Below are 55,514 nucleotides of genomic sequence, written 5' to 3'. Positions count from 1 at the left end.
TGCGGGGCGAGCAGTCCAAGGTCGCGTAGAGGTGAATGTTGCAGCAGATCGCTGGCGTGGGTGTTCATGTCGCCCATGAGCACCTGATGCTTGTAGCCGCCAATCAACTCGCGGATGTACGCCAGTTGCAGGCTGCGGGCACGGGCTCCGAGCGCAAGGTGCATCATGACTACCACCAGCGCTTCAGGGCCCTCGCCAAAGCGCACCAGAATGGCCCCGCGACCTTTTGGACCGGGCAACGGATGGTCCTCGATCGCCCAGGGGCGCAGACGGCTGAGCACGCCATTGCTGTGCTGGCCAAGACGGCCGAGATTGCGATTGAGCTGCTGATACCAGTAAGGAAAGGCCCCGAGCTGAGCCAGGTGCTCGACTTGATTGACGTAGCCGGAACGCAGGCTGCCGCCGTCGGCTTCCTGCAAGGCAACCAGGTCGAAGTCGCCCAGCAGACTGCCGATTTTCTGCAAGTTGTCGGAACGCCCGGTGTGCGGCAGCAGATGCTGCCAGCCCCGGGTCAGGTAATGCCGATACCGCTCTGTGCTGATGCCTACCTGAATATTGAAGCTGAGCAGGCGCAGCCGGCTATCAGCCGGCAAACCTGTCGACTCCAGGTGATGCTCGTTGACCCGCGGATCATGCAGGCCTACAACGCGTTCAGTGCCCCAGCGGCGCATGGCAGCAGTTCGCTTAGTTGGCAGCAGCCTTGGCAGCCGCTCGCTCTTTGTCGATCAGTTTATCGGCCAGTTGCAGAGCTTGTTCGGCGCCCCCGGCAGAACCCACGTCAAAGCGGTATTTGCCGTTGACGATCAAGGTTGGCACACCAGTGATTTCGTACTTTTTGGCAAGGTCAGTGGCCTTGACGATCTGGCCCTTGATGGCGAAAGAGTCAAAGGTCGCCAGGAACTTTTCCTTGTCGACGCCCTGGGTAGCCAGGAAGTCTGCCATGTCATTTTTGTCGGTCAGCTTTTTGTGTTCTTTCTGGATCGCTTCGAATACCGCAGTGTGAACCTTGTGCTCAACGCCCATGGCCTCCAGGGTCAGGAACATCTGGCCGTGCGCGTTCCACGGACCGCCGAACATGGCCGGAATACGCACGAAGTTCACGTCCGAAGGCAGTTTCTCGACCCATGGGTTGATCACCGGCTCAAAGGAGTAGCAGTGCGGGCAACCGTACCAGAACAGCTCTACCACCTCGATCTTGCCAGGTACTGCTACCGGAACCGGATTGCTCAGTTCGACATAAGGTGCAGCGGGGGTTTCAGCGGCCTGGGCAGTCATGCCGAACAGGCTGGCAGCGACAAATGCGGCGCTGATGATCAGATTACGCATGCTTTACTCCTGGACAAATTTTATGGCCTCGCGCGCCTGTTTTCAGACAGGCCGGGGTGGGCTGAGTTCTGTAGTGTAACGGTAGCGGCCACAAAAAAGGGCGGCCAAAGCCACCCTTTTTATACTTGCTGTGACGGATTAATCGAGCGTTAACGTTGCAAGAAATATCCGCCCCGTTCAACGCCCGATCCGCCGGCCTCAGTGCAGGCCTTGAATGTAGCTCGATACCGCCGCGATATCTTCGTCGCTCAGTCGCTTGGCGATGGTCTGCATGGTTTTGGCGTCGCCATCGTTGGTGCGACCACCTTCTTCCTTGCGGAAGTCGGTCAGTTGCTTGGCGATGTATTGAGCGTGCTGGCCACCCAAATGCGGGAAGCCGGCGGCAGCGTTACCCGCGCCATTAGGCGAGTGGCAGCCGGTGCAGGCTGGCAGGCCCTTCGCCAGGTCACCACCACGGAACAGGGCTTCACCGCGAGACACCACTTTCGGATCGGCTGCACCGACGCTGCCATTCTGGCTGGCGAAGTAGGCGGAGATATCCGCCAGGTCCTGATCGCTCAGGTTGGTCAGCAGGCCGGTCATTTCCAGAACGGTGCGCTTGCCCGACTTGATGTCGTGCAATTGCTTGGTCAGGTAGCGTTCACCCTGACCCGCCAGCTTCGGAAAGTTTGGCGCCATGCTGTTGCCATCCGGGCCGTGGCAGGCGCCACATACGGCGGCTTTTGCCTGGCCGGCTGCTTTGTCACCAGGTTTTACTGGCTCACCTGCAGCATGGGCCATGCCGGAGATGCCCACGGTCAACAGCAGACTCACGATCAATTTCTTCATCAGCTAATCCAACTACGGCTAAGGGTTAAGAGTTATGGGCCGGGCTTACTCGCTCATCCAGTGGATGATGGCTTGGTAATCCTCGGCACTGCAGTCCATGCACAAACCACGCGGCGGCATCGCCTTGAAACCCTGGGTCACGTGTTGCACCAGCGTCTCCATACCTTTCGCCAACCTCGGCGTCCAAGCTTCCTGATCGCCTTTTTTCGGCGCCATGGGCAGTTGGCCGGAATGACAGGCTCCACAAACACGGTTGTACACAGCTTCCGGATCCTGTGTAGCCTGAGCGCTGTAAAGCGGCATCAAGACACCGGCAGCTAGCAGCCATTTCGTCATAAAACGACCTTTTCAGGGTAGAGAGCGTGCTGCGTTCTGGTGCGCAATCAAGGTCTGTCGCTCTCGTGAACTTCATCCTACGCTGGGACAAAGCGCACACAAAATCTGCGGCATTATATACTGGCGTCACTGAAACGGAAGCGACACCGCTTGCCGCACCTATTCCTGGCGCCGCCCACATCGGAAATCCCATGCAACTCAAGAATCCCATCCTCGGTCTGTGCCAACAGTCCACCTTCATGCTCAGCGCCGCCAAAGTCGACCAATGTCCGGATGACGAGGGCTTTGAAGTCGCCTTCGCCGGGCGTTCCAACGCTGGCAAGTCGAGTGCCTTGAACACCCTGACCCACGCCAGCCTGGCGCGAACCTCGAAAACCCCGGGGCGCACGCAACTGTTGAATTTCTTCAAGCTAGACGATGAACGCCGTCTGGTCGACCTTCCGGGCTACGGTTATGCAAAAGTTCCGATTCCGCTCAAGCAACATTGGCAGCGTCACCTCGAAGCTTATCTGGGTGGCCGCGAGAGTTTGAAGGGTCTGATTCTGATGATGGACATCCGTCATCCAATGACCGACTTCGACCTGCTGATGCTCGACTGGGCCGTGGCCGCAGGCATGCCGATGCACATTCTGCTGACCAAAGCGGACAAACTGACCTACGGCGCAGCCAAGAATACGCTGCTCAAGGTCCAGTCCGAGATCCGCAAGGGCTGGGGCGACAGCGTAACGATTCAGCTGTTTTCGGCGCCCAAACGCCTGGGCCTGGAAGATGCCTACACGGTATTGGCGGGCTGGATGGAACTGGCGGACAAGGGTGCCGAGGTAGAGCCTCAGTAAGCTGCAAAAACTGCCTGAGATGCGCTCGGGCAGTTTTCTGCGGGCAAAAAAAACCCCGGACTTCATATGGGGAGGGAGAAGTTCCGGGGTTCAAGCTCTAGACCGTTAGGGCGGGGTCCAGATATCTGCCAACACTTAACACAACATAGGAGCATTGAAGGGCTTCACCAGCCATTCAGTAAATCTGACTGGTGAATTGCCAGATTAGTTCAGATTTTTTTCCAATGGGTTTGGAATAAACTGAAAAACGATCGGGACTAAATGCTCCAAACCCCGCTGCCGCGGCACTATGCCGCAGCCAAAACGATGCTGATATGCCCCCTGTAGGAGCGTAATGCTCCGGGCGGCGTTCCGACGAAAGTCGTTTACGATAACGCGGGGCCTCTGACTTCCATCGGCGCTCTGGGGTTCTTCGCGAGCGTGCTCGCTCCTACAGGGGGGCAACAGGTTTAGTGAGCCTCGTCCCAGTTGTTGCCGACGCCCACTTCCACCAGCAGCGGAACATCCAGCTTCACCGCTTCGCTCATGTGCAGGCGAATTTCTTCCCGAACCTGATCGACCAGATCTTCACGGACTTCAAGCACCAGTTCGTCGTGCACCTGGAGGATGACTTTGGCATCGAGGCCTGAGGTTGTCAGCCAGTTATCCACCGCAACCATGGCTTTCTTGATGATGTCGGCGGCAGTGCCCTGCATCGGCGCGTTGATCGCCGTACGTTCGGCACCTTTGCGCAGGGCCGGGTTTTTCGCGTTGATCTCGGGCAGGTACAGGCGACGGCCGAAGATGGTTTCTACAAAGCCTTGCTCGGCCGCCTGGGTCCGCGTGCGCTCCATATACGCCAGAACGCCCGGGTAGCGGGCGAAGTAGCGGTCAATGTAGGCCTGGGACTGCTTGCGGTCGACACCGATCTGCTTGGCCAGGCCGAATGCGCTCATGCCGTAGATCAAACCGAAGTTGATCGCCTTGGCGCTGCGGCGCTGGTCGGTAGTGACATCAGCCAGCTCGACGCCGAAGACTTCGGCAGCGGTGGCCTTGTGCACGTCCAGGTCGTTGCGGAAGGCGTGCAGCAAACCCTCGTCCTTGGCCAGATGCGCCATGATCCGCAGTTCAATTTGCGAGTAATCCGCCGCCAGTAGCTTGTAGCCCTTGGGCGCGACGAACGCCTGACGGATCCGGCGGCCTTCGGCGGTGCGGATCGGAATGTTCTGCAGGTTCGGATCGCTGGACGACAGGCGCCCGGTCGCTGCCACGGCCTGGTGATACGAAGTGTGGATGCGCCCGGTTCGCGGGTTGATCTGCTCCGGCAAACGATCTGTGTAGGTGCTTTTCAGCTTGCTCATCGAGCGGTACTGCATCAGCACCTTGGGCAGCGGAAAGTCCTGCTCGGCCAGCTCCGCCAGCACGGCTTCGGCAGTGGAGGCCTGGCCCTTGGCGGTTTTGCTGAGGATCGGCATGCCGAGCTTTTCGTACAGGATCACACCCAATTGCTTCGGTGAACCGAGGTTGAACTCCTCGCCGGCAATGGCGAACGCCTCACGCTCCAGTGCGACCAACTTGTCGCCCAGCTCAACGCTTTGAATGCCCAGCAGGTTGGCGTCGACCAGCGCACCCTGGCGTTCGATGCGCGCCAGCACCGGTACCAGTGGCATTTCGATTTCGTTCAATACCTTGCTCAGGCTCGGGATGGCGTTGAGCTTCTCCTGCAGGGTCTGATGCAGACGCAGCGTCACATCAGCGTCTTCGGCAGCGTAGGGTCCGGCCAGTTCCAGAGAGATCTGGTCGAAGGTCAACTGCTTGGCGCCTTTACCGGCGATGTCCTGAAAGCTGGTGGTGGTGTGATTCAGGTACTTGAGCGCCAGGCTGTCCATGTCATGGCGGGTCGCCGTGGAATCCAGCACATAGGATTCAAGCATGGTGTCGAAGGCGATGCCTTGCACCGTGATCCCGCAGCTCTGGTCGCCACCAATGGCGCAGTTGGCCAGGATGTTCATGTCGAACTTGGCGTGCTGGCCGACCTTTAGCTTGTTCGGGTCTTCCAGGATCGGTTTGAGTGCACGCAGCACAGTGTCGCGATCCAGTTGCTCCGGCACGCCCATGTAGGAATGGGTCAACGGAATGTAGGCCGCTTCATTGGCCTGTACCGCAAAGGACAACCCGACCAGTTGCGCCTGCTGCGCGTCGATGCCGGTGGTCTCGGTATCAAAGGCAAACAGCTTGGCGTCGTTGAGTTTCTTCAGCCACAGGTCGAAATCCGCCTGGGTCAGGATGGTGCTGTATTTGAGCTCGGTCCCGGCGACTGTTTCTTCGACCACGGGTGCAATGACCTCCTGGCCGGAGCGCTTGGCATCGCGCTGGTTCTCGTCGAACCAGCTCTTGAACTCCAGCAGGGTATACAGCTCGGCCAGCTTGTCGTGGTCTGGCTTGCCCATTTGCAGGTCGTCGAGGCCGACTTCCAGCGGCACGTCGACCTTGATGGTCGCCAGCTGATAGGAGAGAAACGCCATCTCTTTGTGCTCTTCGAGCTTGGCCGGCAGGGTCTTGGCACCGCGAATAGGCAGGGTCGGCACGATGTCGAGCTGCGCGTAAAGCTCGGTCAGACCGCCGTTCACGCCAACCAGCAGGCCGGAAGCGGTTTTCGGGCCGATACCCGGAACGCCCGGAATGTTGTCGGAAGAGTCGCCCATGAGTGCCAGATAATCGATGATCTGCTCGGGAGCGACGCCGAATTTCTCCTTCACGCCCTCTACGTCCATGCTGCTACCGGTCATGGTATTGACCAAGGTAATGTGGCGATCGACCAGTTGCGCCATGTCCTTGTCGCCGGTGGAGATGATTACAGGGCGATCGGCCGCGGCGCTGCTGCGGGCCAGGGTGCCGATCACGTCATCAGCCTCCACGCCTTCGACGCACAGCAGCGGGAAACCCAAGGCGATCACGCTCTGGTGCAACGGCTCGATCTGCACACGCATGTCGTCCGGCATGCTCGGGCGGTTGGCTTTGTATTCGGCGAACATCTCGTCGCGGAAAGTCCCGCCCTTGGCGTCGAACACCACGGCGAACGGACTGTCCGGGTACTGCTTGCGCAGACTCTTGAGCATGTTCAGTACGCCCTTGACCGCACCGGTCGGCAGGCCTTTGGAGGTGGTCAGCGGTGGCAGCGCGTGAAAGGCGCGGTACAGGTAAGACGAACCGTCCACCAGGACGAGGGGGGCTTGGCTCATGAGCAGGATCAACCTTTTCGGCGGGTCCGGCGCTAGAATAGCGGGACCGTTGACGACAAAGGGACAAGGTTATCATGCGTACACTAAATCGCTTCCTGCTGGTCAGTTTGATTGCGGTTGCACCATTGGCGGCGATCGCGGCGGATGACGCGCCGTCACCGGAGCCGGATGTAACCATTCGCACCGAAGGCGACAAAACGATCAAGGAATACCGCCAGAATGGCTTCCTGTATGCCATTCAGGTCACACCGAAGGGCGGCAAGCCGTACTTTCTGGTGCGCGCCGATGGATCGGACGGTAACTTCATCCGCTCGGATCAGCCGGATATGCTGATTCCGTCGTGGAAAATCTTTGAGTGGAAGTAGTTTCTTAATTTCAATTGGCGCCTGCTCAAGAGCGGCGCCCGTACTGGCAGTTAAAACATGTCTGTGTTCACCCCCCTGGCTCGGCCCGAGCTGGAAGCTTTTCTCGCCCCTTATGGCCTCGGCCGCCTGCTTGATTTCCAGGGGATTGCCGCCGGTAGCGAAAACACCAATTTCTTCATCAGCCTGGAGCAGGGCGAATTCGTCCTGACCCTGGTCGAGCGTGGCCCGGTCCAGGAAATGCCGTTCTTCATCGAACTGCTTGATGTGCTGCACGACGCCGACCTGCCGGTGCCTTATGCCTTGCGCACTACAGACGGCGTGGCCTTGCGCGAACTGGCCGGCAAGCCTGCGCTATTGCAGCCGCGCCTGGCCGGCAAGCACATCAAGCAAGCGAACGCGCAACATTGTGTCCAGGTCGGTGAACTGCTTGCTCACCTGCACCTGGCAACCCGGGCGAACATGATCAAGCGCAAGACCGATCGGGGCCTGGACTGGATGCTCGAAGAGGGCACGCAGTTCTTGTCGCATCTGGAGGCCGGGCAAAGTGATTTGCTGAAACGGGCACTGGACGAGATCGCACAGCAGAAGGAAAAAATTCTGGCACTGCCGCGAGCCAATATCCACGCAGACCTGTTCCGCGACAACGCCATGTTCGAAGGCACCCACCTGACCGGGTTGATCGACTTCTACAACGCCTGTTCAGGACCGATGCTCTACGACGTGGCAATTGCCTTGAACGACTGGTGCTCGGACGACGACGGGTTGATCGACGGGCCGCGAGCGCGTGCCTTGCTCGGCGCCTATGCGGCATTGCGCCCGTTTACCGCTGCTGAAGCCGAGTTGTGGCCGACGATGTTGCGGGTGGCTTGCGTGCGGTTCTGGTTGTCACGGCTGATCGCGGCGGAGTCTTTTGCCGGCCAGGACGTGCTGATTCACGATCCGATGGAGTTTCAGCTGCGGTTGGCGCAGCGGCAGACAGTTAACACTCCGTTGCCGTTCGCCCTCTAGATTGAAGCGAGGGGGGCTGCCTGTGGTGAGGGGCTTGCCTGTGCCAAGTTCATTTGTGCCAAAGTTCATCTGTGGCGAGGGGGCTTGCCCCCGTTGGGCTGCGCAGCAGCCCCCCCAATTTACCAGTCAGGTACATCGCATGGGGAGCGCTTCGCACTCCAACGGGGGCAAGCCCCCTCGCCACAGGCAAGCCCCCTCGCCACGGGCAAGCCCACCTCGCCACAGGCATGCGCCTTGGCCACAGGCAAGCTCCTTGCCACAGGTATCGAGCCAGTTACAACGACTCCAGGCACCCCGCCAAATCATTCCCCAGCTTCTCCAGCACCTGCTCATAGCCCTGAGCAGTCGCCGGTGTGTACCCACCCAGCGCATCCAGTTCCGCCAGTTTCACCGGCAACCCCGCCACCAGGGTTTGCGCCAGGCGTGGGCGCAGCGGCGGTTCGCTGAACACGCAGGTTTTGCCGACTTCCTGCAATCGCGTGCGCATCGCCGCGACATGTTGGGCGCCGGGCTGCACTTCCGCTGCAACGCTGAATACGCCCGCGTGCTTGAGGCCATAGGCATCTTCGAAGTAATCGAAGGCTTCGTGGAAGACGAAGTAGGGCTTGCCTTGAATACGTGTCAGACGCTTCTTCAAGCGCTGATCCAGGGCATCGAGGCGCTCGTCGAATGCCTTCAGGTTGCTTTGATAACGCCCGGCGTTGTCAGGATCGGCGGCACTCAGGTCCGCAGCCATTTTGGCAGCGATGACCCTGGCGTTGGTTGGTGACAACCACAAATGCGCATCCAGACTGCCCGGGCGATGATCGTGATCATGTTCATCGGCTTCTTCGGCATGGGAGTGGTTATCTTCGGTGAAATGGCGCAATTGCAGGCCCGGCAGGTCCTGCACGGCGACGCTGGGCAAGGTTCGACCATTAAGTACACGGGGCAGGAAACCTTCCATGTCCGGACCGATCCAGTACAACAGATCCACCGACTGCACTTTGCGTACGTCGGAAGGGCGCAAGGCATAGTTATGCGGCGAAGCACCGGGCGGCAGCAATACTTCCGGAGTGACCACTCCGTCCTGCACCGCTGCTGCAATCAATTGCAGGGGTTTGATGCTGGTGAGCACTTTGACTTCGGCCTGGACCGTGCCGATCAACAGAAAACTGGCGATAAATGCGACAAAAACTGAAAAAAGTCGGGACACGATGACCACTCGATGAGGCGAGAACGAGTAACATAATAACGTCTCTCACAAATCCCGTCGCCGCTCATGCCTAAAACACCGATTGCCAGCCGTCCCCACGACCACTCTCATTGCGTTCACAGCGCTTTGTCCGAGGCCGATGCCCTGTGCTTACGGCAAGGGTTGCGTCTGACTGCCTTGCGTCGTCGGGTGCTGGAGCTCGTGTGGCAGAGCCACAAGCCCTTGGGGGCGTACGACATTCTCGCAGTCCTCAGCGAGCAAGACGGTCGTCGCGCCGCGCCGCCGACGGTGTATCGAGCTCTGGATTTCCTCCTCGAGAACGGCCTTGTGCACCGGATTTCCTCACTTAACGCTTTCGTCGGCTGCAATCACCCGGGACACGCCCATCAGGGCCAGTTCCTGATTTGCCGCGAATGCCATGCCGCTATCGAGCTCGAACAGAAGTCGATCAGCGACACGATCATCATCAGCGCCCAGGATGTCGGGTTCATCGTCGAAGGCCAGACCGTCGAAGTGGTCGGGCTCTGCTCGGGTTGCCAGGGGGTTTGATGAGCAACACTTTGATCCGCCTTGAGCAGGTTACTGTCACGTTCGCCGGGCAAAATGTGCTGGACAACATCGAGCTGAGTGTCGAGCCAGGGCAGATCGTGACCCTGATCGGCCCCAATGGCGCCGGCAAGACCACCCTGGTGCGCGCCGTGCTCGGCCTGCTGAAACCCGACAGTGGCAGTGTCTGGCGCAAGCCGAAACTGCGGGTTGGCTACATGCCGCAAAAACTCCACGTCGATCCGACCCTGCCACTGTCTGTACTGCGCTTCCTGCGCCTGGTACCCGGCGTGGACCGAGCAATGGCCTTGGCGGCACTCAACGAGGTCGGCGCCGAGCAGGTCATCGACAGCCCGGTGCAGAGCATCTCCGGTGGCGAAATGCAGCGGGTGTTGCTGGCCCGCGCCTTGTTGCGCGAGCCGCAACTGCTGGTGCTCGACGAGCCGGTACAAGGTGTCGACGTTGCAGGGCAGGCCGAGCTGTACAGCCTGATCACCCGTCTTCGAGACCGTCACGGATGCGGTGTGTTGATGGTTTCCCATGACCTGCACCTGGTCATGAGCACCACAGACCAGGTGGTGTGCCTGAATCGTCACGTCTGCTGCTCCGGGCATCCCGAGCAAGTCAGCGGTGACCCGGCTTTCGTCGAGCTGTTCGGCAAGAACGCGCAAAGCCTGGCGATCTATCACCACCACCACGACCACGCCCACGACCTGCACGGCTCGGTGGTCAAGGCGCCCGCGTCGGGCCATACCCATGTTCACGGAGATAGCTGCAAGCATGGCTGATTTTCTGCTCTACGCCCTGCTTGCAGGCCTGGCTCTGGCGGTTGTCGCAGGTCCCCTGGGTTCCTTTGTGGTCTGGCGACGCATGGCCTATTTCGGCGATACACTGTCCCATGCCGCGCTGCTCGGTGTGGCACTGGGTTTCCTGCTGGATGTCAGCCCGACCGTCGCGGTCACCGTAGGCTGCCTGCTGCTGGCCGTCCTGCTGGTGACCCTGCAACAGCGTCAACCGCTGGCGTCCGACACGCTCTTGGGAATTCTCGCACCCAGCACGCTCTCTTTGGGCCTGGTGGTACTAAGCTTCATGCACGAAGTGCGGATCGACCTGATGGCCTACCTGTTCGGCGATTTGCTGGCGATCAGTCCGACTGACCTGGCCTGGATTCTCGGCGGCAGCGCAGCCGTTCTGGCGTTGCTGGTTACCTTGTGGCGGCCATTGCTGGCGATTACGGTGCACGAAGAGCTGGCCAGGGTCGAAGGTTTGCCGGTCGCGGCATTGCGCCTGGCCCTGATGCTGTTGATTGCAGTAGTCATTGCAGTGGCGATGAAAATCGTCGGTGTGCTGCTGATCACTTCGTTGCTGATCATTCCGGCGGCTGCGGCACAGCGTCATGCTCGCTCACCGGAGCAGATGGCACTGGGCGCGAGCCTGCTGGGCATACTCGCCGTGTGTGGCGGGCTGGCGTTGTCCTGGTTCAAGGACACCCCTGCCGGCCCCTCGATTGTGGTGGCGGCCGCTGCGCTGTTTCTGCTGAGTTTTGTTCTGCCCCGTCGAGGGGTGTAGACTTGCTCGTTTTTTGCGCAAATAGAGAGTCGCAGGAATGAAGTCGTCCGCTTCCCGTTATCTGCTCCTGGTTGCATTTTCCTTGCTGCTGGGCGCCTGCCAAAGCACGCCACCGGCGGCCACCCAGGCCATCGATGCGCGGGCCACGGCCATCACACAGCTTGAACAAAGCCTGGCCAGCGATGAACTGGCTACGGCCGAAGGTCAATTGGCGGCACTGCAAGCCGAATCGCCCAATGATCAGTCCCTGGAGCAATACCAGCGTCAACTGGCCGAAGCCTATCTGCGCCGCAGCCAGATCGTGCTGCAAAAAGGTGACGTCAACGCCGCCGCTACCGCCCTCAGCAGGGCCCGCGTCCTGATGCCCAAGGCTCCGGCCCTGACTGGTGGCGTCAATGGCGCCATTGCCGAGGCTCGCAAGGCCGAGCTGGACAAGGCTGAGGCCGCCCTCAAGGCTGCGGAAGCCATGCCCAAGGCAAAAGTTATCGACCCCTCAGCTGAAAGCACCACAGTGGCGCTGAATATCAGCGATATGGGCAAACTGCGTCGCCAACTGGATGCCATTGCCGCCGATGTGGTGAATTATCAGTGCGACGTGAGCATTCAGGCGCCGAGAACCGATGACTATCCGTGGCTGGCGAACCTGCTGACCAAGCGGGTGACGAAACTCGATCCTGATTTCGATCTGAAACTGGAGCGACAGATTCTGCGCAGTGTTCCCGCGCAGATGGTTCTGAGCCCTCGCAAACCTTAAAAGCATCGCGGGCAAGCCTGCTCCTGCATTGGAACTGCATCGTTCACAGAACCTGTGTGGGAGCGGGCTTGCCCGCGAAGGCGCCCTACCTCTCAACCAAGATCCTCAGGCCGGAATCGCCTTGGCCTTGGCCTCCCTATCCCAAACCCGATGCTGCCCGATCGCGGCAAAAAACGGCTTGATCAGTTTGGTATCAACCCCAACGACCAACCCTGCATCTACCTCCAGCTTCAATACATCCAGCAACTGCTTCGCCTCACCGTGCAAGGCAATGGCTTTCAGATGCTTGTAGGCCTCCAGCAAGTAATGCAACGCCACGCCGTCAGCGCTCAGCGCCTTGATCGAAGCCGCCCCGCCAGGCACGAACACCGCATCGAACGCCACCGAAGGCATCCCTTCCATCGATGCGTCCACGGGCAATGCCTTGCCATCGGCGCTCGTCACCGGAGCGGAAGTCGGACCCAGCAACTTGGCATGCGCCCCTTCTGCCGCCAACGCCTTCTTCATTGCATCAATCGCTGCGCCATCCACACCATTGGCTGCCAGTATCGCCACCTTGCGGGTCTTGATATCGGCCGGCAGCAAATTGGCCTGGCTCAAGGCTGGCGAGCGATCCAGTGAGGTTTTACGTACTTCGACCGTCCCGGCCTTGGGCGCAGGCAAGCCGAGGTTCTGCGCCACACGCTTGGCCAGTTCCAGATCGATATTGGCGAGGATCTCATTCACTTCACGAGCGCGTATGGCCTCACGCTCGACCTTACCCAGCTCAAAGCTGTAGGCCGAGATGATGTGCTCCTGCTCGTGCTTGCTCATGCTGTGGAAAAACAGGCGCGCCTGGGAAAAGTGATCGCTGAACGACTCGCTGCGCTGGCGGATCTTGTTGGCGTCGATTCGCTCCGGGTAGCTCTCGAAACCACCATCCTGTGCTGCCGGTGGAGTTTCTTTGGGCCAGCCGCCATCGATGGAATTCGGCTCGTAGGAAGCCCGGCCCTTATCGATAGTCGTGCGGTGCAGGGCGTCCCGCTGACCGTTGTGGAACGGCGCTACCGGACGATTGATCGGAATTTCGTGAAAATTCGGCCCACCGAGTCGGCTGATTTGTGTATCGGTGTAAGAAAACAACCGCCCCTGGAGCAGGGGGTCATTGGAAAAATCGATCCCCGGCACGATATGCCCAGGGCAGAAAGCGACCTGCTCGGTTTCGGCGAAAAAGTTGTCCGGATTACGGTTCAGCACCATTTTGCCCAACGGCGTGATGGGCACGATTTCTTCGGGAATGATTTTGGTCGGGTCGAGAATGTCGAACTCGAAGTCGTGTTCGTTTTCTTCTTCCACAACCTGCACGCCGAATTCCCACTCAGGATAGTCGCCTGTCTCGATCGACTCCCAAAGATCACGGCGGTGGTAGTCGGTGTCTTTTCCCGCAAGCTTCTGTGCCTCATCCCACACCAGCGAGCATGTGCCCGCCGTTGGGCGCCAGTGGAATTTGACGAAGCGCGATTTGCCCTCGGCATTGATCAGGCGAAAGGTGTGCACGCCAAAACCCTGCATGCTGCGCAGGCTTTTCGGGATCGCCCGGTCGGACATCGCCCACATCACCATGTGCGCCGACTCCGGTACCAACGAGACGAAGTCCCAGAAGGTGTCGTGGGCCGAGCCGCCCGTTGGGATCTCATTGTGCGGCTCGGGTTTTACCGCGTGCACAAAGTCGGGGAACTTGATCGCATCCTGGATGAAGAACACCGGCATGTTGTTGCCTACCAGGTCGAAATTGCCTTCGTCGGTGAAAAACTTCACGGCGAAACCCCTGACGTCGCGCACGGTATCACCAGAACCACGCGGTCCTTGCACCGTGGAAAAACGCACGAATACCGGGGTTTTTTTCGCCGGGTCCTGAAGGAAGCCGGCCTTGGTCAGCACCGAGTGGTTTTCGTAGCTCTGGAAATAGCCGTGGGCACCGGTCCCGCGAGCATGCACGATGCGCTCGGGGATGCGCTCATGGTCAAAATGCGTGATTTTTTCACGCATGATGAAATCTTCAAGCAGCGAAGGCCCGCGGGCCCCGGCTTTGAGGGTGTTCTGGTTGTCCGCCACTTTCACGCCCTGATTAGTGCGCAAGGCCTGTGCAGTGGCGTCGGAGCGGAAGGTTTCCAGGCTGTCGAGCTTGGCATTGGTGTTACTGCGGTCCGGGGTATCGGTCCCGGCCATCGCGCTCTTTGTGGTATTAGGCTTCTTGATACTCATCAGGCATGAACTCCTTGGGCGGTTTCGAGTTACTTAAGTAGTGACTGATGAGCCTCTTTGGCCGTTCCTTTTTTCTAACCTTTGATCGCGTTATTGCCAAAAGACAGGACAAATGCGAAATAAATGCTAAGAACCTCTATACGGACAGGCTAAAATGCGCGCCCGGCTAACCGCTGATCCTTTTTCAACGCGCCCCACAAGGTTCGCTACGTGATCGAGTTTCAAAACGTCCACAAAACCTACCGCGTCGCCGGTAAGGAAATCCCCGCCCTGCATCCGACCAGTCTGACGATTGAGAACGGTCAGGTTTTCGGCTTGATTGGTCATTCCGGCGCAGGAAAAAGTACCCTGCTGCGTCTGATCAATCGCCTGGAAAACGCCAGTGGCGGCAAGATCACCGTCGACGGTGAAGAAGTCACTGCCCTCGACGCCAATGGCCTGCGACGCTTCCGCCAGCAGGTCGGGATGATCTTCCAGCACTTCAACCTGCTGGCCTCCAAGACCGTCGCCGACAACGTCGCGCTGCCGCTGACCCTGGCCGGCGAACTGTCGCGCAGCGAGATCGACTCGCGCGTAGCCGAGTTGCTCGCCCGGGTTGGCTTGTCCGACCATGCGAAAAAATACCCGGCGCAACTGTCTGGCGGGCAAAAGCAGCGTGTGGGCATTGCCCGCGCCTTGGCGACCAAGCCAAAAATCCTGCTTTGCGATGAAGCCACCAGCGCCCTCGACCCGCAGACCACGGCATCGGTCCTGCAATTGCTGGCCGAGATCAATCGCGAGTTGAATCTGACCATCGTCCTGATCACTCACGAGATGGACGTGATCCGTCGGGTCTGCGATCAGGTGGCGGTGATGGACGCCGGCGTGATCGTCGAACAAGGCTCGGTGGCCGAAGTCTTCCTGCATCCGAAACATCCGACTACCAAGCGCTTCGTGCAGGAAGACGAGCAGATCGATGAAAGCGAGCAGCGTGACGATTTCGCCCACGTGCCAGGCCGCATCGTGCGTCTGACCTTCCAGGGCGACGCGACCTACGCGCCGTTGCTGGGCACCGTCGCCCGGGAAACCGGTGTGGACTACAGCATCCTGGCCGGTCGTATCGACCGCATCAAAGATATCCCCTACGGGCAACTGACCCTGGCCGTGACCGGCGGTGACATGGAAGCAGCCTTCGCCCGCTTCACCGCGGCCGACGTCCACATGGAGGTCCTGCGCTGATGGAAGCCCTGACTAGTTTCTTCGCCAATATCGACTGGTTCGAAATCTGGCTGGCCACCGGCGACACCCTGCTGATGCTGGGTGGTTCGCTGCTGTTCACCGTATTGCTCGGCCTGCCGCTGGGTGTACTGCTGTTCCTGTGCAGCCCGCGCCAGTTGCTGGAAGCCAAAGGCATCTACGCGATGCTGTCGCTGGTGGTGAACATCCTGCGTTCGCTGCCGTTCATCATCCTGCTGATCGTCATGATTCCGTTCACCGTGTTGATCACCGGTACCTCCCTCGGTGTCGCCGGTGCGATTCCGCCGCTGGTGGTGGGTGCCACGCCGTTCTTCGCGCGACTGGTGGAAACCGCCTTGCGCGAAGTCGATCGCGGCATCATCGAAGCGACCCAGGCCATGGGCGCAACCACGCGCCAGATCATCACCAATGCGCTGCTGCCGGAAGCCCGCCCGGGCATCTTCGCGGCAATTACCGTGACGGCTATTACACTGGTTTCCTACACGGCGATGGCCGGTGTGGTCGGCGCCGGTGGCCTGGGTGACCTGGCGATCCGTTTCGGTTACCAGCGCTTCCAGACGGACGTGATGGTTGTGACGGTAGTGTTGCTGCTGGTGCTGGTGCAGGTGCTACAGACCGTCGGCGACAAACTGGTTGTCCACTTTTCCCGTAAATAAGACATGAGCAGGCCATTCGCTGGCAGGCGCCAAACGGGCGCCGCAAGCGGGCACCCACAAGGAGTTAGCTGAATGAAAAAACTACTCGTCGCCTTCGCTGCCGTTGCAGCCTTTTCCGCCCATGCCGATACCCTGACCGTCGCGGCCACCCCGGTCCCGCACGCGGAAATCCTCGAATTCGTCAAACCTGCCCTGGCCAAGGAAGGCGTGGACCTGAAGGTCAAGGTCTTCACCGACTACATCCAGCCAAACGTACAGGTTGCGGAAAAACGTCTGGACGCCAACTTCTTCCAGCACCAGCCGTACCTGAATGAATTCAACAAGGCCAAAGGCACCAACCTGGTGTCCGTGGCAGGCGTGCACCTGGAACCCCTGGGCGCATACTCCAGCAAGTACAAGACCGTCGCCGAACTGCCGGGCGGCGCCAACGTGGTGATCCCTAACGACGCCACCAACGGTGGCCGCGCGCTGTTGCTGATGGCCAAGGCAGGCCTGATCAAGTTGAAGGATTCCAACAACATCCTGTCGACCGTGAAGGACATCACCGAAAACACCAAAGACCTGAAAATCCGCGAACTGGAAGCCGCCACCATCCCGCGCGTGCTGACCCAGGTCGACCTGGCGTTGATCAACACCAACTACGCGCTGGAAGCCAAGCTCGATCCGGCCAAGGACGCGCTGTTCATCGAAGGCAGCGACTCGCCGTACGTGAACATCCTGGTGGCCCGTCCAGACGACAAGGACAGCGCTGCGATGCAGAAGCTGGTTGCTGCATTGCACAGCCCGGAAGTGAAGGCCTTCATCCTCGAGAAGTACAAAGGCGCGGTCGTGCCGGCGTTCTGACTTTAACGGGGACGCAGAGCCTCCCTGGCAGCATTCCCATGCAGCGCGTGGGAAGGATCAAAAAATGGGGCGCATCCAATGCGCCCCATTTTTTTATGCTTGAAACATCACCCCTTGTAGGAGCCGGATTGCTGGCGATGGCGTACGTGAGATCGCCATCGCCAGCAAGCCGGCTCCTACAAGGGTTTTGCGGTGTTATTTGCGTTTGAGCATCACCGGCAATTGCGCCACCAGCTTCACATTGTTCAACGGCGCCCGAATAAACCCGCGCTGGGTCCCGTCCGGCCCAATCACCGCCAGGTTGCCACTGTGGTCGACGGTGTAGTTGGGCTTGCTGGTGTCTGCCGGGATGAACGGAATGCTCACGGCGTTGGCGACCGTCTGCAGCTCGTCTGTCGAGGCCGGGGTCAGGCCGATGAATTGCGGATCGAAGTAACCCAGGTACTGTTTCAGTTGCTGGGGGGTATCGCGGTTTGGATCGACGCTGACCAAAACGATCTGCAGCTTATCCACGACATCTTTGGGCAACTCGCTCTTGATCTGCCGCAGTTGGGCGAGGGTGGTCGGGCAGATGTCCGGGCAGAAGGTGTAGCCGAAGAACAGCAGGCTCCACTTGCCTTTCAACTCGTTGATCGTGACCGGCTGGCCATCCTGGTTGGTCATTGTCACGTCCGGCAGGTTGCGGCTTTGCGGCAGCAAAATGATACCGGCGTCGATCAGTGCCGTCGGATCGCCCTGGCCCTTGCCGGAGAGCACTTTGTTGATGGTCAGGCCCAATACCAGCGCTATCAGGGCGACGAGGATGAAGACGGTTTTCTGGGTTCGGGTCATAGGTTCAACAACAAGTAATGGTCAACGAGGAGCGCGATAAACAACAGGAACAAGTAGTAGATAGAGTACTTGAAGGTGTTGATCGCGGCGTGCGGTCGAGTGCCACGGTACAACACCACGGCCCATTGCAGAAATCGCGCGCCCAGGCCGAGGGCGCAAACCAGGTAGAGCGTGCCGCTCATGTGGATCACATAGGGCAACAGGCTGACGGCCAGCAACGCGAAGGTGTAGAGCAGGATGTGAATCTTGGTGTAATGCTCGCCGTGGGTCACCGGCAGCATCGGGATGTCGGCCTTGGCGTACTCCTCTTTGCGGTGAATCGCCAGCGCCCAGAAATGCGGAGGGGTCCAGGCGAAGATGATCAGCACCAGTAGCAAGGGTTCGGCGCTGACGTGACCGGTGGCCGCAGTCCAGCCGAGCAGTGGCGGCGCAGCACCGGCCAGGCCACCGATCACAATGTTCTGCGGCGTCGCGCGTTTGAGGAAGCCGGTATAAACCACCGCGTAGCCGAGCAGGGAGGCAAGGGTCAGCCATGCGGTGAGCGGGTTGGTAAAGGCCAGCAGCAAGGCTTGTCCGAGAGCTGCCAGGATCAGGGCGAAGGTCAGCGCTGCGGTCGGTGAGACCCGGCCTTCAGCCAATGGCCGCTTGCGGGTGCGCGCCATGATCGCGTCAATACGCCGGTCCACCACATGGTTGACCACCGCCGCGCCACCCGCGCACAGGGCGATCCCCAAATTGCCGAACACCAGCACGGTCCATGGCACCCCGGCGCGGGTCGCGAGGAACATCCCGACCAGTGAAGTGATGAGCATCAGCACCACCACTTTTGGCTTGGTCAGCTCCAGGTAGTCACGCCAAAGCGCCTGTCCGGGATGTGCGCCGATCAAAGTCGCCATGGCATCTCTCCTTTTATTGTTATGGGTCCGGCTGAATGTTTACGCAGGCTGAAGCGCCAGCGTGACGGCTGCTTGACCCGGACCAGACTGGTCCGGGCGTGGTAATTGACCAGCACCAGTGTCAGCAACAGTGCCGCGCCCCCTGCGTTATGGGCGACGGCTACCGGCAACGGCAGGTGAAAAAGCACATTGCTGATGCCCAGGGTGATTTGAGCGGCGAGGGCGACCAGCACCAGGCCTGCCAGACGTGTCATGCCGACTCTTTTCAATTGCCAGGCCAGGCCCAGCAGCACCAGGGTCACCAGCAAGGCACCGATACGGTGGGTCAGGTGAATCGCCGTGCGGGCATCGCTGTCCAGTTGTCCGCCGAGGTAGTTCGGGCCGATGTGCTGGGTCAGGTGGAAGCCATTGGCGAAGTCAGCCGCCGGCAACCACTGGCCGTGGCAGGTAGGGAAGTCGATACAGGCGACAGCGGCATAGTTGGAGCTGACCCAGCCACCAAGGGCGATTTGCCCGATCACCAGCAACAGCCCGGCAGTCGCCCAATACTGCAGACGTCGTGGCACCGTCAGCGCCGGCAGTACGCCGGACAGGCGCAAGGTCAGTAGAAAAAGAAGGCTCAATGTCGCAAAACCGCCGAGCAGATGCCCGGTGACCACCTGGGGCCAGAGCTTGAGCGTGACCGTCCACATGCCGAACGCGGCTTGGGCGACGACCACCGCCAACAAAAACAACGGCAGCTTCACCGGTTGTCCGGGATGACGACGATGCACCCAGGCACGGCCGGCCAGCACCGCGATCAACATCCCCAACGTGCCGGCGAAGTAACGGTGGATCATTTCGTTCCAGCCCTTGTGGGCCTCGACCGGCGCTTCCGGAAAGTGCAATTCGGCATGGGCCAGCTGGGCTTCGCTTTTCGGCACGCTGATGAACCCATAGCAGCCAGGCCAGTCCGGGCAGCCGAGGCCGGCATGAGTCAGGCGGGTGTAGGCCCCGAGCAACACCACAATCAGTGCCAGCAGGGTGGCAAACAGCGCGAGGCGAAATCCAGGTTTGGCCATGACAATGTCCTTATCCGATGTTGGACAGTTTCAACAGATGACGCAGATCGTTAAGCAGGTCCTTGCCTTTCACCGACGGGTCGTAGCGCAGTACCAGATTGCCGTGGGGATCGATGATCCACAGCTGCGGTGCGATCTTGTCGCCAGTGGTTCGGCTGAAGGTGCTCAGGTCCAGGGGATAGCGTTGCAACTGCGGATACTCGCGCTGCAGCTTGGCGTCGTAATCGGCGCTTAAAGGCTGTGCGGCGGCCAGGGCATGGCTGGCGCGGGACGCATCACGACCGAGACCGATCTGGATTTGTCGCACCAGGTACACCAATTGCTGGCAGTCCACCGCGCAGTCGCTGGGCGCCGTCACCAGCAGCTGCCAGCGATCTTCCTGCGCCTGCACGCCGATATCGGCGCGGGTCTGGCCGTTACCAATCAGTTCACCGTGATAACTGCGGCCCTCGGGCACCCAGAAATTCAGCTTGTACATGCCGGTGGCGAGGATCATCGGACCGATCACCCCGAGCAGAATCAGCAGCAGCTGCAAGCGCCCCTTGCGCCGGCTTGCGGACGGTTTCGCTTCAGACATGCTGGGTGGATTCATGGCCGCTCCCATGGTGTTTCTCCTTTGCGTTATGCCAACCGAGGTAGAGATAAAGACCGAACAGAGCGAGCGCCATGGCGAACCACTGAACAGCATAAGCGATGTGTTTTTCCGGCCCCATGGCCACCACCGGCCAATCGGCCCGATAGATCGCCGGGCCGTTTTCTGCGCGCAATTGGTAGGCGAACCCTTCACGATTGAGCGCAGCCCAGAGTTTGTTCGGGTCAACCGCCGTCACCACTTGCGGCCAGGTGGTGCTGTCCGGGTCGGCGTGCAACTGGAAAGTGGCGCCGGGCGAGACATACACCCAGGCATCGAAGCTCAAGGTTTGAGTGGGAGTGCTGAATTGCGGCGCCGTACGGCGGTCCGGCCATGGCAACCAGCCGCGATTGACCAGCAGCCAGAGTCCACTGGCCCGGTCCTGGAATGGCTGCAGCAGCTCGACTCCGACCTTGCCGTCATGCTGTCGGTTATCCAGCAGCAGGCTGTGCTCGGCATCGAACTCGCCCTGCACGCGAACCCGGCGAAAGGCTGGATCTTCGGTATGTGGCAGCTCGGTACTGGCCATCGGCTCGGCGGCCCGGCGCTCGGCGTAGCTTTGCAGCAGCGCGCTTTTCTCCACGCCCCGGCTCAATTGCCAGAACCCCAGGTACACCAGCAGCGGCAGCAACAGCGCGACCACCAGTGTTGGCACGATACCCGGCCGAAAACGCTTCATGGCATCGCCAGAAAGTCGGTCATCGCGATAGCTATACTCAAATGCATCGCTTGTTCCCCCGGAGTCTCACCATGCTCAAAGCAGCCATCGTCCTGATGCTGATTGCCACGGTTGTCAGCCTGTTCAGCGGCCTGTTTTTTCTGGTCAAGGACGACAGCAGCTCTAACCGCCTCGTCATTGCCTTGAGTGTTCGTGTTGCTCTGGCCGCCATTACCGTGGCTTTGATCGCTTGGGGTTTTTTCAGCGGCCAGTTGGTGTCTCATGCTCCCTGGTAGTTGGGTGGTGTGTCAGCGAGGCAAGCGTTGCCTGACACACCATCGCGAGCAGGCTCGCCCCTACAGTACATAGACGAAAACAAACAACCCGATCCACACCACATCCACGAAGTGCCAGTACCAGCTCGCCGCTTCAAAGCCGAACTGATGCTCGTTGTCGAAATGCCCGCGCATGACCCGCATCAGCATCACGAACAGGATGATGGTGCCGATGGTCACGTGAGCACCGTGAAAACCGGTGAGCATGAAAAACGTGGCGCCATAAATGCCCGAACCGAGGGTCAGACCCAGTTCACGATAGGCGTGTATGTACTCTTCAGCCTGAAAGCCGAGGAATGCGCAACCGAGCAGCACGGTAATTGCCAGCCAGAGTTTCAACGCGCCGCGATGGCCTTTTTTCAGGGCATGGTGGGCGAGGGTGACGGTGACGCTGGAACTCACCAGCAGCACGGTGTTGAGCAGCGGCAGGCCCCAGGGGCTGATGACGTCCTTGGGTGGCACGAAGAGTTTGGAGTCCGGATTGTTCAGCAATGGCCAGGTGAACTGGAAGTTCGGCCACAGCATGTGCGCGATGCCTTTCGCACCGTCACCGCCAAGCGCCGGGCCGGACACATGGCGCACATAAAACAGCGCGCCGAAAAAAGCGATGAAGAACATCACTTCCGAGAAAATGAACCAGCTCATGCCCCAGCGAAACGAACGATCCATTTGCGCGCTATACAGGCCGCCGCGGCTTTCCTTGATCACCGTGCCGAACCAGCCGAACAGCATGTAGGCCACCAGCAGGCCACCGACGAAAAAGATCAGCGGCCCGTGGGATTCCGGGCGCGCCGCTTTCAGGTCGTTGAACCAGGTGGCCAGGCCGAATACCGTAACGAACATACCGACCGTGGCAATGATCGGCCACTTGCTCTGGGCAGGTACGTAATAGTGTTCATGAGTTGCCATTTATTGTTCTCCTTATCGGGCACGCTCAGCCGCCAGTGTTTACAGCTACCGGTGGATGTCGGGCGGTGATATCGAACAGCGTGTAGGACAGCGTCAGGTGCTTCACATCCTTGGGCATGTCACGGTCAACGATGAAACGTACCGGCATCTCGATCCGCTGACCGGGCTGCAGCACTTGCTGGGTAAAGCAGAAACATTCGGTCTTGTGGAAGTAGGCCGCCGCCGTACTCGGCGCAATGCTCGGCACGGCCTGGGCGCTCATGGGCCGGTCGGTGGGGTTGTGGGCGATGAAGATCATCTCGTTCACAGCCCCCGGGTGGGCTACCAGTTCTGCGCCCTTGGGATAGAAATCCCAAGGCATATCGGCGGTGTTGGTCGACAGGAACTGCACGCGGACCTGCCGCGAGGTGTCGACCGTCTGTTCTCCCTCGTATTGCCCGGCGGTCTTGCCGTTGATGCCGAAGGCCTTGCACATCACGTCGTAGATCGGCACCAGGGCGAACCCGAACACAAACATTGCTACCACCACCAGTAACAGGCGGGTGACCAGTTTCTTCATGGAAATCGAGTCAGCCATGGTTTCCAGCCCCCACCGAGAACCCTGTGGGAGCGGGCTTGCTCGCGAAGCAGACGCCGCAGTCCGTCAGATAAACTGCGTTATCGTTCTTCGCGAGCACGCCCGCTCCCACATAGGGTTGCGTGTTCATTTCACTTCCGGCGGCGTGGTAAAGGTGTGATACGGCGCCGGTGACGGAATGCTCCACTCCAGGCCTTCAGCACCATCCCACGGCTTGGCCGGTGCCGGTGCACCGCCGCGAATGGTCTTGATCACGATGAACAGGAAGAAAATCTGCGTGGCGCCGAACATGAATGCGCCGATCGACGACACCATGTTGAAGTCGGCGAATTGCAGGTTGTAGTCCGGAATCCGCCGCGGCATGCCCGCCAGCCCTACGAAGTGCATGGGGAAGAACGCCATGTTCATGCCGATGAACGACAGCCAGAAATGCAGCTTGCCGAGGGTCTCGTCGTACATGTGGCCGGTCCATTTCGGCAACCAGTAGTAGGCCGAAGCGAAGATCCCGAAGATCGCCCCCGGCACCAGCACATAGTGGAAGTGCGCGACCACGAAATAGGTGTCCTGGTACTGGAAGTCCGCCGGGGCGATGGCCAGCATCAACCCGGAGAAACCGCCAATGGAAAACAGGATCACAAAGGCCACGGCAAACAGCATCGGCGTCTCGAAGGTCAGCGAGCCCTGCCACATGGTGCTGGCCCAGTTGAACACTTTCACTCCGGTGGGTACGGCAATCAGCAGCGTGGCGTACATGAAGAACAATTCGCCCACCAGCGGAATGCCGACCACGAACATGTGGTGCGCCCAGACGATGAATGAAAGGAACGCGATGCTCGCCGTGGCGTAGACCATCGAGGTGTAGCCGAACAGCGGCTTGCGCGAGAAGGTCGGGATGATCGAGCTGACGGCACCGAAGGCCGGCAGGATCATGATGTACACCTCGGGGTGACCAAAGAACCAGAACACATGCTGGAACAGAACAGGGTCACCGCCACCGGCGGCACTGAAGAAACTGGTGCCGAAGTGGATATCCATCAGCATCATCGTCACGCACCCGGCCAGTACCGGCATCACCGCGATCAGCAGGAAAGCAGTGATCAGCCAGGTCCAGACGAACAACGGCATTTTCATCAAGGTCATGCCGGGGGCGCGCAGGTTGAGGATGGTGGCGATCACGTTGATCGCGCCCATGATCGAACTGATGCCCATCAGGTGGATGGCGAAAATGAAGAAGGTCACGCTTTCCGGCGCATAGGTCGTCGACAGCGGGGCGTAGAACGTCCAGCCGAAGTTCGGTCCGCCTCCCGGCGTGAACAGGGTCGATACCAGCAGGATGAACGCCGCCGGCAACAGCCAGAAGCTGAAGTTGTTCATCCTCGGCAGCGCCATGTCCGGCGCGCCGATCATCAGCGGGATCATCCAGTTGGCGAGGCCGACGAAGGCTGGCATCACCGCGCCGAAGACCATCACCAGGCCATGCATGGTGGTCATCTGGTTGAAGAACGCCGGTTCGACGATTTGCAGCCCCGGCTGGAACAGCTCGGCGCGAATCACCATCGCAAACGAGCCGCCAAGCAGGAACATGGAGAATGCAAACCACAGGTACAGCGTGCCGATATCCTTGTGGTTGGTGGTCAGTACCCAGCGCATCAGGCCTTTGGCGGGGCCGTGGGCGTGGTCGGCGTGACCATGGTCATCAATGACGGCGCTCATGGTTTGTCTCCTGCAAGCAGATGGGCTGGGATGGCCGGGGCGTGCTGCCCCGACCGGTTCCGTACATGCGCAATAGACCGGGTCATTTGCTTTCCGCCTGTTTCAGCTCCAGCACTTCTTTTGGCGTGACCATGTCGCCTTTGTTGTTGCCCCAGGCATTACGTTCGTAGGTCACGACCGCTGCGATATCGACTTCCGACAGTTGCTTGCCGAACGCAGCCATGGCGGTGCCGGGCTTGCCATGGAAGACAATGCTCAGGTGATCCTTGATCGGTCCGGTGGCGATTTTCGAGCCCTTGAGCGCCGGGAACATCGGTGGCAGGCCCTGGCCTTCGGACTGGTGACAAGCCACGCACGTGGTGTGATAGACCTTGTCGCCGCGCTCCTTGAGCTCGTCGAGGGTCCATTCCTTGGTGGTCAGCTCTTTGAGTTGCGCAGCCTCGGCCTTGCGTTCGGCCAGCCACTTCTCGTAGTCGGCTTTCTCCTTGACCTCGACCACGGTCGGCATGAATCCGTGATCCTTGCCGCACAGTTCAGCGCACTGGCCACGGTAGATGCCGGGCTTGTCGACGCGGGTCCAGGCTTCGTTGACGAACCCCGGGATCGCATCGCGCTTGACCGCGAAGGCTGGCACCCACCAGGAGTGGATAACGTCGGCGGAAGTCACCAGGAAGCGCACCTTGGCACCGACCGGCAAGACCAATGGCTTGTCGACCTCGAGCAGGTAATGCTCGCCCTTGGCTTCCTTGTTGTGGATCTGATCGGCGGGAGTGGCCAGGTTACTGAAAAACTCGACGTCCTGACCCAGGTATTTGTAGTGCCACTTCCACTGGTACCCGGTGACCTGGATATCGATCTCCGGCTCACTGGCGTCGTACATCTTGATCAGGGTCGCGGTAGCGGGAATCGCCATCGCCACCAGGATCAGGAAGGGTACGATGGTCCAGAGGATTTCAACGGTGGTGCTTTCATGAAATTTAGCGGCCACCTGCCCGGTCGAGCGGCGGTGGAGAATCATCGACCAGAACATGGCACCAAAGACGATGATGCCTATCACCACACATATCCAGAAAATGGTCATGTGCAGGTCGAATACTGCGTGACTGATCTCAGTCGCTCCAGGCGCCATATTCACAGTCCAGGCTGCTTGTGCCTGACCGAAAATCGACCACAACAGGAGGCCCATCCAGACATGTGGATGTCGCATCATTGCGGGTTCCCCTTATCGTTCTTGTTATCCCGCCGGCTTTCACCTGCGGCAAGGGAGCGGCTGCATCAGACTACGAACTTGAGCACCGGGCCTTGCTGCATATGCAGTCGGGCGTCATCAGCTAACTCCATTCCACCCCGAGTATAGACAGCGACTCTCACCTCGCAATGTGAAGGCGTAAATGATCTGAAACAGCATTCACTTGCATTGCAGGTCACGAATGGAGAAGGATGTGGACGAGTGGTGGCAAATGGATATAACGGAGGCGACTCAAGGATGAAATAATTATGACAAATGCGTCTTAGCATTTTTCGTAAGCCAGCTAAGTTATGTCTTCCCTATTTCATTGCCTTGTTTCCTGGAGTTTTCATGAACACCGCCGCATTGCGCGAGCAGATCCAAAAAGCCCAACAACACGAGAAAGAGACCGGCCTGCTGACACGTCAGCTGCAAACCCAACTGCCTCACCTGCACCCTGCCATCCAGCTGCCCGAGGCCGATGCCAACGGCGTGCTGGCGCGTTTCGTTACCACCTACATCGAAGAAGTGCCTGACCTGCTGGACGCAGCCAATGAAGTCGCCAGGGAAGCGGGCATTGAGTCGCAGATCAAACCGGTGCTGAAAATCGCCGAGCAGTATTTCCTCCAGCCGCCGGCGATCATGGCCGGGCACGTCGGGCTCGACAGCCTGCTGGACGAAGCCTATCTGGCGCACCGCTTCGTAGAAGAGGTCAATGACCTGTACATCAAGCATTTTGGCCAGCCGCTGATCCCCCTGGACATGACTGTTGCCAACCTGATTGCTCACCAATTGATCGGTGAGTCGTTCGCCAACCAACTGGATGAAGTGGTGCATCACGCCATCGACGAGATGCTCAACGACGAAAGCTTCGCCCTGGAATCGGTGGAAGCCTACCGCGACAAGCTCAACAGCCCGGACACCGGTGCCGCGTGGAAACGCTGGCCGTGCATGTCCCGCCGTCTGGGTGTAGGCCTGGAGCTGGATCAGCCTGCAGCCTGATCTCAATACCTGTGGGATCGGGCTTGCTCGCGAATGCGGTCAATCATTCAACGTTGATATCGACTGATACACCGCTTTGGCGAGCAAGCCCGCTCGCACAAGGACACTCAGCCAGCCGCACCAATGCCCGTGTTGGTACGAACCCTGCCTTCGAGCCTGCGTTTCAAGCCGCGCGACTCGATCAGCAGCTTCGCGCCCTTGGTGGCGTTCGCCCGGCCCCATTCTTCCAGCAACTCCAGACACGAATGATCGATATAGGTCAGATTATTGAGCGGTACATGCAGCGTCGTGTCCGGTGCAATGCTACCCAGTACCCGGGTCAGTGCCGGCACTTTGAGGAACGTTGCCGCGCCCACCAGGCGCAACTCCATTTCCCCTTCCTGCGGTAAATCGATCAGGCTGATTTTCAGGCGCGAAGCTTTCAGCGCCAGCTTCACCAGGGTCAGGCCGAAACCGATCAGCACGCCGGTCAGCAGGTCCGTGAAGACAATGGCCAAGGCCGTCGCCGCGTAGGTAAACATCGGCATCCGGCCATATCGGCCCAAACCGCGAAAAGCCTTGAGGTCGACCAGTTTGAAACCTGTGTAGACCAGCACACCCGCCAGACTCGCCACCGGAATGCTTTGCAGGACACTGGACAACAGCAAGACAAAACCCAATAGCCACAGGCCATGGAAAATACTCGAGAAACGTGTGGTTGCACCTGCCTGGACGTTGGCCGAACTGCGCACGATCACCCCGGTCATCGGCAGCGCTCCGAGCAGGCCACAGAGCATGTTACCGACCCCTTGGGCAGACAATTCCCGATCGAAATCGGAACGCTGACCGCTGTGCATGCGGTCGACCGCCGCGGCCGAGAGCAAGGTTTCGGCGCTGGCGATAAAGGCCACGGCAAACGCGGCAATCAGCAGTGCCGGATCAGCAAGATTGAGCAGGTCCGCAGGCTTGAGCCAGTCGATCGCCTCACTCAGGTTGGCTGGCACCTCTACCCGCTTGACCTGCAACGCCAGCGCCAGGCTGGCGAAGGTGGCCAGCCCGACTCCGAGCAAAGCACCAGGAATAAAGCGCAGGGATTGCGGGCGCAATTTTTCCCAAAGCCACATGACGGCAATCGTCGACAGCCCGAGCAAACCGGCCTGCCAGCCGAAGGTCGGCATCGCTTGAACCAACGCGCCAGGGAAGGCTGCCAGATTATCCAGCCCCGAAGGCTTGGGCACGGCATCGAGCATCACATGCACCTGGGAAAGCACGATCAGTACACCGATCCCGGCCAGCATGCCGTAAACCACCGCCGGTGCCGTCACCCGAAACCAGCAGCCCAGTTTCAAACGCCCGGCCAGCAATTGTAGAAATCCCGCCAGCAACAGGATCGGCCCGAGCATGACGACGCCGTGTTGGCGTACCAATTCAAATACCAGAACAGCCAGCCCCGCCGCTGGACCGCTGACTTGCAGCGGCGAACCGGCCAGCCAGCCGACTACCAGCCCGCCGATGATACCGGTGATCAAACCTTTGGCGGGCGGCAGCCCTGAGGCGATGGCAATGCCCATGCACAAGGGCAGGGCGACCAGAAACACCACCACTGAAGCCAGCAGCTCCCGTGGCAGAACAGCTTTGAGTTGCGCAGCACGCATGAGGTCTCTCCCGAGCTTTTCTTCAGGCATGGCAAAGCCAGGCTGCCTGATCGGCAGCCTCGGCTGAACCACACCGGGATTTAGGAGTGTTTAGAAGCGCGCTTTGGGCGTTGCCACCGGAATCGGATGGCTGCCATCGAGCGGCAGGAAACAGCCTTGATCAGCATCGTAGGCTTTGATCTGGCTGGTCTCGATGTTGTAGACCCAACCGTGGATAAACAGCTGACCGTTGGCCATGCGCGAGGCCACCGATGGATGGGTGCGCAAATGCTGCAACTGGGCAATCACGTTTTCCTCGGTGAGGATGTGCATGCTTTCGCTTTCATTGGAGCAATTGCAGTTTTCCTGCACCATGGTTTTTGCCACTTCGGCATGGCGCAACCAGGCTTTGACCGTCGGCATTTTTTCCAGGCTTTGCGGGTTGAGCACCGCGCGCATGGCGCCACAATCGGAGTGCCCGCAAATGATGATGTGATGCACGCCGAGGGCCAGCACCGCGTACTCGATGGCAGTGGAAACACCACCGTTCATTTGTCCGTAGGGCGGCACGACGTTACCGACGTTACGGGTTACGAAGAGGTCGCCGGGGGAGCTTTGGGTGATCAGTTCGGGAACGATGCGGGAATCGGCGCAGGCGATAAACATCGCTCGTGGCCGCTGGGCCGTGGCAAGTTTCTTGAAGAGTTCTTCCTGCTGTGGAAAGACCTCATGATGAAAATGCAAAAAGCCGTCAACGATATGCTGCAACGCTGCATCGGCGGTTTCGGCCTCGGGCTGGGCGGAAGCCGACGCAGCCAACGGCTGTTTATCCTTGTCACTCATGAATTCATCCTCATTTGACGGAGCCAGGGAATCTTCCCGTTTTGTCCGGCGTGAAGCCAGTGGCTGGTTAAAAAACATCCAGATCGAAAATCTCGACCGGTCAGTCACTCGATAAACAAGGTAGCCGCCGAATCTTAACTTAAACTGAATCAAGCGCTCTAGAACGTGTGTTCCAGGTCACAAAAAACGTGACCCGCCTAATGTCCGTGAGCGTTTACCAGTCTCAACCATAGGCCAATTGTCCTCAAATCAATGACATTTGGCGACCCGGCGGACAAAAGGCTTCGCAGTCCAGGTTAAAACCCTCCCGGTGATTGAGCCCCAACCGTTTGATGGTCTTGGCAAAGCGTTGCGCCAGCAGGTCGGCAAACGGACCTTCACCCCGCATACGGGCGCCAAAACGGCTGTCGTACAACTCGCCACCTCGACTCTGGCGAATCAGGCTCAACACATGCGCGGCGCGCTGCGGATAGTGGGCAGCCAACCACTCTTCGAACAGCGGTGCCACCTCCAGCGGCAGGCGCAACATCATATAGGCCGCGCTCTGCGCCCCAGCCGCATGGGCCTCGGTGAGCAAGCTTTCGAGTTCGCTGTCGTTGATCATCGGAATCATCGGTGAACACAGGACGCCGACCGGGATACCTGCTTCACGCATCACCCGGATGGCCCGCAATCGCGCCTTGGGCGCCGCAGCGCGGGGTTCGAGGATGCGTTTGAGTTCGTCGTCAAGGGTGGTCAGGCTGATCATCACCGCTACCAGCCGCTGCCCGGCGAGCTCGGCCAACAGGTCCAGGTCGCGAAGAATCAGCGAGCCCTTGGTGACAATGGTCACCGGATGCCGGTAGCGCAGCAGCACTTCGAGGGTCTTGCGGGTGATCTGGTATTCGCGCTCGATCGGCTGGTAAGGGTCGGTGTTGGAGCCGAGGTTGATCGGCGCGCATTGATAGCCACGTTTGGACAACTGCTCCTCAAGGACGTCCGCTGCATTGGTTTTTGCGATCAGCCGGGTTTCGAAATCCAGCCCCGGTGACATGTCCCAATAGGCGTGGCTCGGTCTTGCGTAACAATAGATGCAACCGTGCTCGCAGCCACGATAGGGATTGATCGAGCGATCGAATGGCAGGTCCGGCGAGGTATTGCGGGTGATGATGGTTTTCGCGGTTTCAATGCGCACCTCGGTACCTTGGGTTACCGGCACTTCCTGATACCAGCCGTCATCCTCGCCCACCGAACGATTTGGCGCAAAACGGTTATGCGGGTTGGTGGCGGTGCCGCGACCGCGGGGTGGCAAGGGCGTGCTCATGATCAATTCTCCAAGCTGTATATACATACAGTATAGGGAAATCGATTCACTGCCCAGTGCCGTTTGGCGCCTTGATCTTCATGACCACCTGAGTGCGCTTGGTTGAACAAACAATGAAGTGATGCGCGTAGCAGGGATCATCGAATGTCACACAAAAATAATGGAATAATAACTAAAACGCTCAGTATATTTTGTTCGCAGCAAATACAACTTCGAATTTACTTAAAAAAGGATTTGGTAATGTCGTATTTCAATCGTCGTGGAATATTTCTTCAAAAACTGGGCCCCACCATTGTTGATCCGCGCGAGGTACTTGTTTCCATGCAGTTCGCGTTGAAAGAAACGGATCATGATGAACATGGAGCACCCACCGACAAGCTTTTGGATTCCAGTGTATTCATTGCGTCGTCTTACGATGGCGGCCAGACGTTCAAACTAAACAACGCCAGAGACGTGGATGGAGATGGCGACATCGATCATGCTGACAAAGAAAAATTACTGGCGCTGGCCAAGGCCTATGCGAGTATCGTTAACCCATAATGGATAACTGGCGTTCAAGCAGGAATATTGTTGCTGTCAACGGCCAGCGCCGTTCGGCACCTTTATGCTTATTATTTAAAGTGCGCGCAAGGCAACCAAGAGAAACAAACAAAGCCTGGCGACCACTCAGGAAATACGACTAATATTTCTCTCGCTGCAACTTCAATTATTGATATTAAAAAGGAATTTATCTATGTCACTTTTGAATGATCATGGCATTTTTTTGCATAAACACGTACCAGGCTCTGTCAAGCCGAACGAAGTAATTGTTTCGATACGCTTTGCATCCAAAGAGGATGATGGAAGCGTAGCGCTGGACTCTAAGACCATGACTGCATCTTCTTATGATGGCGGTAAAACTTACAGCCTCAGTAAAACCGGTGGACTCGTCGATGGATACGCCAATGATGAAGAAAACGCACAACTTTTGGCCTTAGCGAAAGCCTATGCAGCAATAAAAAGTTTTGATCGAATCGTATTACCACCTATTGAGCTCTGATTGATAAAGACTGGCATGTACCCTCCAGTGACTCGCCTGGTCAATCCACGGCAGTCACTGGAGCTACAACAAAGAGATCGGCACCGAATCAGTGTTGCTCGTCAGGCTTTTTCTGCAGTTTCGGATTCGGAAAAAACTGCACCGCCTGCACGGTCTTGTCCGGCGCAGGCTTGAGTGCGCTGGTGTTGACCCGTGTACCCAACTCCTTGGGCACCGACAGCCCTTGTTCGTTGAGTGTGTCGGAGTAACCGCAGGCCACGCACTCACGGTGCGGGACCTGGTCCTCGTTCCACATCATCAACTTGTCCGGCTCGCTGCATGCCGGGCAGACCGCCCCGGCGATAAAGCGTTTTTTAGTAATCACAGGTCCCTCACTCATGCTGCCGCGCCCTCACTCAGGCCGCTATGGCGCAAGAGTGCGTCAATCGACGGCTCACGACCACGGAAGTCGACGAACAGCACCATTGGCTCCTGGGATCCGCCGCGCGCCAGGATCGCTTCCCGGAACGCGCGACCGGTTTCGGCATTCAGCACGCCTTCTTCCTCGAATTTCGAGAAGGCATCGGCCGAGAGAACTTCAGCCCATTTGTAGCTGTAGTAACCAGCCGCATAACCGCCGGCAAAAATGTGCGCAAAACTGTTGGGGAAACGGTTATAGGCTGGCGGACGCATGACCGAAACCTCGTCGCGCACGCCTTCGAGCACCTGTGCCACGCTGCGACCGTCACCATGGGTGGCGTGCAGTTCGAAGTCGAACAGCGAGAACTCCAGTTGGCGGACCATCATCAGGCCGGACTGGAAGTTTTTCGCCGCGAGCATTTTTTCGAGCAGGTCCTGCGGCAGCGGTTCGCCGGTTTCATAGTGACCGGAGATCAATGCCAGGCCTTCCGGCTCCCAGCACCAGTTTTCCATGAACTGACTCGGCAGTTCGACCGCATCCCAAGCCACGCCGTTGATACCGGATACGCCAGCGTGCTCCACGCGGGTCAGCAAGTGATGCAAACCGTGACCGAATTCGTGGAACAGGGTGGTGACTTCATCATGGGTCAACAGCGCAGGCTTGCCGCTGTCGGCCGGAGTAAAGTTGCACACCAGGTTGGCCACCGGGCTTTGCAGCAAGTCGCCAGCAGTACGTCGACGGTCACGGGCGCCGTCCATCCAGGCACCGCCGCGCTTGTTGGCGCGGGCATACAGGTCGAAGAAGAAGCGACCGACGTGCTGGCCGTTTTCCTTGATTTCAAACAGGCGCACGTCCGGGTGCCAGGTATCGAAACCTTTGAGTTCGGCGATCTCGATGCCGTACAGGCGCTGGACGATGGCAAACAAGCCGCCCAGCACCTTGTCGATCGGGAAGTAGGCACGCAGGGTTTCCTGGGCCACGCTGTAGCGTTGTTCACGGAGTTTTTCGCCGTAGAAACCACTGTCCCAGCTCTGCAGGTCGGCGCAGCCTTGTTCAGCGGCGTAGGCCTTGAGCTGCTCAAGGTCCTGGGCAGCGAATGGCTTGCTGCGCTTGGCCAGGTCACGCAGGAAACCCAGCACCTGATCGCTGGACTCGGCCATCTTGGTGGCCAGGCTCAGCTCGGAGAAACTGGCGAAGCCCAACAGTCTGGCCAGCTCCTGGCGCAGGTCGAGGATCTCTTCCATGACCGGACCGTTATCGTTCTGACCGGCGTTCGGGCCCTGATCCGACGCGCGGGTGCAGTAGGCCGCGTAGACTTCTTCGCGCAGGGCTCGGTCCTGGGCGTAGGTCATCACCGCGTAGTAGCTCGGGAATTCCAGAGTAATCAGCCAGCCATCAAGGCCTTTAGCCTGAGCGGCGGCGGCCATTTGTGCCTTGGCCGAATCGGTCAGGCCGGCCAGCGCCGACTCGTCGGTGATGTGCTTGGTCCAGGCCTGAGTGGCGTCGAGCAACTGGTTGGAAAAGCGACTGCCCAGCTCGGACAGTTTGCTCTGCACTTCGGCATAGCGTTTCTGCTCGGCTTCCGGCAGGTCGATACCCGACAGACGGAAGTCACGCAGGGAGTGTTCCAGAATAGTTTTCTGCGCCACGTCAAAGCCGGCCGCTTCCGGGCTGTTGGCCAAGGCCTCGAAGGCCTGGAACAGTTCGCGGTTCTGGCCCAATTCAGTGGAATAGGCGCTCAGGGCAGGCAGACAAGCCTCGTAGGCTTCGCGCAATTCGGCGCTGTTGCACACGGCATTCAGGTGGCTGACCGGGCTCCAGGCTGCGCCGAGACGATCATTGAGTTCGTCCATCGCCAGCACCAGACCGGCCCAGGTCGGTTGTGCGCCCTGGGTCTTGAGGATCTCGACGATGGCGGCACGGTTGTCAGCCAGTATCTGTTCAATGGCCGGTTGTACGTGTTCGGCACGGATTGTGGAGAACGGCGGCAGGTCGTACGGCTGTAAAAGAGGGTTCACGCTCACGGTTTGACACCTTGGCTGGAAGAAACATGCAGCCATCTTAATTACAATCGACACTCACCGCAGCTATCAGCGACAGAGAGAGAACCTATCGTGTCCCTTCGCAAGTATCAGAACCATACGCCGCTGCTCGGCAAAGGCGCTTTTGTCGACGGCTCGGCGGTAGTGATCGGCGACGTTGAAATCGGCCCGGACAGTTCCGTCTGGCCGTTGACGGTGATCCGTGGCGACATGCACCGCATCCGTATCGGTGCGCGCACCAGCGTGCAAGACGGCTGCGTGCTGCACATCACCCACGCAGGCCCGTTCAACCCCGATGGTTTTGCGCTGCTGATCGGCGATGACGTGACCATCGCCCACAAAGTCATGCTGCATGGCTGCTCGGTAGGCAGCCGGGTGCTGATCGGCATGGGCAGCATCGTCATGGACGGTGCCGTGATCGACGATGACGTGATCATTGGTGCCGGCAGCCTGGTGCCACCGGGCAAGCATCTGCAAAGCGGTTTCCTGTACGTCGGCAGTCCGGTGAAGCAGATCCGCCCTCTTACCGACAAGGAGCGTGCCTTTTTCACCTACAGCGCGGCGAACTACGTGAAGCTCAAGGACCTGCATCTGGCCGAAGGCTACGATCAGCTGTAAACCGTCATGCTATAGCCCAGGAAATTTCATGCATTACCAGACCGTTTTGTTCGACCTTGATGGCACCCTGACCGACCCGCGCGAGGGCATCACCCGATCGATCCAGTTCGCCTTGAGCAAACTGGGCATCGATGAGCCCGACCTGAGCAAGCTCGAGCACTTCATCGGCCCGCCGCTGCTCCAGGCGTTCATGCAGTTCTACGACTTCGACGAGGCCAGGGCCTGGGAGGCGGTGAATTTCTACCGGGAACGTTTCAAGGTCACCGGCCTGTACGAAAACCGTGTGTTCGACGGCGTCACGCCACTGCTGGAAACCCTCGGCGGACAAGGACGACAGCTGTACATCGCCACGTCGAAACCCTGGGTGTTCGCCCGGGAAATCGCCCGGCACTTCGACTTCGCCAAACACTTCAAGGTGATTTACGGCAGCGAACTGGACGGTACCCGAACCAACAAGGTCGAGTTGATCGCCCATCTGGTGGCTGAAGAGAAACTGGACCCGGCCACCACCTTGATGATCGGCGACCGCAAGCACGACCTGATCGGCGCACGCAGCAATGGGCTGGACGCGGCAGCGGTGGGTTATGGGTTTGGCAGTTACGAAGAGCTGAGTGCCGAAGCGCCGGCGTATCACTTTGAAACGCTGGAGCAGATGCATCAGGCGTTCTTGCAGCGTTAATTGAATCAACTCGATCAAAATGTGGGAGCGGGCTTGCTCGCGAAGGCGGTGTGTCAGTCACCATTGATGTCGAGTGACACACTGCCTTCGCGAGCAAGCCCGCTCCCACTTTGAGCGCTGGTTGGCTGCAAGGAATCTGATCGGACTCAAGGCCGTGGCGACGGCGCTAGCCTCTGCCCCTGCTCAACCGCCCAATTCACCACCTGCACCGTCAACTGGTCATTCGCCCGGCCAAACCCGGCGACCACCGCCGGCACCTGCACATCGCTCAACGGCTGGCGCACTTCAAAGCGCCGGCTGGCGAGGATGCGCTGGTCATAACTGCGCACCAGCAACGCATCCAGGCGCACGACAACGCTCGCACTGGCGCCTTGGTATTCAGTCTGGAATGCCTGCAGAGTGCCACCCAGCTCCAGGTCGGTCTGGAAAAGACTGTCATCGGTACTCAACAGCGACACCCGACCGTCACGCTGAAAGCCGTCCAGCAGCCGATTGCGCAGCAACACCGGTGCCGGGTCGCTCCAGCGCGCACCTTTGTAGCTGCTGATCACATCGCCCTGGGGAACCACCGCAATGTTCGGACTGTTCAATGCCTCGCTGGTTTGCAGTTTGGTCAGGCGCAACGACCAGTGCTGCGCTGTGCCACGGCTGGCAGGCCCAGCGCTTTGGGCCGAAGGCAGGCGATAGACATCGAAAGGTTCTGGCTTGGGCAGGATCGAGCACGCACTGATCAGCGTGAAGCCGGCGAGCAGGGCAGTACGAATCAGCTTCATGGGGTGAACTCCTTGTTCTTGTCGCTGCCCAGCAGGTAACCGCTGGGGTTGGCCTCCAGGCGTTGAGAAATGGCCCGCAACGAAGTCAGGGTTTCGCGCAGCTCCCGCACCGCCGGGGCCAGGCCATTGAGGCCTTGCATACCGTTGTTCAGCGAATCCTGATTGCTCACCAGCAACGTGTTGATGGTGGCAGTGCTCTGTTCCAGGGATTTCATCGCCTGCTCGGCACTGCCCAGTGCCTGCTTGCCATGATCGTTGAGCAGGCCGTTGGCATTGCGCATCAACGCCGTGGTCTGCTCCAGCATGTTATTGGCCTGCTTGCCGACCGAGGCCAACTGCTGCATGGCCTGACGGATATCGCCACGCTGCTCGGCAATGGTCCCGGTGGTCTGTTCCAGATGCTCCAGGATCTTGCTGATGCGCTCGATGTTTGCCGTTGAAAACATCGAGTTCGCGTTTTGCATCAGCGCGTTCACCCCGGCCATCAGGTCGTTGCTGTCATTGAGCAGTCGGGCGATGGGCGAGGGCGCCGCAATGATGGTCGGTAGATTGCCATCCTTGCCCTTGAGCGTCGGGCTCTGGGGTGTACCGCCGCTGAGCTGGATGATCGAGGTGCCGGTGACACCGGTCAGCGCCAGTTTGGCCTCGGTGTCTTCCTTGACCGGGGTTTCACCGCCCAGGCGAATCCGCGCCAGCACCCGGCGCGGGTCTTTCGGATCGAGGCGTAGCGACACCACATCGCCGACCTTGATCCCGCTGTACTGCACGGAACTGCCCTTGGACAAACCACTGACCGCCTCGTTGAACACCACCTCGTAATCCTTGAACTCGGTGTCGACGCTGGACTTGGCCAGCCAGAGACCGAACAACAGCGCGGCCGTCACCACAATGACGGTGAACAGGCCGATCAACACATGATGGGCTCGGGTTTCCATGTCAGACCTCGTTGAGCTGTTGGGCGGCTGTCAGCGCCGCGCGGCCGCGGGGGCCGTGGAAATATTCGTGAATCCATGGGTCGTCGGTTTCCGAAACCTTGTCGATCGCGTCCGCCACCAGCACTTTTTTCTGCGCCAGTACCGCAACCCGGTCGGTAATGGTGTAGAGCGTGTCGAGGTCGTGGGTCACCAGAAAAACACTCAGGCCCAAGGCGTCACGCAGGGTCAGAATCAATTGATCAAACGCGGCAGCGCCAATCGGATCGAGACCGGCGGTGGGCTCGTCGAGAAACAGTATGTCCGGGTCCAGGGCCAGCGCCCGGGCCAGCGCGGCGCGCTTGATCATGCCACCGGACAGTGACGCTGGGTATTTGTCTGCCGCCGACAACGGCAACCCGGCCAAGGCCATTTTCACCGCCGCCAGGTGTTCGGCGTCGTTGCGGCTCAGGCCGGCGTGCTCGATCAGCGGTAGGGCGACATTCTCGGTCACCGTCAGCGACGAGAACAGCGCACCTTTCTGGAACAGCACGCCGAAGCGCCGTTCAATCAGTGAGCGCTCGTGCTCGGCCAGGGTCGGCAGGTTTTGGCCGAAAACCTTCACCACGCCTTCGCTCGGTTGGCGCAGCCCGATAATGCTGCGCAGCAATACCGACTTGCCACTGCCAGAACCACCGACCACGGCAAGGATTTCGCCTTTATACAAATCCAGGTCAAGGTTCTCGTGCACGCTCTGGCGACCGAAGCGATTGCACAGGCCACGCACCTCTATCACCGCCTCGGCGGGCGCCCGGGGTAAACGACTCACCAGCCCATCTCCATGAAAAACAGCGCGGCCACCGCGTCGAGCACGATCACTACAAAAATCGACTGCACCACACTGGACGTAGTATGAGCGCCGACAGACTCGGCACTGCCGCTGACCTTGAAGCCTTCGAGGCAACCGATCGCGGCGATCAGGAAAGCGAAAATCGGTGCTTTGACGATGCCCACCAGAAAATGCTGAACGCCGATGTCCGATTGCAGCAGCGACAGGAACATCGCCGGCGAGATATCCAGCGACACCGCGCAGACCACGGCACCGCCGATAATCCCCGACAGCATCGCCAGGAAGGTCAGCATCGGCAATGCGATCAACAGGGCAAGGACCCGTGGCACTACCAACAGCTCCATGGGGTCGAGGCCCAGGGTGCGAATGGCATCGATTTCTTCATTGGCCTTCATCGAGCCGATTTGCGCGGTGAACGCGCTGGCCGTGCGCCCGGCCATCAGGATGGCGGTCAGCAACACACCGAATTCACGCAGGAAGGCAAACCCGACCAGATCCACAGTGAACACACTGGCGCCGAAAGTGGCCAGCACCGTCGCCCCGAGAAACGCCACCACCGCGCCCACCAGAAAGGTCAGCAGAGCGACGATGGGGGCGGCATCAAGGCCAGTCTGTTCGATGTGCGCCACCATTGGCGTGATGCGCCAGCGCTTTGGGCGGAAAATGCCACGGGCGATGGTTTCCAGGATCAGCCCGACAAAGCCCAGCAATTGCAGGGAGTCCTGCCAGACGGTGTCCACCGCCCGGCCAATACGGGTCAGCAGTTGAATGCTGACGCTGACCTCCGGCTCTTTTATCGGCACACAGAAATCGGTCAAAGAGCGGTAGACCGTTTGCAGCAAGGCGCGATCGGCGGCGCTGATGGTGCAGTCGGGGTGCTCGGCGGACTGGCCGAGACGTTCAGAGCCCAGCAGCTCGACCAATAACGACGCACCGGCGGTGTCGAGTGCGCCGAGGCCATTGAGGTCGATGGCGGTGTCGGCGTCGTACTGACCGAGGAGCGTTTCACTCAGTAGCTTGAGGTCGGCGTAGTGGGCAAGCGTCCAGTCGCCCGTCACCCGCAACCGAGCGGGGGTCAGCGAAGTATCTAATTGGGCATTGCCGGCCATCGCGCTGCTGATCATAAGCTCCGTGCTTGTCTGCTGGTTACGCAATCCTTCGTAATAGCACGAACCGGATTACTTTTCTTGAACCGCTGTGCTGTCCCTGACGACGAAGCGCAGCACCCCGATGAGCTGTCCGTCTTCGGTCAGCACCCGGACTTGCCACTTGCCAGCCGGATTGCCGGGGAAATTCTGTTTATGGGTCCAGGCGCGATAGCCTTCCTTGCGGCCGCCGTGGATATCCAGTGGGATACGGTCGACCTCTTTGCCGTTGAACTGCCAGACGTGATAAATCCGCTCGTCCAGACCCCGCGGGGCGTTGATCGCCGTATAGGCATAGAGGCCGCCACCGCGAATCTGCTCGGTGCTGACCTCGTCGAGGCTGGCACCCGGAGTGCGGTCCTGCATTTGCGTGCTGATGGCCACATCGGTCATCCACAGTGTCGCGGGCGGTACCCATGAGCGCAGTTCCCAGCCGACCGCGCCGATTCCCAGGGTGATGCTCAGGATTGCCAGCGCGTTGCGCAGGGTGCGGATCGGGAAGATCGATGCCAGGCTCGGGAACGACAGCAGCACCGCAATGCCCAGCGCCCACTTGAAGCTCTGCGAAGTGGTCAGGTGCATGATCACCGGCAGTGCCGTGAGCAGGGCCGCGAACAGCGTCAGGGTATGCAACGCCAGAAACGCCCAGCGCCGTGGCGCCAGCCATTTGTAGTAGAGCGGATCGACGATGGATATCAGCGCCGCGATGCTCAGTAGCCCGGTGAAAAACAACTGGCCGCTGTTCCAGGTCGTGGTGATGAAAAAGAACGGCAGGACGAAGAAAAGGCTTTCCTGGTGAATCATCTGCGTCGCGTAACGCAACAAAGGTTGCGGAATCTCGCGCTTGAAAATGCGCGCGAACAGCTTGGTCAGACTGTTTTCCAGCATCAGCCAGATCCAGCTGATCAGCATGATGGTGGTGATCCAGCTCGCCAGGCCTTGCTGACGATCAACCAGGATGAAACTGCCCACCCCGGAGATAAAACCACCAGCCGCGATGACCCCGGGATAGCGCTTGATCAATTCAAGGATGCGCTGAACGAAAAGGGTCAGGTTCGGCATTCGGGCTTTTCACAGTAGTAGTAGGAAAAATCCTCGACAGGGTACCGCTGGGACGGCGGTGTGGCGAGGGGGCTCGTCGGAACGTCGCACCGCCGTTCGGCTGCCAAGCAGTCGTAGAGCGATTATCTGAATTGACCGTGATTGTTAATTTGGGGCCGCTTCGCGACCCAACGGGGCGGTGCGGCGGTCCGACAAGCCCCCTCGCCACAAAAGCCTGTGCCACAGCGCGTGGTTAATTTCTGCGGCTGATGCGCCACCCCAACAACCCAAGCACGATCAACCCCATGATCCCGGCAATCCCCCACACCAATTGGTCGTCACTCACCAATGGCTTTTCGATCCGCAGATAACCAGGCTGCAAAAGCAACTCGCGCATGGCTTTGTTCGCCTCTTCCAGAGACACCGCTTGCAGCTCCCGGGCCGGATTGACGAAACGGCCATCCTCGTAATCGCCAATGGCGCTCCAGTAGTAATCGGCCAGTGCACTGTTACCTTGCACGGCCCAGGCCTGGCGGGCGATGGCAGCCTGTTTGAGGCGGTTGAAGGTGTCGGCATTGAGGCCGTCCTTGAGCAACCCGGCCTTCAACTCTTCCAGCACCTGCTCAGCTTCGGCAACATCGCCGCGCTCGAGGTCGGCATTGAGGCTCATGAAACCTACACCGCCGAACACCTCGCGCTCCGCCCACGGGCCATAGGACAAACTGTGGGCCAGTCGCAGCTGGCGATACAACGCCCAGTCCAGATAGTCCTTGAGCAGGTCGAAGGTTTGATCGTGCTGGTCCTCCAGCACCGGCTCCGGCACCAGCCAGTGCAGCTTGGCCCCGTCGCCGACAAAACCGCGGATCAGGCTGCGCTCATGGGCGGCGCTGGCCTGGATTTGCGGCAGCGGTGGATGTTCGCTGGGGTTGATCGCTTCAAGCGCGCCATACGCCCGCTCCAGATAGGCCGGCAGCAACTTGTCCAGGTCACCGACCACGATCAGGGTCATGTTGTTCGGCGCATACCAGCCGTTGCGCACGCGCTCCAGTTGTTCGCGGGTCAGACTGTCGACTTGCGCCCGCTCGGGGCATTTGAGGCCTAACTCCACCGCCAGTTGACTGCTGGCGGCGTGGCCCAGGTCCTGACGATCCAGCCAGCGTTGCAGATGTGAGTAATGCCCGCCATCTTCGCGCTCGACCACTTGCTTGGCAGCGTTGATGGCATTGTCGTCGAACCGGGTCTGGGTCAGCAGCGCCAGCAGCAGGTCGAGCACCTTGCGCTGGTTTTTCGCCGGGGCCTCGATGACGAACGTGGTATCGGCGTTGCTGGTGAACGCATTCCACTCACCCCCCAAGGCCTGCATGCGCTCCTCGAGGCCGCCTTCGCCACTGGCGTCGATACCGCTGAACAGCAAGTGTTCGAGCAGATGCGGCAGTTCTTTTTCTTCGCAGCTGAAATCATCCAGGCCAACCCCGATCACCAGGCGAATCGCCACATGCCCGCGCTCGGTGCCAGGCTTGAGCAGCAACTGCAAACCATTGCGCAGCGTATAACCCTCGACCTGGAAACGATCCAGGGCAAGCGTGGGGAATGAGCCAAGCAACAGGCAGGCGAGTAGCAGACAACGCATAAAAAGCTTCCAGGCGGCTAATTGGAGATCCGTGTCGTCAGTCATGCCGACTTGCCCGCGAAAGCGGCCTCAAGACTGAATCAATACTACTGACTGATCACCATGCCATACGTTCAAGGTGAATGTGTGGTGTCAGCCAAATCGTCGACCACCAGAGCACCTGTGTCGGATGTTTCCAGCACCACATAGGCACTGCTGCAAAACAGCGAGTTCAAACGTTTCATGTCGGCGATCAGCTCCAGGTGCAACGAACTGGTTTCGATACTCTGCACGATCTTACGTTGTAGCCGGCTGACATGTGCATGGGCCAGGCGGCGTTCCTGTGCACGAAAACGACGTTTCTCACGCACCAGTTGCCGGGCGCTTTCCGGGTCGGCACTGAGAAACACCGACATCCCCAGGCGCAGGTTGGAAATCAACTGACTGTGAAGCCCGGCCAGTTCATCCAGCCCCACGTCGGAAAATGACCGACGCTGTGAGGTTTTCTGCTGCTGCACCTTGCGCAGCATGCGTTCGATGAGGTCGCTGGCAAGTTTCAGGTTGATCGCCAACTCGATGATTTCCGCCCAGCGCCGGCTGTCCTGATCGCTAAGATCCTCGCGGGGCATCTGCGCCAGATACAGCTTGATCGCGCTGTACAGGGCTTCCACATCATCGGTCAGGCGGCGCATTTCCTGAGTCACCGCGGTATGTTGGCCGCGCAATACGTCGAGCATGGCTTCAAGCATGCTGTCGATCAGATCGCCTATGCGCAGGGTTTCCCGGGCTGCGTTGGCCAGCGCCAGGCCGGGGGTGGCCAATGCTGTGGGGTCCAGATGCCGGGGTTTGGCTGTACCGTTGGCTTGCAGGCGTTCGGGCAGTACCCAGGCACAAAACCGCGCCATAGGCCCGACGCTGGGCAGCAAGATCAGGCAACGCGTGGTGTTGTAGAGCAGGTGAAAGCTGATGACCATCTCCTGCGGGCTGAAATCCAGGCTGTCCAGCCAATGCACCAACGGGTCGAGCACCGGAATCATCAGCATCAGGCCGATCAGTTTGTACAACAGGCTGCCCAACGCCACCTGCCGTCCGGCGGCGTTCTGCATACTGGTGCTGAGGAACGCAAGAATGCCGCTGCCGATATTGGCGCCGATGACCAGGCCGATGGCCACCGGCAGGCTGATCACATTGGCGCCGGCCAGGGTTGCCGTGAGCAGCACAGCCGCCAGGCTGGAGTAGGAAATCATCGCGAACAGCGCGCCAATCAAGGCGTCCAGGAGAATGTCGCCGGTCAGCGAGGCGAATATCACCTTGACCCCTTGGGCGTGGGTGATTGGCGCCGCCGCCTCGACAATCAATTGCAACGCCAGAATGATCAGCCCCAGTCCGATAGCGACGCGGCCCATCTGCCCGACCCGTGTCTGCTTGCGCGACAGGAAGAAGATCACCCCGATAAAGATCAGCAGCGGCGACAACCACGACAAATCGAGGGTCAGCACTCGCGCCATCAGCGCCGTACCGACATCGGCACCGAGCATGGTCGACAGCGCCGGGGTCAGCGCCATCAGGCCCTGGCCGACAAAGGACGTGACGAGCATGGCGGTGGCGTTGCTGCTCTGGACCATGGCCGTCACGACGATCCCGGCGACGAAAGCCAGCCCGCGCTTGGACATGTTCCGGCCGATGACATGGCGCAGATTGGAGCCGTAGACCCGCAGGATGCCGGTACGGACGATGTGCGTGCCCCAGATCAGCAGGGCCACGGCGGAGAGCAAATTGAGCAGGGTGAGCATACAGACCCCCTGTGGTGCAGCGCTCCAAAGGAGCAAGTTGACGGTGCCGCGCGACGTTCTACGTTCTGATACTTAAGCTGTAGTTGGCTAACGGTCTGAGCGCCAGCATCGCATAGCTAAAGAAGTGATTGAAACAAAACTGTCATGAACACAAGTTCAGACAATCCCACAAAAACAATGTGGGAGCGGGCTTTTGTGGCGAGGGGGCTTGCCCCCGTCGGGTCGCGCAGCGGCCCCAAAACCTGCTATCGCGGTGTACCAAGTACGCCGCATGCAATGGTTTTGCGACTGCTACGCAGCCGAACGGGGGCAAGCCCCCTCGCCACAACAAGCCCCCTCACCACAAAGGCTTGCTCCCACAGGTTTTTGCGTTGTCACTACATCCGGGTTACTGGCCCGGAATGTCCTTGCGCAGCTTCACCGGATCCTGCTGCTTGCGCTTCTTCGCAATAGCAGTGCGCATCTTGATATTGATCGCTTCCACCGCCAGCGAGAAGGCCATGGCGAAGTAGACGTAGCCTTTTGGTACGTGCACGTCCAGGGATTCGGCAATCAGCACGGTACCGACGATCAACAGGAACGACAGCGCCAGCATCTTCAGCGACGGGTGCTTGTCGATGAATTCGCTGATTTTGCCCGAGGCCAGCATCATCACCAGCACGGCAACGATGATCGCCGCAACCATGACCGGTACGTGGGAGACCATGCCGACAGCGGTAATTACCGAGTCCAGCGAGAACACAATGTCGATGATCGCGATCTGGATGATGGTGTAGATGAAACTGCCGCCTGCGCCCTTGGGCTCCTCATTGGTTTCGTCTTCACCTTCCAGCGCGTGGTACATCTCTTGCGAGCTCTTCCACAGCAGGAACAGACCACCGAAGAACAGGATCAGATCGCGCCCGGAAATGCCTTGGCCGAACACTTCGAACAGATCGGTGGTGAGACGCATGACCCAGGTGATCGACAGCAGCAACAGGATTCGCGTGATCATGGCCAGTGCCAGACCGAAAATCCGGGTGCGCGCCTGCATGTGCTTGGGCATGCGGCTGACCAGGATCGAAATCATGATGATGTTATCGATGCCCAGGACGATTTCCAGAGCGGTCAGGGTAAAGAAGGCAACCCAGATTTCAGGGTTGGTCAGCCATTCCATGTGTATTCCTTTGAGGATGCGTTAAACCACGAAGGGCCCGGGCTTCAAACAACGAAGCCTGGACCCGAAGTGGTGAGTCTTGGGCTTATAGAGTGCTGAACATCGGAAAAGTCCCCAGCACCAGTGCAGCAACCAGTATGCAGATACAAACCAATACAGCCCACTTCAGCGTGAAACGCTGATGATCACCGAAGTCGATACCGGCCAGGGCTACCAACAAGTAAGTCGATGGCACCAGCGGGCTCAACAAGTGGACGGGCTGACCTACGATCGAGGCACGTGCCATTTCCACCGCGGTTATACCGTAATGACTAGCGGCTTCGGCAAGTACCGGTAACACGCCGTAATAAAATGCATCGTTCGACATGAAAAACGTGAACGGCATGCTCACCAGCGCAGTAATCACCGCCAGATACGGGCCGAGGAAGTCCGGAATCACCGCCAGCAGGCTTTTTGACATGGCATCGACCATCCCGGTGCCCGACAGGATACCGGTGAAAATACCTGCCGCGAAGATCAAACCGACCACCGCCAGCACGCTGCCGGCGTGGGCCGCGACGCGATCCTTCTGCATTTGCAGACAAGGGTAGTTGACGATCATCGCAATACTGAACGCCACCATGAACAGCACAGGCAACGGCAGCAGACCGGCAATCAGGGTGCACATCAGGCCCAGGGTCAGGGCACCGTTGAACCAGATCAGCTTGGGACGACGGGCATCCGGGAACTGCGAAACGCTGATTTCACTGTGGTCGATTTCATCGCCCACCAGGTGCAACTCACCCAGACGCGCACGCTCACGCTTGCCGTAGAAGTAGGCAATCAACAGGATCGCCACCACACCGGCCGCCATCGCCGGGATCATCGGCACAAAGATGTCGGACGGGTCGACGTGAAGCGCACTGGCCGCACGGGCGGTCGGACCACCCCATGGGGTCATGTTCATCACGCCACCGGCAAGGATGATCAAGCCGGCCATGATCCGCGGACTCATGCCGATACGGCTGTAGAGCGGCAGCATGGCGGCCACGCAGATCATGTAGGTGGTCGCGCCGTCACCATCGAGGGAAACGACCAGCGCCAGGACGGCAGTGCCGACTGAAACCTTCAACGGGTCGCCCTTGACCAGTTTGAGGATCTTGCGCACGGCCGGGTCGAACAGGCCGGAGTCGATCATCAGGGCGAAGTACAAAATGGCAAACATCAGCATCACGCCGGTCGGCGCAAGCTTGGTGATGCCTTCGAGCATCATCGGGCCGATCTTCGGCGCAAAACCGCCGAACAGGGCGAAGACGATCGGAATGATGATCAGGGCGATCAGCGCGGACAGGCGCTTGGTCATGATCAGGAACATGAACGTGATGACCATGGCGAAGCCAAGGAAAGTCAGCATGGGAATACTCCAGGCATAGCGCGGCTAGTGAATGGGCGGATCGGGCGGGATCAGCGCAGAACGGGAAGCACGAGGCGTACGGGCGGAGTGACAGCGAAGCGGCGGGTAGGAGAGGACATCAGAATCACCATTGTTGTTGTTAAATGGACCTGGCGAGCACTTGAACACTCGCATTGGCCAACCGGTCTTTTGCCGGTAGTGACGGCGATCCTAATCGGGGAAGCTTTCAGCCAGCTTTCGAGAATGAAAGCATTGAGCGGTTGTGCAACCGGTCGTCGGACGGGACACAGAGGAAATGTCATGAGTGAATTTCACAACGGCGGCTGCCACTGCGGGCAATTGCGTTACCAATTCAGCGGGCCGCTTCACGATATTGCCCACTGCCACTGCTCGATTTGCCGAAAGGTCAGCGGTGGCATTGTGACCACCTGGATCACAGTGCCCGCGTCAGCGTTTCGATGGCTGGCCGGAACGCCGGCGCGGTATGACTCCTCATCAACCTGCGCACGATATTTCTGCGGCCACTGTGGTGCACACCTGGCGCTGGTGACGCACCTGAGCCCGCAAACCATCGATGTGACCACTGCCACCCTCGATCATCCCGAACAGGCACCCGCCGAGCGTCACATCTGGACCAGCAGCCGTTTACCGTGGCTGCACCTGGACGAACAGCTGCCCGGCGAGGCCGAAGAAAGCATCTGATCAAAAATTAGACAGATCCAGCGGACGGATTGCGCCCATCCAGATCGCATGGTCGGTGTGGTCCAATAAATCGTTGCCCGTGTCCGGGTGCAGGAATACCACCAAGCCCTTGCGATTGAGCGCCAGCCACGGCAGCAGGTCGCCGATCAATTCAGGTCCGAAGGCCAGCTGGCAGCTCCAGTCCGGGTGCGGGCCGACCGGGCGCTCATGCACGCGACCCATTTTCAGTGGAAATAACTGTGCTGCGTGCTCACACAGGGCCCGCGCCTGATCAATGGTTGTGGCATCGAAATAGACGTGGGCGTGATAACCCTTGATCTGCTGCATTTGAATCCCTCTGAAAGCTGTTCGAACCCTCACCGTTTCCTGCGGGTCACACGCCATATAGACAGGAATACAGAGAATCCAGCCATGAAAAATGCCGAAACCCCCGTCGTGAAAGTGGTGCTTTATGGTGCCATGAGTAGCCTGGGCAGTGCGCTGATGGCTGAAATGCTGCGGCGTCAGCATGAAGTGATCGCGATACTGGATGACCTTACGGCGCTCGCACCGCGCCCGGGGTTGCGCACCAAGAGCGGCGACCTGTTCGAAGCCGAGCGGGTCAAACAAAGTGTGGCGGGGAGCTCGACGGTCATCTGTCTACTGGACGCACCAGGGCTGCCATTCAATAGTGATCACGTGGAAAAAACCATCGTGCCGGGCCCGGTCGAACAGGTGCTGGCGGTGGATGCGCTGATAGAAGGTCTGCAAGGGGCAGGCATAAGCCGCTTGTTTCTCGTGGGTGATTTCGACGTCCTGGACGAACCGGACATCGCGGACCGCCTTCAACTGCATGCCGCTGAAGAAATCCGCGAAGCGCTGCAAAGCTGCCCCTTGCACTGGACGATGGTGAATGCACCAAGGGCGGTGGCGGGGCTCACCATCGAGCATTTCAGCCAGGTCAGCAGTAGTCTGGAACCCGGGCTGGGTGAGAGCCTGGAACGATTGACCCGAGTGGCAACCGGTATTGCCGATGAGATGCGGCTGAATTTGCATGTGGGTGAACATGTGAATTTCGTTGCTGCTTCAAACCCGTAAAAGATCTTCACACCGCAATCGAAGGCAACGCCAAGCCAGACAATGATTGCGCGCTGCTGGACTGCTCGGCCATCAACCAGTCGACAAATTGCTCAATCAACACCCCGCGTCGTTTGCGTTGGGGCAGTACCACGTAATAACCGAGCCGGGACATCACTGTTTCGGCGATCGGTCGACACAACAAACCCTGCGCCAGCAAGTTATCCACAAGGTGGCGCCAGCCGATGGCTACGCCCTGACCGCCAATCGCCGCCTGAATCAGTAAAGTGTAATTGTCGAAGCGCACCTGACCCGGCGCCGGAGGTGATGTAATCCCCAATTCACGGAATACACCGCTCCAGTCGAACCAGTTGCTACTGTTTTCGCCGCGCAGGTGCAGTAGCGGAAACTCCAGGAGAGCCTTGGCCGGTAAAGGCAGTGGGCGGTCGTTGAGCAACTGCGGGCTGCACACCGGGAACACTTCTTCGCTGAACAGCCAATGGCTTTCACCTTGTTTGAATCGCCCGTCACCGAACAGCACCGCCACGTCGATATCGGTGCGCAGCATGTTGTGGCTGCGCTCACTGGTGACGAGGCTGACATCCACCTGCGGATTGGCCGCGTGAAACCTGTGCAGACGCGGCATCAGCCAATAAGCGGCGAAGGCAAAATCCGTGGCGACTTGCAGCACCTCATGCTGCTGTTGCGCACTGATTGCGCCCAATCCTGCGTCGATATTCTGCAATCCGAGCTGAACTTGCTGAAAAAGCAGCGTTCCCGCCTCTGTCAGCTCGATGCCTCGATAAATGCGATCGAACAGTCGAACCGCCAGTTGCTCTTCTAAACGCTTGATTTGCTGGCTGATGGCCGGTTGTGTGGTGCCAAGCTCCACGGCAGCGGCGGTGAAGCTGCGCTGACGGGCTGCCGTTTCGAAGGTGCGGAGTAAATCCAGAGACAGGTCACCAAGAGACTCATACATAAGCTGTGCTTATCCTAGTCATTACCGCACGTGGGCTTTACCGCAGAGTTCATGGGTTACATCCTCGACCCAAGCACTCTCGCATAATTATCCACTATGGAATGCTGCGATCACATGAAGCGCAAGAACATTCTTTTCATCATGGCCGATCAAATGGCCGCGCCAATGTTGCCGTTCTACGGTCCTTCGCCAATCAAAATGCCCCATCTCAGCCGCCTCGCCGCACAAGGCGTGGTGTTCGACTCGGCTTATTGCAACAGTCCCCTGTGCGCGCCGTCGCGCTTTACCCTGGTCAGTGGTCAGTTGCCGAGCAAGATCGGCGCCTACGACAACGCTGCGGATTTCCCTGCCGATGTGCCGACTTACGCCCACTATCTGCGTCGCCTCGGCTACCGCACCGCACTCTCGGGCAAGATGCACTTCTGTGGCCCGGACCAGTTGCACGGCTACGAAGAACGCCTGACCAGCGATATTTACCCGGCCGACTACGGCTGGGCTGTGAACTGGGACGAGCCGTATGTGCGGCCGACCTGGTATCACAACATGTCGTCCGTGCTGCAGGCCGGGCCGTGCGTGCGTACCAATCAACTGGACTTCGACGAAGAGGTGGTGTTCAAGGCCCAGCAGTATCTGTTCGACCACATCCGTGAGGATGGCGACCAGCCGTTTTGCCTGACCGTTTCGATGACTCACCCACACGACCCGTACACGATTCCCAAGCAATTCTGGAATCTGTATGACGATACCGACATCCCGCTACCTGCAACGCCGGGTCAGCATGAACTCGATCCGCACTCCCAACGCTTGCTCAAGGTCTATGACCTGTGGGACAAGCCGCTGCCTGTGGATAAGATCCGTGACGCGCGTCGCGCCTACTTTGGAGCCTGCAGCTATATTGACAGCAACGTCGGCAAACTCCTGCAAACACTCGAGGATACGGGGCTCATCGATGACACCATCATCGTTTTCTCCGGCGATCATGGCGACATGCTGGGCGAGCGTGGCCTCTGGTACAAAATGCATTGGTATGAAATGGCGGCGCGGGTGCCGCTGCTGATCAGCGCCCCGGGGCATTTTGGTGCCAGGCGGGTCAGCGCCAGCGTCTCCACCGCCGACCTGCTGCCGACCTTCGTTGAATTGGCCGGTGGCTCGCTGGAACCGGGGTTGCCGCTGGATGGCCGCTCGCTGGTTGCGCACCTGCAAGGGCTGGGCGGTCACGACGAGGTGTTCGGCGAATACATGGCCGAAGGTACCGTCGGCCCGCTGATGATGATTCGCCGCAGCGCTTATAAATTCATTTACAGCGAAGACGACCCTTGTCTGCTGTTCGATGTACACAATGACCCCTGCGAACTGGAAGATCTCAGCCATTCGCCGCAACATCGCCAGCTGTTCGACGATTTTATAGCCGAAGCGCGAGCCAAGTGGGACATCCCGGCGATTCACCAACAGGTGCTCGCCAGTCAGCGGCGCCGGCGTTTCGTCGCCCAGGCCCTGACTCTCGGCAAGCTGAAGAGCTGGGATCACCAGCCGCTGGTGGATGCCAGTCAGCAGTACATGCGCAACCACATCGACCTTGATGATCTGGAACGCAAAGCACGTTATCCACAACCCTGCCAAAACCAATAATGTTAAGGGGAAGTCCATGCAAAGGTTATCCACAGTACTGACGGTCGGGCTCATGGCACTGGGAAGTGCATCGGCGTTTGCAGATCAGAGTTGCGAAACGGTAAGGATGGCCGACCCTGGCTGGAGCGACATCGCTGCGACCAACGCCATCACCGGTTTCCTGCTCGATGGCATGGGCTACAAGGCCAAGGTCGATACCCTCGCGGTGCCGATTACCTTTGGCGGGCTCAAGGATGGCCAGGTCGATGTTTTTCTGGGTAACTGGATGCCGGCGCAGCAAGGCTTCTACGACAAGTTCGTCGCCACCGGCGATGTCACGCAATTGGCTAAAAACCTCGACGGCACCGAGTTCACCCTCGCCGTCCCCGACTATGTGTGGGATGCGGGTGTGCATGATTTTGCCGACCTGAACAAATTCGCGGACAAGTTCGACCACAAGATCTACGGCATAGGCTCCGGAGCACCGGCGAATATCTCCCTGCAAGAGATCATCAAGAAAAACGATTTCGACATGGGCCAGTGGAAACTGGTCGAGTCCAGCGAGCAGGCGATGCTGGCGATGCTGGCGGAAGTGTCTCGTGCAGTGAAGAAACAGAAATTCGTGACTTTCCTCGGCTGGACGCCGCACCCGATGAACGTGCAGCTGAAAATGCATTACCTCAAGGGCGGCGAGAAGTACTTCGGCGACACCGGCAGCGTGCATACCCTGACTCGCAAAGGTTATGCACAGGCCTGTCCGAACGTCGGCAAACTGCTTACGAACCTGAGCTTCACCCAGGAGATGGAGAACAGCATCATGGCCGAGGTGGCGAACAAGAAAGTCAGCAACGCCGATGCGGCCAGGGCGTGGATCAAGGCAAACCCGGCGGTGCTGGATAAATGGCTCGATGGCGTGAAGACCGTGGATGGCAAGGATGCGTTGCCGGCGGTGAAGGCGAAGCTTTGATCGGGTGAATTTTGAGGAAAGTGGCGGGCTTGAGATTTCCCCCCTCACCCCAGCCCTCTCCCCCCTCGGGGGGGCGAGGGGGAAAGGGAGCCGATCTTCGTGTCCTTCAAATCCTGAGTTCCACGTGAGATTCCCGGGTGATGTAACTCCATGGAACTCCGTCAGTCCCCTCATCCCTGCCGGGAGAGGGTATGGACGCCAATCTTCACGGGCCTCAGTCCTGAGTTCAACTCGGTATTTCAGGTCGATGTAGCTACATAGGCAACCCGGTCAGTCCCCTCGCCCCTTTGGGGAGAGGGTTAGGGTGAGGGGGCGTTCGAACTGGCACACCACTTCAAAACCTCACCCTGATACCCTTGCACAAAATCCCACCCGAGAGGATCCATGGCCCTTCCCAGTCGCCATTCACTGTTCCCCTTCCTCGCCTGGTTGCCCAAGCAAACCCGGGCAAGTGTCGGACGTGACCTGATTGTCGGCCTCAGTGGTGCGATTCTGGCGTTGCCGCAATCCATTGCCTACGCACTGATTGCCGGCCTGCCACCTGAATATGGCCTGTACGCGGCAATCATCCCGGTGCTGATTGCCTGCCTCTGGGGTTCGTCGTGGCATTTGATCTGCGGTCCCACGGCGGCCATCTCCATTGTCCTGTATGCCAGTGTCAGTCCACTGGCCGTCCCTGCCTCACAGGACTACGTCACCCTGATTCTGTTGCTGACCTTTCTCGCGGGAATTTTCCAATGGCTTTTGGGCCTATTGCGCTTTGGCGCGCTGGTGAACTTCGTCTCGCATTCGGTGGTGCTCGGTTTTACCCTCGGCGCAGCAGTGGTGATCGCCATCGGCCAACTGCCGAATCTGCTGGGGCTGGATCTGCCGGGCGAAGCGACGGCGTTGGCCAGCCTGATGAGTTTGCTCCAGCATCTGGAGGCTGTGGATAAACCTTCGCTGGTGCTGGGCCTGGCCACCGTACTGGTCGGTATGCTGCTCAAACAGCTGTTGCCACGCTGGCCGACGCTGCTCATGACCCTGGTACTGGGCGGCCTGTTGGTGTGGTTGTGGCCAGCGATGTTTGGTCACGTACAGTTGGTCAGTGCATTTGTCGGCCGGTTGCCGCCTTTCAGCGCACTACCGCTGGATCTGGACCTTATTCTGCGGCTGCTGCCCAGTGCGGTGGCGGTGGGTATGCTCGGGCTGGTCACCAGCCTGTCGATTGCCCGCTCGATTTCCGCGCGCTCCCAGCAGATGCTCGACGCCAATCAGGAAGTCCGCGCTCAGGGTCTATCCAACATGGTCGGTGCGTTTTTTTCCGGTTCACTGTCCGCCGGCTCCTTCACCCGCTCGGGTCTTAGCTATGAGGCCGGCGCCTGTTCGCCTCTGGCGGGGGTTTTTTCGGCAATGTGGGTGGCGTTATTCGCCATTTTCGCTGCGGGGCTGATTGCACACATTCCGATCCCGGCCATGGCCGGCAGCATTCTCCTGATCGCCTGGGGGTTGATAGACCATCGCGGCGTTCGCGCATTGTGGCGAGTCAGCCACTCCGAGTTCGCAGTCATGGCGCTGACCTGCCTCGCCACGTTACTTCTGGAACTGCAGACTGCCATCTACGCCGGAGTGCTGGCGTCGTTGTTTTTCTATCTCAAACGTACTTCGCGCCCGCGGGTCCAGCATTGGCGGGACGGTGAGGAAGACATTCTGCGGGTCGGCGGCTCAATCTTCTTCGGCGCCAGCCACTACCTGCAAACGCGCCTGCAACGGATGCACGGCGTACGCGTGGTGATCGAAGCACAGCAGATCAACTTCATCGACTATTCCGGCGTTGAAATGCTGCACCAGGAAGCCCGGCGACTGCTGCGCCAGGATCGCAGCCTGACCTTGCGCCAGGCACGGCCACAGGTGGTGGAAGAGTTGAGAAAGCTGGAAGGCGCGGAGAAATGCCCGATCCGGTTTGAGGATTGAAACACCACGGCCATGACGAACGCATAAACTGTGGCGAGGGGGCTTGCCCCCGTTCGGCCGCGAAGCGGTCGTGGATTTTTTGGGGGACGGCTTCGCCGTCCAACGGGGGCAAGCCCCCTCGCCACAGCAAGCCCCCTCGCCACAGCAAGCCTCCTCGCCTCAGCAAGCTCCCTCGCCACAAAAAATACTACAGCGCCAGTTGGCGGCGAAGTTCGGCCAGCACTGGAGCCGTATCCGGCCGCACACCGCGCCACAGGAAAAACGCTTCCGCCGCCTGTTCAGCGAGCATGCCCAAGCCATCCATCGCCACCGCCGCGCCGTGTTCGCTGGCCCAGCGGCAGAACGAGGTCGGCTCCTTGCCATACATCATGTCGTAGCAAACCGTCTTGCCCGGTTCAATGAGGCTGCTGGCAATCGGCGGAACATCACCTGAGAGGCTCGCCGACGTCGCATTGATGATCAGGTCCACCGACTCCTGCAACCAGTCATACCCACTGGCCGATACGGGCCCCAGATCGCAGAACAATTCGGCCAACAGCTCGGCTTTTTCCACGGTACGGTTGGCGATGATCAAGGATGCCGGTTGCTCGGCCAACAAGGGCTCCAGCGCACCACGCACCGCACCACCGGCACCCAGCAGCAGGATGCGTTTACCCTTGAGGCTGAAACCGGCGTTGACCGTCAGGTCCCGCACCAGTCCGGCACCGTCGGTGTTGTCGCCCAGCAGGCTGCCATCCGCCAGCTTGCTCAACGTATTAACCGCACCGGCTCGCTGCGCCCGCGCCGTCAGGTTGTTCGCCAGCCGATAGGCTTCCTCTTTGAACGGCACCGTCACATTCGCGCCGCGACCTTCCAGGAAAAACGTCCGGGCACAGGTGGAAAAGTCGTCCAGGGGCGCCAGCAAAGTGCTGTAGTCCAGCTTCTGTGCCGTCTGCTCAGCGAACAGACGATGGATCAGCGGCGACTTGCTATGGCCAATCGGGTTGCCGAATACGACGTAACGGTCCATCAGGAATCCTCGTTCAGGCCTCGGCCAACCAATCGCGATCTTGCAGGAAGTACTCGGTCAGGCGCGCTTCTTCGCTGCCGGGCTCGGCTTTCCAGTCGTAACCCCAGCGCACCTGCGGCGGCAGGGACATCAGGATCGACTCGGTGCGCCCGCCCGATTGCAGGCCGAACAGCGTGCCACGGTCGTAGACCAGGTTGAATTCAACGTAGCGCCCACGACGGAATTCCTGGAACTCGCGTTGCTCGGCAGTAAAGGCATCGTCCTTGCGGCGCTGCACGATTGGCAGATACGCGTCGATGTAGGCATCGCCAATGGCGCGCATGAAGGCGAAGCTGGTGTCGAAATCCCACTCGTTCAAGTCGTCGAAAAACAACCCGCCGATGCCTCGTGGCTCGTGACGGTGCTTGATGTGGAAATAGCTGTCGCACCAGGCCTTGTAGCGCGGGTAAACCTCCGGTCCGAACGGTGCGCAGGCTTGCTCGGCGATGCGGTGCCAGTGCACGCAGTCATCGACGTTACCGTAGTAGGGGGTGAGGTCGAAGCCGCCGCCGAACCACCAGACCGGTTCCTCGCCTTCTTTTTCGGCGATGAAAAAGCGTACGTTGGCGTGGGAAGTCGGCACATGCGGGTTATGCGGATGGATCACCAGCGACACGCCCAGCGCTTCGAAGCCCCGGCCGGCCAGTTCCGGTCGGTGCGCGCTGGCGGACGGTGGCAGACCGCTGCCGAACACATGGGAAAAGTTGACGCCGCCCTTTTCAATCACCGTGCCGTTTTCGATCACCCGGGTACGCCCGCCACCACCGGCAGGCCGGGTCCAGGCGTCTTCAACGAAGCGCGTACCGCCGTCTTCGGCTTCCAGGGCAGCACAGATACGGTCTTGCAGGTCGAGCAGGTAGGCTTTTACGGCCTCGGTGCGGGTCGTCATGTCATCACCTTGTATCGGGCAAAACTACGCGCTGCTCCATTGGAGCTCAGCCTGCGCAAATGGGCGCGTAGCATAACACCGCAGATGGACCTGCCACAGTTGACGAAGATCAAGCTTGGGAGTTCGATAGGGCGCTTCGCGCTACAACTCAAGTAGCTGAGTCCCAAGGAGAGTGAGATGGCAAAGCGTATTCAGTTCCGCGCCCATGGCGGCCCCGAAGTGCTCGAATATGTCGATTACCAGCCCGCCGAACCCGGCCCGCAGCAGGTCCGCGTGAGCAACAAGGCCATCGGCCTGAAC

56 protein-coding genes (2 of these 56 cut by a window edge) are annotated in these 55,514 nt (G+C 59.4%); 22 read left to right on the top strand and 34 right to left on the bottom strand.

Annotation, left to right across the window (positions count from 1 at the left end):
- The 4 genes from AC07OG_RS02565 to AC07OG_RS02550 form a co-directional block, all read right to left on the bottom strand.
- Window positions 1–671, bottom strand: partial view of an endonuclease/exonuclease/phosphatase family protein gene (locus tag AC07OG_RS02565; RefSeq protein ID WP_060540371.1) — the 5' portion only. 208 nt of this gene lie to the left of the window's left edge; only the first 671 of its 879 coding nucleotides appear in the window; its start codon is at window positions 669–671; the stop codon falls past the left edge of the window.
- A gap of 13 nt (window positions 672–684) precedes the next feature.
- Complete coding sequence (locus tag AC07OG_RS02560; RefSeq protein ID WP_060540370.1) at window positions 685–1,326, bottom strand: thiol:disulfide interchange protein DsbA/DsbL; 642 nt, start codon at window positions 1,324–1,326, stop codon at window positions 685–687.
- 198 nt (window positions 1,327–1,524) lie between these two features.
- On the bottom strand, window positions 1,525–2,154 hold the full coding sequence (locus AC07OG_RS02555; protein ID WP_060540369.1) for a c-type cytochrome: 630 nt from the start codon (window positions 2,152–2,154) through the stop codon (window positions 1,525–1,527).
- A gap of 45 nt (window positions 2,155–2,199) precedes the next feature.
- Window positions 2,200–2,490, bottom strand: a complete 291-nt coding sequence (locus AC07OG_RS02550) for a c-type cytochrome (protein WP_060540368.1) — start codon at window positions 2,488–2,490, stop codon at window positions 2,200–2,202.
- A 191-nt stretch (window positions 2,491–2,681) separates the two neighbouring features.
- Here AC07OG_RS02550 and yihA point away from each other — a divergent pair, with 191 nt between their 5' ends.
- On the top strand, window positions 2,682–3,326 hold the full coding sequence (gene yihA, locus AC07OG_RS02545) for a ribosome biogenesis GTP-binding protein YihA/YsxC (RefSeq protein ID WP_060540367.1): 645 nt from the start codon (window positions 2,682–2,684) through the stop codon (window positions 3,324–3,326).
- A 449-nt stretch (window positions 3,327–3,775) separates the two neighbouring features.
- Here yihA and polA read toward each other — a convergent pair whose 3' ends face one another.
- Complete coding sequence (polA, locus tag AC07OG_RS02540) at window positions 3,776–6,547, bottom strand: DNA polymerase I (protein ID WP_495066143.1); 2,772 nt, start codon at window positions 6,545–6,547, stop codon at window positions 3,776–3,778.
- Window positions 6,548–6,621: 74 nt separating this feature from the next.
- On the opposite strand from polA, the gene AC07OG_RS02535 reads away from it, so the two are divergent.
- Together AC07OG_RS02535 and AC07OG_RS02530 are read left to right on the top strand one after the other, a co-directional pair.
- Complete coding sequence (locus tag AC07OG_RS02535) at window positions 6,622–6,912, top strand: DUF2782 domain-containing protein (protein WP_060540365.1); 291 nt, start codon at window positions 6,622–6,624, stop codon at window positions 6,910–6,912.
- A gap of 57 nt (window positions 6,913–6,969) precedes the next feature.
- Window positions 6,970–7,920: a homoserine kinase gene (locus AC07OG_RS02530; protein WP_060540364.1), complete on the top strand. Its 951-nt coding sequence runs from the start codon at window positions 6,970–6,972 to the stop codon at window positions 7,918–7,920.
- A gap of 274 nt (window positions 7,921–8,194) precedes the next feature.
- Here the strand turns inward: AC07OG_RS02530 and znuA are convergent, their stop codons facing one another.
- Window positions 8,195–9,115 carry a zinc ABC transporter substrate-binding protein ZnuA gene (znuA, locus tag AC07OG_RS02525; RefSeq protein ID WP_495066142.1) on the bottom strand — a complete coding sequence of 307 codons (921 nt, stop codon included), beginning with the start codon at window positions 9,113–9,115 and terminating at the stop codon, window positions 8,195–8,197.
- A 66-nt stretch (window positions 9,116–9,181) separates the two neighbouring features.
- Here znuA and AC07OG_RS02520 point away from each other — a divergent pair, with 66 nt between their 5' ends.
- The 4 genes from AC07OG_RS02520 to AC07OG_RS02505 are packed head-to-tail and all read left to right on the top strand — an operon-like array spanning window position 9,182 to window position 11,984.
- Window positions 9,182–9,664: a Fur family transcriptional regulator gene (locus AC07OG_RS02520; protein ID WP_218423431.1), complete on the top strand. Its 483-nt coding sequence runs from the start codon at window positions 9,182–9,184 to the stop codon at window positions 9,662–9,664.
- Window positions 9,664–10,449 (top strand): zinc ABC transporter ATP-binding protein ZnuC, encoded by a 786-nt coding sequence (znuC, locus tag AC07OG_RS02515; protein ID WP_495066141.1) that lies wholly within the window; start codon window positions 9,664–9,666, stop codon window positions 10,447–10,449. Before AC07OG_RS02520 ends, znuC begins: the two co-directional genes overlap by 1 nt.
- A complete protein-coding gene (znuB, locus tag AC07OG_RS02510; RefSeq protein ID WP_060540360.1) occupies window positions 10,442–11,230 on the top strand; it encodes a zinc ABC transporter permease subunit ZnuB in 789 nt (262 codons plus the stop codon). Before znuC ends, znuB begins: the two co-directional genes overlap by 8 nt.
- Window positions 11,231–11,267: 37 nt before the next feature.
- A complete protein-coding gene (locus AC07OG_RS02505) occupies window positions 11,268–11,984 on the top strand; it encodes a PA5502 family lipoprotein (RefSeq protein ID WP_495066140.1) in 717 nt (238 codons plus the stop codon).
- A 105-nt stretch (window positions 11,985–12,089) separates the two neighbouring features.
- On the opposite strand, the gene katE is transcribed toward AC07OG_RS02505, so the two are convergent.
- On the bottom strand, window positions 12,090–14,228 hold the full coding sequence (gene katE / locus AC07OG_RS02500; RefSeq protein ID WP_495066139.1) for a catalase HPII: 2,139 nt from the start codon (window positions 14,226–14,228) through the stop codon (window positions 12,090–12,092).
- A gap of 210 nt (window positions 14,229–14,438) precedes the next feature.
- Here katE and AC07OG_RS02495 point away from each other — a divergent pair, with 210 nt between their 5' ends.
- The 3 genes from AC07OG_RS02495 to AC07OG_RS02485 all read left to right on the top strand — a co-directional run bounded on the left by AC07OG_RS02495 (window position 14,439) and on the right by AC07OG_RS02485 (window position 16,963).
- Entirely contained in the window at window positions 14,439–15,446 is a 1,008-nt protein-coding gene (locus tag AC07OG_RS02495) for a methionine ABC transporter ATP-binding protein (protein WP_495066138.1), read from the top strand.
- Window positions 15,446–16,120, top strand: a complete 675-nt coding sequence (locus AC07OG_RS02490; RefSeq protein ID WP_057712603.1) for a methionine ABC transporter permease — start codon at window positions 15,446–15,448, stop codon at window positions 16,118–16,120. The genes AC07OG_RS02495 and AC07OG_RS02490 overlap by 1 nt, the downstream gene beginning before the upstream one ends.
- 72 nt (window positions 16,121–16,192) lie before the next feature.
- Window positions 16,193–16,963 (top strand): MetQ/NlpA family ABC transporter substrate-binding protein, encoded by a 771-nt coding sequence (locus tag AC07OG_RS02485; RefSeq protein WP_218423435.1) that lies wholly within the window; start codon window positions 16,193–16,195, stop codon window positions 16,961–16,963.
- 195 nt (window positions 16,964–17,158) lie between these two features.
- On the opposite strand, the gene AC07OG_RS02480 is transcribed toward AC07OG_RS02485, so the two are convergent.
- From AC07OG_RS02480 to AC07OG_RS02460, 5 genes are read right to left on the bottom strand one after another with little or no spacing between them, the layout of a single operon-like run.
- Window positions 17,159–17,794, bottom strand: a complete 636-nt coding sequence (locus AC07OG_RS02480; protein ID WP_495066137.1) for an SCO family protein — start codon at window positions 17,792–17,794, stop codon at window positions 17,159–17,161.
- Window positions 17,791–18,690, bottom strand: coding sequence for a heme o synthase (gene cyoE, locus AC07OG_RS02475; RefSeq protein WP_060540354.1), 900 nt, complete (start codon window positions 18,688–18,690; stop codon window positions 17,791–17,793). Before cyoE ends, AC07OG_RS02480 begins: the two co-directional genes overlap by 4 nt.
- Window positions 18,678–19,751 carry a COX15/CtaA family protein gene (locus tag AC07OG_RS02470; RefSeq protein ID WP_495066136.1) on the bottom strand — a complete coding sequence of 358 codons (1,074 nt, stop codon included), beginning with the start codon at window positions 19,749–19,751 and terminating at the stop codon, window positions 18,678–18,680. The genes cyoE and AC07OG_RS02470 overlap by 13 nt, the downstream gene beginning before the upstream one ends.
- A gap of 10 nt (window positions 19,752–19,761) precedes the next feature.
- Complete coding sequence (locus tag AC07OG_RS02465) at window positions 19,762–20,355, bottom strand: PA_0111/PP_0108 family redox-active disulfide protein (protein ID WP_495066135.1); 594 nt, start codon at window positions 20,353–20,355, stop codon at window positions 19,762–19,764.
- Complete coding sequence (locus AC07OG_RS02460; protein ID WP_495066134.1) at window positions 20,321–21,061, bottom strand: SURF1 family protein; 741 nt, start codon at window positions 21,059–21,061, stop codon at window positions 20,321–20,323. The genes AC07OG_RS02465 and AC07OG_RS02460 overlap by 35 nt, the downstream gene beginning before the upstream one ends.
- Before the next feature lie 71 nt (window positions 21,062–21,132).
- Between AC07OG_RS02460 and AC07OG_RS02455 the strand changes: the two genes are divergently transcribed.
- Window positions 21,133–21,336 carry a twin transmembrane helix small protein gene (locus AC07OG_RS02455; RefSeq protein ID WP_060540350.1) on the top strand — a complete coding sequence of 68 codons (204 nt, stop codon included), beginning with the start codon at window positions 21,133–21,135 and terminating at the stop codon, window positions 21,334–21,336.
- 60 nt (window positions 21,337–21,396) lie between these two features.
- Here the strand turns inward: AC07OG_RS02455 and AC07OG_RS02450 are convergent, their stop codons facing one another.
- The 4 genes from AC07OG_RS02450 to coxB form a co-directional block, all read right to left on the bottom strand.
- On the bottom strand, window positions 21,397–22,284 hold the full coding sequence (locus tag AC07OG_RS02450) for a cytochrome c oxidase subunit 3 (protein ID WP_495066133.1): 888 nt from the start codon (window positions 22,282–22,284) through the stop codon (window positions 21,397–21,399).
- A 25-nt stretch (window positions 22,285–22,309) separates the two neighbouring features.
- Window positions 22,310–22,861 carry a cytochrome c oxidase assembly protein gene (locus tag AC07OG_RS02445; RefSeq protein ID WP_495066132.1) on the bottom strand — a complete coding sequence of 184 codons (552 nt, stop codon included), beginning with the start codon at window positions 22,859–22,861 and terminating at the stop codon, window positions 22,310–22,312.
- Between the two features lie 126 nt (window positions 22,862–22,987).
- The gene (gene ctaD, locus AC07OG_RS02440) at window positions 22,988–24,574 is read right to left on the bottom strand and encodes a cytochrome c oxidase subunit I (RefSeq protein WP_495066131.1); all 1,587 of its coding nucleotides are present in this window, start codon (window positions 24,572–24,574) and stop codon (window positions 22,988–22,990) included.
- Window positions 24,575–24,656: 82 nt separating this feature from the next.
- Window positions 24,657–25,784: a cytochrome c oxidase subunit II gene (gene coxB, locus AC07OG_RS02435; protein WP_495066130.1), complete on the bottom strand. Its 1,128-nt coding sequence runs from the start codon at window positions 25,782–25,784 to the stop codon at window positions 24,657–24,659.
- A gap of 369 nt (window positions 25,785–26,153) precedes the next feature.
- On the opposite strand from coxB, the gene AC07OG_RS02430 reads away from it, so the two are divergent.
- A complete protein-coding gene (locus AC07OG_RS02430; protein ID WP_218423440.1) occupies window positions 26,154–26,804 on the top strand; it encodes a hypothetical protein in 651 nt (216 codons plus the stop codon).
- Window positions 26,805–26,911: 107 nt separating this feature from the next.
- Here AC07OG_RS02430 and AC07OG_RS02425 read toward each other — a convergent pair whose 3' ends face one another.
- From AC07OG_RS02425 to AC07OG_RS02415, 3 genes are all read right to left on the bottom strand, one after another.
- Complete coding sequence (locus AC07OG_RS02425) at window positions 26,912–28,438, bottom strand: SulP family inorganic anion transporter (RefSeq protein WP_495066129.1); 1,527 nt, start codon at window positions 28,436–28,438, stop codon at window positions 26,912–26,914.
- 90 nt (window positions 28,439–28,528) lie between these two features.
- On the bottom strand, window positions 28,529–29,260 hold the full coding sequence (locus tag AC07OG_RS02420; RefSeq protein ID WP_060540343.1) for a carbonic anhydrase: 732 nt from the start codon (window positions 29,258–29,260) through the stop codon (window positions 28,529–28,531).
- Between the two features lie 244 nt (window positions 29,261–29,504).
- A complete protein-coding gene (locus AC07OG_RS02415; protein WP_060540342.1) occupies window positions 29,505–30,563 on the bottom strand; it encodes a PA0069 family radical SAM protein in 1,059 nt (352 codons plus the stop codon).
- Between the two features lie 240 nt (window positions 30,564–30,803).
- Between AC07OG_RS02415 and AC07OG_RS02410 the strand changes: the two genes are divergently transcribed.
- Together AC07OG_RS02410 and AC07OG_RS02405 are read left to right on the top strand one after the other, a co-directional pair.
- A complete protein-coding gene (locus AC07OG_RS02410) occupies window positions 30,804–31,103 on the top strand; it encodes a hypothetical protein (protein WP_495066128.1) in 300 nt (99 codons plus the stop codon).
- Window positions 31,104–31,296: 193 nt separating this feature from the next.
- On the top strand, window positions 31,297–31,602 hold the full coding sequence (locus AC07OG_RS02405; RefSeq protein WP_495066127.1) for a hypothetical protein: 306 nt from the start codon (window positions 31,297–31,299) through the stop codon (window positions 31,600–31,602).
- An 88-nt stretch (window positions 31,603–31,690) separates the two neighbouring features.
- Here the strand turns inward: AC07OG_RS02405 and AC07OG_RS02400 are convergent, their stop codons facing one another.
- Window positions 31,691–31,981 carry a YheV family putative zinc ribbon protein gene (locus AC07OG_RS02400; protein ID WP_060540339.1) on the bottom strand — a complete coding sequence of 97 codons (291 nt, stop codon included), beginning with the start codon at window positions 31,979–31,981 and terminating at the stop codon, window positions 31,691–31,693.
- Complete coding sequence (gene prlC, locus AC07OG_RS02395; protein ID WP_495066126.1) at window positions 31,978–34,026, bottom strand: oligopeptidase A; 2,049 nt, start codon at window positions 34,024–34,026, stop codon at window positions 31,978–31,980. Before prlC ends, AC07OG_RS02400 begins: the two co-directional genes overlap by 4 nt.
- Window positions 34,027–34,116: 90 nt before the next feature.
- On the opposite strand from prlC, the gene AC07OG_RS02390 reads away from it, so the two are divergent.
- Together AC07OG_RS02390 and AC07OG_RS02385 are read left to right on the top strand one after the other, a co-directional pair.
- Window positions 34,117–34,662: a gamma carbonic anhydrase family protein gene (locus tag AC07OG_RS02390; RefSeq protein ID WP_060540335.1), complete on the top strand. Its 546-nt coding sequence runs from the start codon at window positions 34,117–34,119 to the stop codon at window positions 34,660–34,662.
- Window positions 34,663–34,690: 28 nt separating this feature from the next.
- Window positions 34,691–35,341, top strand: coding sequence for an HAD family hydrolase (locus AC07OG_RS02385; RefSeq protein WP_060540333.1), 651 nt, complete (start codon window positions 34,691–34,693; stop codon window positions 35,339–35,341).
- A gap of 146 nt (window positions 35,342–35,487) precedes the next feature.
- Here AC07OG_RS02385 and AC07OG_RS02380 read toward each other — a convergent pair whose 3' ends face one another.
- The 9 genes from AC07OG_RS02380 to AC07OG_RS02340 all read right to left on the bottom strand — a co-directional run bounded on the left by AC07OG_RS02380 (window position 35,488) and on the right by AC07OG_RS02340 (window position 46,012).
- Entirely contained in the window at window positions 35,488–36,114 is a 627-nt protein-coding gene (locus tag AC07OG_RS02380; protein WP_495066125.1) for an ABC-type transport auxiliary lipoprotein family protein, read from the bottom strand.
- Window positions 36,111–37,049 carry an MlaD family protein gene (locus AC07OG_RS02375; protein ID WP_495066124.1) on the bottom strand — a complete coding sequence of 313 codons (939 nt, stop codon included), beginning with the start codon at window positions 37,047–37,049 and terminating at the stop codon, window positions 36,111–36,113. The genes AC07OG_RS02380 and AC07OG_RS02375 overlap by 4 nt, the downstream gene beginning before the upstream one ends.
- 1 nt (window position 37,050) lies before the next feature.
- On the bottom strand, window positions 37,051–37,854 hold the full coding sequence (locus AC07OG_RS02370; RefSeq protein WP_060540328.1) for an ABC transporter ATP-binding protein: 804 nt from the start codon (window positions 37,852–37,854) through the stop codon (window positions 37,051–37,053).
- Window positions 37,851–38,999 (bottom strand): ABC transporter permease, encoded by a 1,149-nt coding sequence (locus AC07OG_RS02365; protein WP_495066123.1) that lies wholly within the window; start codon window positions 38,997–38,999, stop codon window positions 37,851–37,853. The genes AC07OG_RS02370 and AC07OG_RS02365 overlap by 4 nt, the downstream gene beginning before the upstream one ends.
- A 54-nt stretch (window positions 39,000–39,053) precedes the next feature.
- Window positions 39,054–40,082, bottom strand: coding sequence for a DUF5924 family protein (locus tag AC07OG_RS02360; protein WP_060540323.1), 1,029 nt, complete (start codon window positions 40,080–40,082; stop codon window positions 39,054–39,056).
- Between the two features lie 232 nt (window positions 40,083–40,314).
- The gene (locus AC07OG_RS02355; protein WP_495066122.1) at window positions 40,315–41,691 is read right to left on the bottom strand and encodes a M16 family metallopeptidase; all 1,377 of its coding nucleotides are present in this window, start codon (window positions 41,689–41,691) and stop codon (window positions 40,315–40,317) included.
- Between the two features lie 113 nt (window positions 41,692–41,804).
- Complete coding sequence (locus AC07OG_RS02350) at window positions 41,805–43,463, bottom strand: Na/Pi cotransporter family protein (RefSeq protein WP_495066121.1); 1,659 nt, start codon at window positions 43,461–43,463, stop codon at window positions 41,805–41,807.
- A 388-nt stretch (window positions 43,464–43,851) separates the two neighbouring features.
- A complete protein-coding gene (locus AC07OG_RS02345) occupies window positions 43,852–44,619 on the bottom strand; it encodes a TerC family protein (protein WP_495066120.1) in 768 nt (255 codons plus the stop codon).
- 85 nt (window positions 44,620–44,704) lie between these two features.
- Window positions 44,705–46,012, bottom strand: coding sequence for a CitMHS family transporter (locus AC07OG_RS02340; protein WP_060540315.1), 1,308 nt, complete (start codon window positions 46,010–46,012; stop codon window positions 44,705–44,707).
- A gap of 300 nt (window positions 46,013–46,312) precedes the next feature.
- Here AC07OG_RS02340 and AC07OG_RS02335 point away from each other — a divergent pair, with 300 nt between their 5' ends.
- A complete protein-coding gene (locus tag AC07OG_RS02335; protein ID WP_060540313.1) occupies window positions 46,313–46,714 on the top strand; it encodes a GFA family protein in 402 nt (133 codons plus the stop codon).
- Here the strand turns inward: AC07OG_RS02335 and AC07OG_RS02330 are convergent, their stop codons facing one another.
- On the bottom strand, window positions 46,715–47,041 hold the full coding sequence (locus AC07OG_RS02330; RefSeq protein ID WP_060540311.1) for a DOPA 4,5-dioxygenase family protein: 327 nt from the start codon (window positions 47,039–47,041) through the stop codon (window positions 46,715–46,717).
- An 84-nt stretch (window positions 47,042–47,125) separates the two neighbouring features.
- On the opposite strand from AC07OG_RS02330, the gene AC07OG_RS02325 reads away from it, so the two are divergent.
- On the top strand, window positions 47,126–47,791 hold the full coding sequence (locus AC07OG_RS02325) for an NAD(P)H-binding protein (RefSeq protein WP_060540309.1): 666 nt from the start codon (window positions 47,126–47,128) through the stop codon (window positions 47,789–47,791).
- A gap of 7 nt (window positions 47,792–47,798) precedes the next feature.
- Here the strand turns inward: AC07OG_RS02325 and AC07OG_RS02320 are convergent, their stop codons facing one another.
- Window positions 47,799–48,749 carry a choline sulfate utilization transcriptional regulator gene (locus AC07OG_RS02320; RefSeq protein WP_495066119.1) on the bottom strand — a complete coding sequence of 317 codons (951 nt, stop codon included), beginning with the start codon at window positions 48,747–48,749 and terminating at the stop codon, window positions 47,799–47,801.
- 114 nt (window positions 48,750–48,863) lie between these two features.
- Here AC07OG_RS02320 and betC point away from each other — a divergent pair, with 114 nt between their 5' ends.
- The 3 genes from betC to AC07OG_RS02305 all read left to right on the top strand — a co-directional run bounded on the left by betC (window position 48,864) and on the right by AC07OG_RS02305 (window position 53,277).
- Window positions 48,864–50,378 carry a choline-sulfatase gene (betC, locus tag AC07OG_RS02315; RefSeq protein WP_495066118.1) on the top strand — a complete coding sequence of 505 codons (1,515 nt, stop codon included), beginning with the start codon at window positions 48,864–48,866 and terminating at the stop codon, window positions 50,376–50,378.
- Between the two features lie 16 nt (window positions 50,379–50,394).
- A complete protein-coding gene (choX, locus tag AC07OG_RS02310) occupies window positions 50,395–51,324 on the top strand; it encodes a choline ABC transporter substrate-binding protein (protein WP_495066117.1) in 930 nt (309 codons plus the stop codon).
- A 384-nt stretch (window positions 51,325–51,708) separates the two neighbouring features.
- Window positions 51,709–53,277: a SulP family inorganic anion transporter gene (locus tag AC07OG_RS02305; protein ID WP_495066116.1), complete on the top strand. Its 1,569-nt coding sequence runs from the start codon at window positions 51,709–51,711 to the stop codon at window positions 53,275–53,277.
- A 187-nt stretch (window positions 53,278–53,464) separates the two neighbouring features.
- Here AC07OG_RS02305 and aroE read toward each other — a convergent pair whose 3' ends face one another.
- The gene (gene aroE / locus AC07OG_RS02300; protein ID WP_060540303.1) at window positions 53,465–54,286 is read right to left on the bottom strand and encodes a shikimate dehydrogenase; all 822 of its coding nucleotides are present in this window, start codon (window positions 54,284–54,286) and stop codon (window positions 53,465–53,467) included.
- 13 nt (window positions 54,287–54,299) lie between these two features.
- On the bottom strand, window positions 54,300–55,214 hold the full coding sequence (gene hemF, locus AC07OG_RS02295; RefSeq protein ID WP_495066115.1) for an oxygen-dependent coproporphyrinogen oxidase: 915 nt from the start codon (window positions 55,212–55,214) through the stop codon (window positions 54,300–54,302).
- A gap of 177 nt (window positions 55,215–55,391) precedes the next feature.
- Here hemF and AC07OG_RS02290 point away from each other — a divergent pair, with 177 nt between their 5' ends.
- On the top strand, window positions 55,392–55,514 hold the beginning of the coding sequence (locus AC07OG_RS02290; protein ID WP_060540301.1) for an NADPH:quinone reductase. The gene runs 855 nt beyond the window's last position; 123 of the gene's 978 nt are visible here — the first part of the coding sequence; it begins with the start codon at window positions 55,392–55,394; the stop codon falls past the right edge of the window.

The organism is Pseudomonas sp. GW821-FHT09H03, from assembly GCF_059415945.1.
The sequence above is the reverse complement of the archived record's forward strand: the minus strand, read 5'-3'. Positions and strand labels throughout refer to the sequence as shown.

Bases quoted from the DNA above. Each gene is read 5' to 3' on its own strand.
- AC07OG_RS02560 (WP_060540370.1), bottom strand. From the start codon at position 1,326: ATGCGTAATCTGATCATCAGCGCCGCATTTGTCGCTGCCAGCCTGTTC.
- AC07OG_RS02555 (WP_060540369.1), bottom strand. From the start codon at position 2,154: ATGAAGAAATTGATCGTGAGTCTGCTGTTGACCGTGGGCATCTCCGGC.
- AC07OG_RS02550 (WP_060540368.1), bottom strand. From the start codon at position 2,490: ATGACGAAATGGCTGCTAGCTGCCGGTGTCTTGATGCCGCTTTACAGC.
- yihA (WP_060540367.1), top strand. From the start codon at position 2,682: ATGCAACTCAAGAATCCCATCCTCGGTCTGTGCCAACAGTCCACCTTC.
- polA (WP_495066143.1), bottom strand. From the start codon at position 6,547: ATGAGCCAAGCCCCCCTCGTCCTGGTGGACGGTTCGTCTTACCTGTAC.
- AC07OG_RS02535 (WP_060540365.1), top strand. From the start codon at position 6,622: ATGCGTACACTAAATCGCTTCCTGCTGGTCAGTTTGATTGCGGTTGCA.
- AC07OG_RS02530 (WP_060540364.1), top strand. From the start codon at position 6,970: ATGTCTGTGTTCACCCCCCTGGCTCGGCCCGAGCTGGAAGCTTTTCTC.
- AC07OG_RS02520 (WP_218423431.1), top strand. From the start codon at position 9,182: ATGCCTAAAACACCGATTGCCAGCCGTCCCCACGACCACTCTCATTGC.
- znuC (WP_495066141.1), top strand. From the start codon at position 9,664: ATGAGCAACACTTTGATCCGCCTTGAGCAGGTTACTGTCACGTTCGCC.
- znuB (WP_060540360.1), top strand. From the start codon at position 10,442: ATGGCTGATTTTCTGCTCTACGCCCTGCTTGCAGGCCTGGCTCTGGCG.
- AC07OG_RS02505 (WP_495066140.1), top strand. From the start codon at position 11,268: ATGAAGTCGTCCGCTTCCCGTTATCTGCTCCTGGTTGCATTTTCCTTG.
- katE (WP_495066139.1), bottom strand. From the start codon at position 14,228: ATGAGTATCAAGAAGCCTAATACCACAAAGAGCGCGATGGCCGGGACC.
- AC07OG_RS02490 (WP_057712603.1), top strand. From the start codon at position 15,446: ATGGAAGCCCTGACTAGTTTCTTCGCCAATATCGACTGGTTCGAAATC.
- AC07OG_RS02485 (WP_218423435.1), top strand. From the start codon at position 16,193: ATGAAAAAACTACTCGTCGCCTTCGCTGCCGTTGCAGCCTTTTCCGCC.
- AC07OG_RS02480 (WP_495066137.1), bottom strand. From the start codon at position 17,794: ATGACCCGAACCCAGAAAACCGTCTTCATCCTCGTCGCCCTGATAGCG.
- cyoE (WP_060540354.1), bottom strand. From the start codon at position 18,690: ATGGCGACTTTGATCGGCGCACATCCCGGACAGGCGCTTTGGCGTGAC.
- AC07OG_RS02470 (WP_495066136.1), bottom strand. From the start codon at position 19,751: ATGGCCAAACCTGGATTTCGCCTCGCGCTGTTTGCCACCCTGCTGGCA.
- AC07OG_RS02465 (WP_495066135.1), bottom strand. From the start codon at position 20,355: ATGGGAGCGGCCATGAATCCACCCAGCATGTCTGAAGCGAAACCGTCC.
- AC07OG_RS02460 (WP_495066134.1), bottom strand. From the start codon at position 21,061: ATGAAGCGTTTTCGGCCGGGTATCGTGCCAACACTGGTGGTCGCGCTG.
- AC07OG_RS02455 (WP_060540350.1), top strand. From the start codon at position 21,133: ATGCTCAAAGCAGCCATCGTCCTGATGCTGATTGCCACGGTTGTCAGC.
- AC07OG_RS02450 (WP_495066133.1), bottom strand. From the start codon at position 22,284: ATGGCAACTCATGAACACTATTACGTACCTGCCCAGAGCAAGTGGCCG.
- AC07OG_RS02445 (WP_495066132.1), bottom strand. From the start codon at position 22,861: ATGGCTGACTCGATTTCCATGAAGAAACTGGTCACCCGCCTGTTACTG.
- ctaD (WP_495066131.1), bottom strand. From the start codon at position 24,574: ATGAGCGCCGTCATTGATGACCATGGTCACGCCGACCACGCCCACGGC.
- coxB (WP_495066130.1), bottom strand. From the start codon at position 25,784: ATGATGCGACATCCACATGTCTGGATGGGCCTCCTGTTGTGGTCGATT.
- AC07OG_RS02430 (WP_218423440.1), top strand. From the start codon at position 26,154: ATGAACACCGCCGCATTGCGCGAGCAGATCCAAAAAGCCCAACAACAC.
- AC07OG_RS02425 (WP_495066129.1), bottom strand. From the start codon at position 28,438: ATGCGTGCTGCGCAACTCAAAGCTGTTCTGCCACGGGAGCTGCTGGCT.
- AC07OG_RS02420 (WP_060540343.1), bottom strand. From the start codon at position 29,260: ATGAGTGACAAGGATAAACAGCCGTTGGCTGCGTCGGCTTCCGCCCAG.
- AC07OG_RS02415 (WP_060540342.1), bottom strand. From the start codon at position 30,563: ATGAGCACGCCCTTGCCACCCCGCGGTCGCGGCACCGCCACCAACCCG.
- AC07OG_RS02410 (WP_495066128.1), top strand. From the start codon at position 30,804: ATGTCGTATTTCAATCGTCGTGGAATATTTCTTCAAAAACTGGGCCCC.
- AC07OG_RS02405 (WP_495066127.1), top strand. From the start codon at position 31,297: ATGTCACTTTTGAATGATCATGGCATTTTTTTGCATAAACACGTACCA.
- AC07OG_RS02400 (WP_060540339.1), bottom strand. From the start codon at position 31,981: ATGAGTGAGGGACCTGTGATTACTAAAAAACGCTTTATCGCCGGGGCG.
- AC07OG_RS02385 (WP_060540333.1), top strand. From the start codon at position 34,691: ATGCATTACCAGACCGTTTTGTTCGACCTTGATGGCACCCTGACCGAC.
- AC07OG_RS02380 (WP_495066125.1), bottom strand. From the start codon at position 36,114: ATGAAGCTGATTCGTACTGCCCTGCTCGCCGGCTTCACGCTGATCAGT.
- AC07OG_RS02375 (WP_495066124.1), bottom strand. From the start codon at position 37,049: ATGGAAACCCGAGCCCATCATGTGTTGATCGGCCTGTTCACCGTCATT.
- AC07OG_RS02365 (WP_495066123.1), bottom strand. From the start codon at position 38,999: ATGATCAGCAGCGCGATGGCCGGCAATGCCCAATTAGATACTTCGCTG.
- AC07OG_RS02360 (WP_060540323.1), bottom strand. From the start codon at position 40,082: ATGCCGAACCTGACCCTTTTCGTTCAGCGCATCCTTGAATTGATCAAG.
- AC07OG_RS02355 (WP_495066122.1), bottom strand. From the start codon at position 41,691: ATGCGTTGTCTGCTACTCGCCTGCCTGTTGCTTGGCTCATTCCCCACG.
- AC07OG_RS02350 (WP_495066121.1), bottom strand. From the start codon at position 43,463: ATGCTCACCCTGCTCAATTTGCTCTCCGCCGTGGCCCTGCTGATCTGG.
- AC07OG_RS02345 (WP_495066120.1), bottom strand. From the start codon at position 44,619: ATGGAATGGCTGACCAACCCTGAAATCTGGGTTGCCTTCTTTACCCTG.
- AC07OG_RS02340 (WP_060540315.1), bottom strand. From the start codon at position 46,012: ATGCTGACTTTCCTTGGCTTCGCCATGGTCATCACGTTCATGTTCCTG.
- AC07OG_RS02335 (WP_060540313.1), top strand. From the start codon at position 46,313: ATGAGTGAATTTCACAACGGCGGCTGCCACTGCGGGCAATTGCGTTAC.
- AC07OG_RS02330 (WP_060540311.1), bottom strand. From the start codon at position 47,041: ATGCAGCAGATCAAGGGTTATCACGCCCACGTCTATTTCGATGCCACA.
- AC07OG_RS02325 (WP_060540309.1), top strand. From the start codon at position 47,126: ATGAAAAATGCCGAAACCCCCGTCGTGAAAGTGGTGCTTTATGGTGCC.
- AC07OG_RS02320 (WP_495066119.1), bottom strand. From the start codon at position 48,749: ATGTATGAGTCTCTTGGTGACCTGTCTCTGGATTTACTCCGCACCTTC.
- betC (WP_495066118.1), top strand. From the start codon at position 48,864: ATGAAGCGCAAGAACATTCTTTTCATCATGGCCGATCAAATGGCCGCG.
- choX (WP_495066117.1), top strand. From the start codon at position 50,395: ATGCAAAGGTTATCCACAGTACTGACGGTCGGGCTCATGGCACTGGGA.
- AC07OG_RS02305 (WP_495066116.1), top strand. From the start codon at position 51,709: ATGGCCCTTCCCAGTCGCCATTCACTGTTCCCCTTCCTCGCCTGGTTG.
- aroE (WP_060540303.1), bottom strand. From the start codon at position 54,286: ATGGACCGTTACGTCGTATTCGGCAACCCGATTGGCCATAGCAAGTCG.
- hemF (WP_495066115.1), bottom strand. From the start codon at position 55,214: ATGACGACCCGCACCGAGGCCGTAAAAGCCTACCTGCTCGACCTGCAA.